Below are 57671 nucleotides of genomic sequence, written 5' to 3' on the forward strand. Positions count from 1 at the left end.
ATGCAATAGTACGCCGATAATGACCGGTTCTGGGTTTTACAAATTAAGGTTTGCTCTTGGCGCACCAATCACTCTCAAACGCTTAGCCGCTTAGAAGGTCTATGCGGACGTCCGCATGCCAGGTCATCATTATTATACATTTGGCTCTGGTAGGTTAGTACCGTTCATGTGCGACGACTTCGAACTGTACGCCATAGCATTCAACTTATTTTGCGACGGTCTAATTGGCAACCGTCGCAGGTGCTCATCGACCTTGACCAAGGGAACAAGCTTGGCGGCATCCTGCCCAGTCGGCAACGCGGTCGAAGCGGTAAGCCGTGCGGCGGGGTCGTCACAGCGCAGTGTTGCCGACTTGCCGCCGTCCTTTCTGTAGGCGTTAGTGGTGCCGTCGTCCTCGTAGAGCGAGAAACTGGTGTTCCGGCCATGACCACTATTTTACATGAATTCATCGCATCTGCCGGATGACAAGCTTAGCAGCCTCATCGTCACAATTTTCCGCGCGAACGGCGCGCTGATCGCTGCCGGGGACGATCTGGTCGCCGACCTCCGCCTGACCAGTTCTCGATGGCAAGTGCTGGGAACCGTAGCGCAATCCCCGATGCCGCTGGCCGTCGCGTCGATCGCGCGGAACATCGGTCTGACCCGTCAGGGTGTCCGGGCGATCGTTAAGGAACTTATCGAGGCGGACATGGTCCGCCTGGAGGTCAATCCCCACCATCGACGTTCGCAACTTGTGGTTCTCACACCCCTCGGGGAGCAGGTCAGCGCCGAAGCGCTGACCCGCCAGCGGCCGTGGGCGCAATCGCTTTTTCGGGACATCTCTCCCGCGCGCATCGCCGATGCCACTGATCTTCTTCACCGCCTGATGGAGAGGCTGGCAGCGGGTCGTAATGAAGGAACAGGATCATGAACGATACAATCAGAGGTTTCGATACTGACGTCATCATCGTTGGCGCGGGACCGATCGGCCTCACGCTTGCCCGCGCGTTGAGCCATCACGGCGTTTCGTATCGCATCTTCGAACGCAAGCGGCAGGGATCGACAGATTCCAAGGGCCACAACATGATCGCGCGCTCGCAGGAGCTTCTGGACGCGATCGGCGTGCGCGATGCTTTGGCGGCGCAATCCTACGCTTCGACGCAGACCCAGATCATCCTGGATCGCGTACCGTTGGCAAGGCTGGACACGCGGGACTCGGGCAGTCGTTACGAGGCGGTTCTGTTTTCGGGTCAGGACGTCATCGAGAACGTCTTGGCGGACAGCCTGGGCGATGGGAACGCCGTGGAGCGAGGGCGCCCGGTCCTCGGCATCGAGGCCGATGAGGACGGTGTCGTTGTATCGGTCGGCCATGTCGATGCCGATGGCGAGAAGCGCAGCGAAGCAACGGCGGAACGCCTGCGGTGCCGGTATCTTGTCGGCGCGGACGGCGTGCGAGGAACGGTTCGCAAGGCGGTAGGCCTCGACTTCTCGCCCACCGAACTCGAAGGCACGGCAATCCGGCAGGTCGATGCCAAGCTTGAGTGGCGCCGCTCGACAGACTTCGACGAGCTATGGTTCTTCCTCTACCCCGATGGCTTCGCCGGCGTGATGCCCGTCTGGGAGGGGGTATATCGACTGTTCTTCATGGAAGCGGACACGGACATGCCGGCGCGAGAGCCGACGCTCGACGAGATGGTCGCGCGCGCTCGCGAGGTCATCGGTGACGAGACCTTCACCATGACCGATCCGGTGTGGTTCAGCTATGGCAAGTTCAAGCATGGCGTCGCGCCCGACTATGCCCGGGGACGCGTGTACCTGGTCGGCGACGCCGGCCACACCACGTTGCCGATCGGTGGCCAGGGTATGAATGCCGGCTTCCACGACGCCGTGGGTCTCGGCTGGCGCCTGGCAATGACACTTGCGGACGCGTGCGGTTCGTCCGTCCTCGACAGCTTTGCGCCAGAGCGCCACGGTGCCCACGCGGCGTTGGGAGAGCAGCAGCTGAAGGGGTTTCACCAGTTGATGGACAGAAGCCGCCTCGCGGACGCTGCCGTCAAGACGGTATCCGGATTCATTCCCAACCTGGCTTCCCGCGTCTTCGGCGGTAGCGATTTGGCGCAACTCGAACTGGCCTACCTAGACAGCCCGCTGAGCGAGGATCACTTTTCAAAGCTAAACCCCAAACGGCACGGCGCGGCCAGGGCCGGCGACCGCGCGCCGGACGCAGCCATGACGACGGTCAGCGGCGATGCCGTTACCCTGCACCAGGAAATCTACAACCCGGACGGGAAGAGCTGGGGCTGGCGGCTCCTCGCGTTCGACGGCCGCGACGCCGGATCGCGCGCGGACCTGTCGCGCGGCATCGCCGCCGTCGCGGCATGGTCATGGGTGCGTCCGCTCTTGGTTCTGGCCAATCCCCGGCCAGCGGACGACGGCACCGAGGCGACGCGGTGCCTGTTCGATCTCGATGGCCTCGCCCACCATAGCTCCCGCTAATCGATGAGATGTCGATCAGAATTAATGCATTTAAGTCGTTGGGATAACGCGAGTTTATTAAAAGCGAACCTAGCAGGCCCTCACCTTCTCGTAGTTGTAAATGCCGAATAAGTATCAAGAAGTCGGCGAGCGCGATCAATGACGGGTTTGTCGACGAGTTTGCCGTCGATGGCAACGGCACCAAACGCGCCGTCGATAGCGGCAGTCACACGGGTGGCCCAGTCCACGTCAGAGGCGGAGGGCAGGAATGCTGTGTTGACGATCCCCACCTGTCGTGGATGGACACAAAGCTTTCCGCCGAAGCCGAAGCGACGTGCATGGTCGGTGTCACGTGCCAGCGCCTCGTCGTCAGTGAGGTCCGTCGAAACGCCATCCACCGGTGCCGCAAGCCCTGCGTTTCGCGAGTGAAGGACGAGGTGGGTACGGACATAGTCGATCTCGGCTTGATCGCCGTCGATGCCGGCGTCAGCCTGGAAGTCTACCGTGCCGAACGACAACCGTGAAAGACCGGGCGCAGTGACGAGGTCCGCCAAGTTCAAGATCGCCGAAACGGTTTCGACGAGCGCATGGAGGGGCTTGCCAGTTACTGCCTCTTGCATCGACGCAAAGTCCGATGCGCGCTCGGCCTTGGGCAGCATCAGTCCGGCGACGCCTGGCAACGCCGCGAGTGCGCGCACGTCGTCCGCATGCCACTCGGTATCGAGACTGTTGACGCGCACGAAAAACCGCGGCGCTGTCAGGCCTGCGAGCGCATCATGGATCGTATCGCGCGCGGCGGTCTTGCTGCCAGGGAGAACGGCGTCTTCGAGATCGATCACCACCATGTCCGCGCCGCTCGCGCGCGCCTTTTCGAAACGCTCGGCGCGATCGCCGGGGACGAACAGGATGCTGCGGGCGGCAATGGTCATGGGACGTCCTCTAAAGGCCGGATACGGGATCGCGGCGGAAGGTCTGGGAATAGGAATAGCGGTCCGCGGGATGGGTATTGATCGCCATCTCGACGACCTCGCCGCGTGCGTTCAGATACTGGCGCGTCAGGCGGAGGCCCGGTGCGCCGGTCTTGGTTTCGAGCAGCCGGGCGATCGGCGCGGGGATCGCCACCGCTTCGATATGCTGGCGGACCTCGGCGACGCGCTCGCCGAACTGCTCCTCGATCCGGCTGAAGATCGGCATCGAACCGACGTCGTCTTCGAGCTTCAGGCTGCGGAAGGCGGGGTGGAGATAGATGTCCGAATAGGAGATCGGGCTGGTTCCGGCGGCGCGACGCAGCGCGCTGAGATGGAGCCAGGTCTGGCCTGAAGTGGCGTCGACCTGTTGGGCGATCGGCCCTTCCAGCGCGATCGTCTCACGCGCGATGATGGAGAGGCTGGTTTCGTTGGTGTATTGCTGGAGATCGGACAGCCCCTCCATCACCTGGCGATAGGCGGCCGGGCGCGACAGCCCACGGACGCGCGTACCGACCCCGGCCTGGCGCGAGACCATGCCCGATTGCGCGAGCCGCTTGATCGCTTCGCGGACGGTGAAGCGGCTCGCGCCGAACTGGTCGCAGAGCTCGAACTCGGTCGGGAGCAGCGTGCCGATCGGATAGCGGCCATCCTCGATCTCGTTGATTAGCGTCTGGGCGAGTTGCAGGTAACGCGGTTGCTGACGAAGCTGGGGCATCGGATATCCATCGGTCGCTTTGTCGGGTGATCCGGACAATAGCGCACCGTTCAATGCCTTGGCGTTCGATGCAAGCGCTGGTGTCACCGTACCGCGCCGCGATCGCGCAAGCTCGCGACGTCGTCGTGGGTATAGCCGAGCGTCGCGAGGATCGCATCGGTATCCGCGCCCAATGCCGGTGCCGCCTGATCCGGATGCTCGACGCCGCCCGCACGGATCGACGAGGCGATGCCGGGCAGGGGGCCGTGCTCGGGATGCTGGAAGTCGATGATCCGCTTCGATTCCACGAGAAACGGGTTGTCGAGCGCCTGCTGGACATCAAGCACCGGTGCGGCAGGCACCCGGCCTTCGAACCGCTGCATCCAGTCCGCAGTGGTGCGGGTCGACAGGACCGCATCGAGATCGGCGTTGAAGGCTGGCCTGTTCTCCAGCCGGGCGGCGAAGGTCGCGTAGCGTGGATCGGTCGCCCATTCGGGACGCTCGATCAGCCCGCACAAGACCTCGAAGAACTTTTCCTTGTTGCACATTACGAAGATCCAGCCGTCGCTGGTCGTGTAGAGCTGGCTGGGGGTCAGCGACGGGTGGCTCGAGCGCGACGTGCGCTCCACGGTGACGCCGCCATTAAGATACCATTCGGCGACGTAATTGAGGTTGCCGAGCGCGACGTCGAACAGGCTGACGTCGAGATCGCGGCCGATCCCGCTGCCGCGTGCAGAAACGACGCCGGCCAGGATCGCCAGCGCAGCGGTGGTGCCGGTCATGAAGTCAACGATCGACAGCCCGAAGCGCGCGGGCGGCGTGCCGGGTTCGCCGGTCAGCGACAGATAACCTGCCTCGGCCTGCATCAGATAGTCATAGCCGGGCCACGCCGCGCGACTGCCGGTGCGGCCATAGGCGGACAGGTGGACGCACGCGATCGCCGGGTTAAATGGTGACAGCGCTGCATAATCGAGCCCGAGCTTGGCCGGCAGGTCGCCTCGCAAGTTGTTGAACACCACGTCCGATTCCGCGACGAGCTTCTCCAGCACCGCACGTCCGTCGGCGCTCTTCAGATCGAGGCCGATGCTGCGCTTGTTGCGGTTCAGCGATTCGTAGAAATGGCTGTCGCCGGGCGCGAAGAAATACGGGCCGACATGCCGACCGATATCGCCGCCGTCCTTGTGATTCTCGATCTTGATGACCTCGGCACCAAGATCGGCAAGCTGCTGCGTGCCGAAGGGGCCTGCACCATATTGTTCGACCGCGACGATGCGGAGGCCTGCCAGGGGCTGATTGGGGGCTGGCTGGCTCATGCCGGGTTCCGCGCGATGATCTGCTTGGCGATGATGATCCGCTGGAGTTCGTTGGTGCCTTCGCCGATCGTCAGCAGGGGCGCGTCGCGGTAAAGCCGCTCGACATTATATTCCTTCGAATAGCCGTAACCGCCGAAGATCCGCATCGCCTCGATCGCATTCTCCAGCCCCGCTTCAGTCGCGAAATACTTCGCCATGCCGGCTTCCATGTCGCAGCGCTCGCCGCGGTCATACGCCTTGGCCGCCGCTTCGGTGAGCAGGCGCGCGGCATAGGTGCGCGTCGTCATTTCGCCCAGTTTCAGCTGGATCGCCTGATGCTCGCAGATCGGCTTGCCGAAGGTCTTGCGCGTCTGCGAATAGGCGACCGCCTCGTTGAGGGCCGCCTGCGCGATCCCGACGCCGCGCGCGGCGACGTTGATGCGGCCAAGTTCGAGCCCGCCCAGCACCTGCTTCAGGCCGACGCCTTCGATCCCGCCAATGAGGCGATCGACCGGGACGCGATATCCGTCGAAGGTCAGCGCGTTGCTGTCGATGCCCTTGTACCCAAGCTTCTCCAGCTTTTTCGACACGATGAACCCGTCGCCGCGCTCAGCGATCAGCAGGCTCATGCCCTTGTGACGCGGCTCGGCGGTCGTGTCGGTCTTGACCAGCAGCAGGATGGTGTTGCCCGAGCCGGAATTGGTGATCCACATCTTGCTGCCGTTGACGACATAGTCGTCGCCGTCGCGGACCGCGGTGGTGCGGATCGCCTGCAAATCGGTGCCCGCATCGGGCTCGGTCAGGCCGATGCCGCCGCGCAATTCGCCGGTCGCGAACTTGGGCAGGTAATGATCCTTCTGCGCTTCCGTGCCGCAGCGCTGCACGGTCATCGCCATGATCATGTGGCTGTTGATGATCCCCGCGACCGACATCCACACGGTCGAGATCTTCTCGATGATGCGGACATAGGTCAGCGTCGAGACGCCGAACCCGCCGAATTCGGGCGCGATCATGAGCCCGAACAGGCCCATCTCCTTCATCGTGTCGACGATCTTCTGCGGATATTCATCGTCATGTTCGAGTTGGTGGACGAACGGCTTCACATCGGTCTCGAGGAACTTGTCGATCGAATCGAGGATCATGATTTCTTCGTCAGTCATCGCGCCATCGGCGGCGATCGCGTTTGCCAGGGTCATACAGATACTCCTTGAGGGGCGGTGGCGCCGGCGAGAATATCGCCGAGTGCGGAAGCTGGGTGCCGGTCCATGTCGAGCACGGCGGCGCGGATGTGCGCGGCGCGTGTCGCGTCGACCGTGCGAGCGGCGTTTTCGAAATATTTGGCGTCGATGTCGGCGTTGCTCAGCGGCCGGTCGGATGCGCCGCGGTTGATCGCCTCGCGGTGGCGCAGCATCCGGCCGTCGTGTGTTTCGACGATGACTTCGCCGGTGAAATGCTTGGGATAGTCGCTGTCCGGGTCGATCGCGTAGTCGACGCGGGTCGCGAGATCGAGCACCGCCGGATCGTTCAGCGCCACCGGATCGAGTGCGTCGAGCGTGAACTTGCCGGTCAGCAGCGCGGTCGCGACCGTGTAGGGGATCGAGAATTGCGCATCGTAACCGGTTCGCGGCGTCCGCTTTGGCGCGACAGGCTCGCAGACGATCGGGATGACCGCCTCGGGCACCAGCACGATGACCTTGGCGATATCGGCGGCGGTCAGGTCGTAGGCCGCGCGCAACGCGATCGCCGCATCGATCGCGGCGTGCGTCATGTGGCACGCGGGAAGCGGCTTCACCGAGACCGCCTCGACCTCCCAGGTCTCGCCGAGCGCTTCGGTCGCCTGCGCAAGCAGGGCTGGGGCGGCGTCCTGGAGATAGAGCGCATACAGGCCGAACCGGCCCTCGTACGCCGCTAGCGGTCCGACGAAGCCGCGCTTGGCGAGCGTGGCGGCGGTCAATGCCGAGCTTGCCGCCCAGCCGGGATGCAACCGCTTGGTCCACGCGCCGTCAGCCAGGAATTCGAGGCTCCCGGCGGCCATCGACAGCACGATCCCCTGCGCCATCGCGATCTGCTGCGTGTGGAGCCCTAGCAACTTGCCGGCGGCGAGCGTCGATCCGAATGCGCCGATCAATCCGGTCGGGTGGAAGCCGAAGCCGTGGAACCCGCCCGCGCCGACGGCCGCGACCCTGGTCGAGACCTCCATCGCCGCGACGTAGGCGACAAGCAGGTCGGCCCCCGAAACGCCCGCCTTGTCCGCCGCGACGAGCGCGGTCGGAAAGGCGCTCACGGTCGCATGGATGATCCCGCGTGCATGCGTGTCGTCATAGTCGAGGCCGTGCGTGATCAGCCCGTTCATCAGGGCCGCATCACGCATCGCGAGCGTACGGCCATAGCCGAGCACCGGTGCCGTGCCGCTGCCGAGATCCCCGGCGGCGGCGAAGCTTGCCTCCGCCCAGGGGGCGCCGACCGCTGCGAGCCCTGTGCCGACCGAATCCAGGATCAGATGGCGTGCTCGCTCCTTGACCCGCTCGGGAATGGCATCGATCGTCAGGCCAGTCGCGAAATCGGCGAAGACTTGCGAGAGTGTCACTTGGCGGCTCCCCCGTTTATCAGCGAGTCATCGGCGACGTCGTCGAGCGACTGGCCGGTCGTCTCGATGTTCAGCAAACCGACCGCAGCGATCATGCAGGCCAGCACCACGCCGACCATGCCGAGTACACCCTCCAGCCCGAAGCGCTCGAACAGCGCGACGGTGGCATAGGGCGTGACCATCGATGCGGCCCGCCCGCACATTCCGGCGAAACCGGTGCCGCGCAGCCGATAGGCGGTCGGGAATAGTTCGGGGATATAGGCGAACAGCGCCAGCGTCACGAGCGTGTAAATGCTGGAGACGAGCAGGAAGCCGGTCAGCGGCACCATCAGGTCGCCGTGGGCATTCGGATACAGGAAGCCGAAGATCATGATCACGACGGCGGTTGCGATCAGCGAGGCGCGGCGCGAGATCCGGTCGGCGATGCCGATCGCGACGACCGCACCGAACACGCTGCCGAACGACATCAGCGTCGTGTACCAGAGCGAGGTGACAATGCCGGTGCCGTGGCTGACCAGGAAGGTCGGCAACCACGCGACGAAGCCGTAGACCGAGACGTTGACCGCGATCGCGGCGAGCGTCGCGGCGATCAGGCGGCGGCGCAGTTTCGATCCGAACAGCGCGGAAAGCGGTGCGTGGACCTTGGGTACCACGCGGACCGCTGGCACCGGGGCGAGCGGGCCCTTGTGTGCGGTGACCTCGGCTTCGATCTCGCGCAGCGTCGCCTCGGCCTCGTCGTTGCGACCGACCGATTCCAGCCAACGCGGCGATTCCGGCATCTTCTTGCGCATCACCCAGACGATCAGCGCAAGTATGCCCCCGATCGCGAACATGTAGCGCCAGCCGAGCGTCGGGATGACGATATAGCCGACCGAGGTTGCGACCAGCAGGCCAGAATTGACGACCATCCCCATGATCGACACCCAGCGGCCACGATAGGCCGGCGGGATGAACTCGCCGAGCGTACCTGCCGCGACTACCAGTTCGGCGCCGAGACCAATGCCCATGATGAAGCGGCAGCCGATCAGGAACGTCATGTTGGGCGAGAAGATCGCCGCGATCGACGCTATCCCGAACAGCGCCAGGTTGAACTGGTAGGATGCGCGACGCCCGAAGCGATCGCCGACATAGCCGGCCATGCCTGCGCCGATCATCATGCCGAGGAACGTCATCGACATGAACACCGCGGCTTGCGCCAGCGTCGAGAAACCCTCGGCCTTCAAAGCGGCGATCACGCCACCCGCGAGATAAACGTCGAACGCGTCGAGGAACGCACCCGCGCTGATCAGCCCCAGGATACGCCAGTGGAATCGGGAGATGGGCAGACGGTCCAGCCTGGCTCCTGCGTTGACGGCGATGGTATCGGCCATGGGGCTACCTCTCTTCGGAATGACGACGGGCCGGGTCTTCTTTGGTCGAAGCTCTCGCAGCCCGCGCAGGGGACGTCCGACCACCGACGGCGGCCGATTAGTCGATCGGTCGGGCTATTTGTCGTCGGGAGATTCGCCGCGCTTGTAGACGAGCGAGTTGCGCGTGAACTCCATGATCTGCTTGGCGTCCTGGTTGAACGCGCGGGTGCGCGTAGTGACGATCCCCTGGGTCGGGCGCGACTTCGAGTCGCGGATCTCGAGCACTTCGGTTTCCGCGGTCAACGTATCTCCGCCGAACACCGGATGGGTCAGCTTGATCTCGGTCCAGCCGAGATTGGCGGGCGACTTGCCGCTTACGTCGTTGACCGTCATACCGAGCACGATCGCCAGCGTCAGTCCGCTGTTGACCAGCAGCCGCCCGAACTCGCTCTTGGCGGCATATTGCGCGTCGCAGTGCATCGGGTGCGCGTTCATCGTCATCAGCGAGAACTGGATATTGTCCGCATCGGTGATCGTCCGCCCGGGGCGATGCTCGTAAATGTCGCCGACGACGAAATCCTCGAGATAGCGGCCGTAACTCGCGCGGTAGCGCTGTTCACCGATCTTGATAGCCGAAAGGCTCATACATCCTCCTTATCGCTTTGTACGGACATTATCGAACTCATGGTACGCTGGCAAGTCGCCAGCGCGCTGCGGTGCGTCGTCAGAACGCCACTTCAGCCCTTGCCGCGAACGTGTCGCCGGTATCGCGGCCCGTGAAACTGCCGGTGCGGTTGTCGGTACGGAAATGAATATAGTCCGCCATGAACCGGAAATTGTTGGTGAGCGACCAGTTCAGCCCCAGCGTTCCGGCGGTGCCGGTTCCGCCGAGGGGCAAATCCGAGCTGTCCAGATCCTCGTATCGGACGACCGCTTCCAGCGCCCCCCAGCCACCGTCCAGTACCGAGTGGAGCACGTTTGGTGCCACGTACGTGCCGCTCCGCGAGGCGTAGGTCGGGGTCTCGCCGGTGATCCAGAAGCCGCCGTTGATCGACAGGGCCTTGATCTTCGCGCTGCGGAACGTCGAGGTCGGTCCGCCGTGGACGGTACGCTGGCCGTATTCCGAGAACGCGTAGAACGGCCCGAGCGTGCCGCCCAATTCAAGGCCGAACGCCTTTGATCCGTCCGCCCCGGTCAGCGCCGCGGACTCGACGCGCACGCTGTTGTTGATCGCCCCCGACATGTTCTGCGCAAACGTTGTCGGTAGGGTCGTGTCGGGTATGTTCTCGCTATATGCCCAGCCGCCGACATGGATCAGGCCATGCTTGGTAAGGATCGGGTTCCAGTGCACCCGGCCCAGCACCATGCGGTTGTCGCTGCGCGTGAAATCATTGTCGATCGCGTCGCCGTGCACGCCTAGGCTGGCGTGCCAGTTCTTGCCGCCGGCGCGACCGACCACGCCGAGCAGGTAGACGCGGCCACCCTGCGTCGCGAGTGCGGTGGTGTTGATGTTGGTGGTGATGAACGGATTGGCGGTCGCCGCGGTGCCGATATCGATCCCGCGATCGGTAATAAGATTGCCGAAGCGGATGTCGGTGTCGGTCTCCCCGAACTTCTGGCGGTACCCGACGAAGGTCTGCACGACCTCGGTCGCATTGCGGCGGAAATCGGCCTCGAACTGGTAGAACAGGTGATCGCCGATCGTGCCGACGCCGCCGAAGCGGAACTGGCGCAGCGTCGACACGGTGATGTTGCGGCGATCGAAATCCGACCCGCCGGTCGAGGACAGATCGGCGAGGATGCGACCGCGCGGCTTGAAGGTGAACTTGCCGTTTCGGCTGCTGAAAACCGGCGCGCCGCGGCTCCAGTCGACCGCCAGATCGGCGGGCAACGCGACCCCGCCGGCGCTCGTGGTCTGCAGATTGCCGACGGGGACAGGAGCGATCTTGGCGCCGGCGTCCGCCGCCTGCGTCGCGACCTGCACGCGCGTGGGCGGTGGTGTCGGGGCGGCCGGGAGCGGGGCATTTGCCGCCAGGGCGCGGCTTGCTTTGACCTTGGCATTGGCGATCATCGTATCGGCACGTTCGCGGCTGACCAGCTTGGTCTCGACCATCTCGTCGATCAGCGCCAGCATCGTCTGGTACGACGGGTCAGTATCGAGCGGGGACGCGGTCTGCGCCCGGGCTGCCGATGGCAGTACCGCGAGCAATGCACACAGCGATACGGCGTACGAATGACGCATACAGACATCCTCTCGAGATCGGGATCGTCCGTCTTCCGCGGCGCGATATCCTGGAACCAGCTTCACTGGGGAAGGATAGTCTTAATGTCCGTACAAATGCGCTGTCGACACTGATTTCCGCGTTGAGCCGATCAGGCGCTGATCGATCGGGGTCGATCGGGGTCGGGTTGATCAGGGCATATGCGGGATCGTGGTGCGCGGCGCGAGGTCGGGTCGCATGCGGATCAACCCTTCCTGCGTCACATGCGCGACCGCCTGCCCGTCGCGGCTATGGAACACCCCGCGAGCGATGCCGCGACCATGTCCCGACCATGGGCTCTCGCTGCTATACAAAAGCCAGTCGTCGAGCGGCACGTCCTCGTGGAACCACATCGCGTGATCGAGGCTCGCGGTCTGCATGCTGTGCTCGAACATGGTGACGCCGTGTGGGATCAGCGACGCACTAAGCAGCGCGTAGTCGGACAGATAGGCGAGCACGCCCCGGCGAATCGCGGGATCGGTCGGCGCACTGCCCCGGAATCGGATCCAGACATGCGACACGGGCATGCCGGGTTCGGTCTGGAGGAATGCGGGCACGCCGCATGGCCGGATATCGAAGGCGGACGGCTGGCCGAGGAACGCGACGGCTTGCGCGGAGATACCCGCATATTCGCCAGCGAGGATGTCGAGCGAGCGCAGCGCCTCCGGCGGCGGAAGATCGGGCATCGCGACCGCATGCTCCAGGCCCGCTTCCGGTCGTTGAAACGATGCGGCGAGCGTCAGGATCGTCGCGCCGTTCTGGCTCGCGGTGACGCGGCGGTTGGCGAACGACTTGCCGTCGAAGTCGCGCTCGACCCGGAAGATGATCGGTTGCGTCTCGGTGCCGGCACGCAGGAAATAGGCGTGCATGCTGTGCGCCACGGCGGGTCCGTCGACCGAACGCTGCGCCGCCATCAGTGCCTGTGCCACGACCTGCCCGCCGAAGACGCGCGCGGTTGCGCCGGGTCGCTGCGGTCCGCGGAACAGGTCGGTATCGAGCGGTTCGAGATCGAGCAGCGCGACCAGTTCGGCGGCGAGGCCGGGCGTCGATAGGGTGTTGGTCATCGCCGCCCGTACCGCGCGCGCGACCAGCGTCAAAGCGGCGCGGTCAGCTTTGGTCGGCGGCGAGCACCTTGGTCGGGGCGATCTCGTCGACGCGACCCGCGAGGTCGAGCAGGTCGCGGTGGAGCCGACCCGCGGCAAAGGCGAGCCCGAACACGCGGCCCGACGCGTCGAAATCCAGGGTTGCCGCGGCGTCGCTACGGCGGAACCGATCGAGCGCGGTACCGAACATCCGATAGCAGGCTTCGACGTCGCTCCGGTCGACCTTGCCGCGCATGCGCAGCGCCTCCGAACACCGGGTCGCCAGCGCGGCATGCGCGGTCAGCATCGCCGCCGATGGCTTGGCGAGCGCTGCCATTGCCACCGGCGGCAGCGGTTCGTCGAGTGCGCGACCGCTCAGCACCAGGTCGTTGCGGATCCGCCAGAGCGTGCGCGGGACGGCGGCGGGAATACCGTGATCGGCAAGGCGCGAGGCTCGCTCGCGGTCGGCATCCTTCATCGCCAGCTCGACCGCGGCCAGCGCATGACGCAGCGCCGCGTGTTCGGGGGACGATGGCAGTGCGAGCCCGGCGGTCAGCGCGTCCGCCTGCGCGCGCAGCATCCGTTCGATATGGCTCAGCACGGCCAGCGTGCGCGCGATCACCACGCCGTGCGACCGCGCTGGTAATATGAACATCGCCGCCAGTACGCCGATCATGCCGCCGAGACCGATCTCGATGATGCGATCGCGGACGAACGTCTGCACCGGGGCACCCGGCGGCGCGCTGAGCAGCATGATTGCGGCGGTGACCGGCGCGATCCGCAACCGCGGCCGGACCGACGCCACGAGTGCCGCGATGCCGGTGACGGTGACGAGCACCAGTCCGAGTTCGAGCGTATCGGTCCGCCCGAGCGCCGCGCCGATCCCGCCGAGAACTGCACCGAGCAACGTCCCCAGCAACCGATCGGTCGCGGCGCCGAGCGTTCCCCCGATCGACGCCTGCATCACGATCAGCACGGTGAATACCGCCCAATATCCCTCGTGCAAGCCTAGCGTCTTGTACGCAACGAACGCCGCCGCCGTCCCCGCGATTACACGGACCGTATGACGCAGGCTATCCGCATTCCCGTTGAACAGAGCGCCTGGCCGGTATTTCAATGTCAGCGCTTTTCCTCCAAATTTCCGTAAAGTAGTTCGCCGGCGGTAATGCTCGTACCCGCAATCGTAAATCGCCATGATTCGCTTAGCGACAATCCGATTGGCTGACATTGTCGCCCTGCGGCCGATGGCTTCGCGTCAGTCTTATGCTCGCGCAGGACGCCAATGATCTGATTCTCGATAGATCGGCCATGCAGCATCACTTCTCCCCTTCTGACGAGATAACTTACCAGTCGGATGAATTCTGCGGAGCAGGTCAGAGGAGATAACCGCACCAGCTATACGTCGCGGGCTCCGCATCCTGCTCCGTACCGCCGTCATGATTGACTGCTCAAGTCAGCGGCAAACATGAACGGATGTCGGAAGTTGGAACGGCAAAAGCCGCACCGCGATGACCGAATGTGGGTCATTGCGCAGTTTTTAAGAGATCGGAGCGGGACTGGGCGGGCTCGACCGGTAACAGGAAGGCTATTGCCGGGGTCTCTCTAACCGCTTTCCGCGGGTCGACCGAGGTATCTGGCATATCAAAACGAGTAGGAGAATGGTTCATTCTGAATCCTATTTCGGCTCTCACAGCCTCAGCCACAAATGTAATTAACTATCTACAACCTAAAGTTTCTATCCCGAACCAAACATGGGTCTTGTAAATTTATGAACTTAGAATGTAACAGAATTTAAGACAGTAGGCGGGGCGTAAATGACTACAGGATCAGCCAAGCGAGCGAACGGCAGATCTTGTCCCCGGCCCGCCATATGGGGCGCCGCATTCACCGGCGTCGTTCTGCTATCCACGGCCGCAACGGCACAGGTTTCATCGCCCGCCGATCAGGAACAGGCCCGTATCCGCGCGCAGCAGCAGGCGGCGGAACGGGCGGCGCGGGAGGCGGCGCCGGTCGCGACGATCGAGCGCGCCGCACCAGCGCCGCTGGGGCCCTTCCCGGTGGAGGCCAGCTGCTTCACGGTGCGCGATATCGTCGTCGAGAATGCGGCACGCGGTAAGCTGCGATGGGTGCCGGGTTTCGTCGCGCAGTATCGTGGGCGGTGCGTTGGGACCGCTGGTCTCGATTACATCATCCGCAGTCTGCAGGGCGCGTTCATCGAGCGTGGTCTGGTGACGACGCGTGCGGGTTTGCCCGAACAGGATTTGGCCAGCGGCACGCTGCGCATCGTCGTGGTGCCGGGCATCGTCGAGGGCATCCGGGTCAACAAGACAGACAGAGCTAAGGTGTGGGGGCGCGCGACGCCGGTTGGGCGCGGCGACCTCCTCGATCTTCGTGCGCTCGAGCAGGGGCTGGAGCAGATGCGCAGCGTTCCCGGTCGAACCGTCGGCGTCGACATCGTGCCGGGGGATGCACCGGGCCAGTCGGTTCTGGACGTCACGGTAGACCAGGCGCGGCCGATTGCCGGATCGCTGTCGATCAACAACTTCGCCGGCGAGCGGGTCGGTCGCTATCAGGGCTCGGCGCAGATTGCCGAACTCGGGCAGCTGGGCTTTTCGGAGGTCATCAGCGCCTATTACAACCGCCGAACGGATTCGCCGGGCGTGCCTGCCGACAGCCGCGGCGTCGGCGGCTCGATCTCCGTGCCGGCCGGGTGGTGGACGTTCAACGCGAGCGGCTCCGCCAATCGTTACAGCCAGACCGTCAACGGTGAAGTCAGCAGCTTCGGGACACGCGGCACGCTCGACCGGGTCGCGATCGGTGCTGAGCGGGTCTTCTACCGCGATCAGACGACCAAGGACTCGATCAGCGTCGGGCTGGCCCGGCGATGGGGTCGCAACTTCATCAACGACGTCGAGATCGGCATCCAGCGGCAGGATCTCACCGATCTCGAAGTGCGCCTGATCGACCGGCGCACGTTCGGCGCGGCGCGCTTCGACGGGTCGGTGGGCGTCCGGTTCGGTCTCGGGATCCTCGGGGCGCAGAAGCAGCCGGACGATCGGCCCGATGCGCTGCCGAGCGCACGGTACCGGATCGTCAGTGCCGACTTCGGGCTGTTCGTGCCCTTGGGGCAGGGCTTCATCGACGGATACCGTGCCGAGTTTCACGGGCAGGTCAGCGACCGGAACCTGTTCGGCTCCGACCTCATACAGATCGGCGGTCCGTACACGATCCGTGGCCTCGATACCGACACGGCGGAATTGGGGCGAGACGGCTTCTACCTTCGCCAGGAGCTGGGTGCCAAAATCACCGATGGGTTCCGTCCGTATGTCCTGTTCGACATGGGCGAGGTCCGCAAAGGGACCGGCGCGCGCGGCGGCGCCGGCCTCGGGCTGAGGGCGCGGCGTGGGCCGTTCTTCGTCGACGTATTCGGGGCGCGTCCGGTGTTCGGGCGCCAGATCCCCAATCGCAACCGCGTTCGGTTCGGCCTTTCCGCCGGTGTAGGATTTTGAGCATGACCAAGCTGACCTTCGCCGTGCTGCGTCGCCGGATGCGTTCGGCGAGCGCGCTGTCCCCGCTCGGCGGCGGCGCGGGGCTCGCGGCGCTGTTGTTGGTCGCGACGGTGCCGGCACGGGGCCAAGACGGCGGTGCGCCTAATCCCGTCGTCCCGGTGCCCGGTGGCGCGACGCATCTTGAGTACGGCGCGAACGGCGTGCCAGTGGTCAAGATCGCAGCGCCGGACGCAAGAGGGACCAGCTACAATCGCTATCAGGCGTTCAACGTCGACGCGCGCGGTGTCGTGCTCAACAACAGCGACAAGATCGTCCAGAGCCGGCTCGCAGGCTATATCGACGGCAACGCGCAGCTGAAGGCATCGGGCGGGGCGTCGCTGATCGTCAACGAGGTGGTCGCCGCCAATCCGTCTAGCCTGCGCGGCTATATCGAGGTTGCCGGCAAGACCGCCGATCTGGTGCTCGCCAATCCCTACGGCATCTCGTGCAACGGTTGCGGTTTCGTCAACGCGCCGCGCGTGACGCTCGCCGCTGCGCAACCGCTGGTCGACGGCGCCGGCGCGCTCAGCGGATTCCGGACGGCGACCGGTACGATCGACGTGTCCGGCAGCGGGCTCGATGCGACGAATGCGCGGCTCGACCTGTTCGCGCGCGCCGTCTCGATCAACGCCGGCCTGTATGCGGATACCGTGACCGCCAGCCTCGGTGCGGGCGACATCACGCGCGACGGTGACATCGTCGTAGTTGGGCAGCGGACCGCAGCACAGCCGAGCCAGCCCGCCTTTGCGCTCGACGTGGCGGCGATCGGCGGGATGTATGCGCGCTCGATCAAGCTGATCGGCACCGAGCGCGGGCTCGGCGTCAACGTCGCAGGCGATCTCGCGGGCCTCGAACAGGGCGTGACGCTGTCGTTCGATGGCAGGATATCGGTGCCCGGTGCGATCACGGCGAAGACCGCCGTCGCGATCGAGACCGCTGGTGCGCTCGACGTCGCCGGCCAGATCTACGGCGAAGGCACGACGATGCTGAACGGTGCGAGCCTGACGGGCAACGGCCTGATCGGCAGTGGCGGCGATCTCACCGTCACGACCGGTGCGCTGAGCAGCGGTGGCACGCTCGCCGCCGGCCTGACCCGTGACGGACGTGTCACGCAGGCTGGCACGTTGCGGCTCGACGTCGGCGGCACGGCGGCGCTGACGGGGCGAGTGTTGGCGCGCGACGCCGTGTCGTTGACGGCGAGCACCATCGTCAACCACGGACTTGCGAGCGGCGGGACGCTGACGTTGCGCACCGCGACGCTCGACAATGGCGGCGGCACGATCGATGCGCGGATGGCGCTCGACGCGCAGGCGGGCGCGGTCAGCAATATCGGCGGCGTGATCCAGTCCGGCGGCGCGCTGGCACTCACCGGCAGCAGCTTGGCGAACGATCGTGGCGCGGTGCTGGCGCTCGGCAGCGGCGCGCTGACGCTGGGCTTTACCGGCGCGATCGGTGGCAGCAGTGGGCAGATCGGCGGCAATGGCGATGTGTCGGTCAGGGCGGGCGCGCTCGGCATCGACGGCGTGGCGGGCAGCATCACGGCGAGCAAGGCGCTCGATCTCAATGTCGACGGCGATTTTACGATTACCGGCAACGGTCTGGTCGCGGGCGGCGGTGCGACGACGGCCAATGTCGGCGCGCTCGGCGTCATCGAAGGCGGCTTGCAGGGCGGCAGTGCACTGACCGTGCGCGCAGGCTCGGTCACGATCGGCAGTGGTGGCCAGGTCAGCGGTGGCAGCGTGATTGCCGACACGGTCGGTACGATGACGAACGCCGGCCTGATAGCGAGCGCAGGACGGGTCGACCTGACCGCCGCCACGCTGACGAACACCGGCACAATTTCGGGCAATGGCGGCGCGAGCCTGAAGGCTGCGGGGGTCGTCGCGCAGGACGCTCTGGTCGCGTCCGACGGCGCTATCGACATAAACGCCGGAGCATTCACCTCGCGTGGCGGCACGGTCGAAGCGGGTGGGGCGCTCGGCGTCACCGCCGGATCGGTGGCGCTCGATCGCGCCAGCCTGACCGCGCTCGGATCGGGCACGCTGACGCTGGCAAGCCGGAGCGCGTTGACCGCATCCGGCTCACGCATCGGCAGCAACGGCACCGTCGCGATCGGCGCCACGACGCTGGCGTTCACCGACAGTCGGATCACCGCGCTAGGTGCGCTCGCGCTCGATGCTACGGCGGGCGACCTTGCGTTCGGTAGTGGCGCGACGATCGAGAATGGCGGCGACCTGACGCTGACAGCGACGGGCACGCTGAGCCACACCGCCGATATCGTTGGCCGCGGACAGAATCTGACGCTGCGCGCGGCGACGATCGACAACCGCGGCGGTGTCATACTGCATCTCGGCACCGGCACGCTCGCACTGACTGGAACCGGCGCGATCGACAATAGCGGCGGTCGGATCGCAACCAATGGCGCGCTGTCGCTGATCGCCGGCACGTTCGCCAACACCGGTGGCACGCTCACCTCGGCGGGCGGCGCCGGACTTACGATCGCCAGCGATCTGGCGAACGAGAATGGCCTGATCGCAGCGGGCGGCGGCCTCACGCTTCGGGCCGGTGCGACCCGCAACGCCAGAGGATCGTTCGAAGCCGCCGGCCCGCTGGACGCGCGTCTTACCGCGCTCGACGGCGGTACGTTTATCGCGACCGGTTCGGCGGGAACGCTGACGCTCGACGTCCGCGATGCGATCAGCGGTTCGGTCCTGGTCGGCGCCACCACCGATGGCACCGTTACCGCGAGTTCGCTCAACCTTGCCAGCGGGTCGCGCCTGACGGCGGGCGGGATGCTAACGGTCGGCGCGCGCGACGGGGATATCGCGCTGGCGGGGGGCACACTCGATGCGGCGAAGCTTGCGCTGACCTCGGCGCGCGCGATCCTCACCGGCGATGGCGGATTGATCCAGTCGACCGGCGCGACGACGATCGCGGCGGACTCGCTGACCACGAGTGGTGGGCGCGTTGTCGCGGGCGGCAAGCTCGACGTGAACGCGAGCACGCTGGATAATCGCAACGGTTTGCTGGCGTCGGGCGCCGATGGCGCGACCTTCACCGTCAACACGCTGGCCAACGATCGCGGCACGCTCGGCGGCGACGGGTCCGTCGTCGTGACGGCGACGAGCGTCGACAATGGGGCAGGCACGCTTGCGGCAGGCGGCGACCTGACGCTGTCGACCGCAGGCCTGGTCAACGCCACCGGCGGGCAGATCTGGGCGGATCGCGATGCGCGGGTGACTGCGACGGGCACGCTCGCTAACCGCGGGAGCATCGCCGCTGCACGCGACCTGACCGTCAAGGCTGGCGCACTCGACGGCGGCAGCGGAGTCGGCGCCGGCACGCTCGCCGGCGGCCGACTGCTCGACATCAACTCGGGCGGCGGCACGTTCGGGCGGCTCGTCGCACCGACCGCGCTGACGCTCGGCATAACCGGTGATTTGACCAATGCCGCTGGCGAGACGATCGCGACGCAGGGTGCGCTGACGCTCAACATCGGTGGCAGCTTTACTAACGCGGGCACGGTGCAAGGCGGCACCGCGATCGGCATCGCCACGGGTGGATCGATCGCCAACCAGGCCAGCGGCACGATCGCCGCGCCGACGCTGACGCTGACGGCCGGGACGACCTTCGATAACCAAGGGCTCCTCAACGGCGGGGCTGTATCGGCGACCGCGGCACAGATCGCCAATGGTGGCGCGATCTTCGGCGACAGCGTCGCGTTGTCCGGCACTGGCGGCATCGTCAACGCGGGCGACAGCGCGGTGATCGCCACCCGGAGCGGCCTCCTGTCGCTCTCGAGCGGTGGCGACATCGTCAACCGCGATGGCGCGCTGCTCTACAGTCTCGGCAATCTGGTCGTCACCGGCGTTGGTGAAGCGGGGCGTGCTGGCTCGCTGCAGAACCTCTCCTCCGACATTCAGGCGCAAGGCGACATCGCGATCGCCGCGACCCGCCTGCTCAACGATCGTACCGTGTTCACCACCGAAGAGGCGCTCGTCTCCAGTCGAGACGTCGAGACGATCGACAACCGCAATCGGCGCAACAGGACCATAACCCAGTATCTGGAGACGATCACCGACACAAAGATCCTTGCCGACAGCGGGCAAGCCCGGATCATCGGCACCAATGTCACGATCGATGCCGACAGCGTCACCAACCGCCTGTCCACCATCAGCGCAGCGGGCAATCTCGGGGTCGGCGCCGCCGCCGTGACCAACACGGCGTTCACCGGGTACTACACCACCAAGCAGGACGGCGTGATCCTCGGCCAGACGCGCAGTTGCCCCTTCTTGATCGGGTGCGGCGATTGGCGGACGCGAACGACGACGCCGCTTAATACCGTCGATGCGCAGGCGACCTTCACGACCCCGTCGACGATCACCGCGCAGGGCACGCTGACGATCGACGCGGTCACGATCGACAATCTCGTCCTGACCCCGGATGGCAGCACCGCGGACATCTTCGCCGCCAGTGCGCGGCCCGGTGCCGTGACGGCGGGTGGCGCCGTGAACGTCGTGACGCCGGGTGCGGTCGTCGCACCCGGCGGCGCGCCCGGCGCCATCGCCGGCACCGCGATCGATCCGACCTTCGGGTTCGCGGTCAAGCCACCGATCGATCGCGCGAGCGGCGGTGCGGGTAGCGCGACGCTCGATCTGGGCGGACTGTTCCAGTTCGCGGGGTCGAGTTCGCAGGTGCTGGTCCAGGCGGACCCGCGGTTCAACAATTACGACACCTTCCTCTCTAGCGACTATTTTCTCGACAAGCTCGGCTATGATCCGTCGCGCGTGCAGCGCCGGCTCGGCGACGGGCTTTACGAGCAGCAACTGATCGCGAACCAGCTTGTCGCGCTGGTCGGCGCGCAGCGACTGGTCGGCTATGGCGACAATCAGGGCCAGTATCGCGCGCTGCTCGATGCGGGCGCGACCTTCACAAAGACCTATAATCTGGCGCTCGGCGTATCTCTCTCGCCGACACAGATGGCGACACTGACCAGCGACATCGTGCTGCTCGTGGAAACCACCGTCCAGACCCCGTCGGGACCGCAGACGGTGCTCGCGCCGCGCGTCTATCTGACCAAGGCCGCCGCCGGCGATCTGACCAGCGGGGGCGCCATCATCGCAGGGCGCGATATTCAGCTGCGTGCATCGGACTCGCTGACCAATGCGGGCGTCATCCGTGCGAGCGCCAGCGGCACGCTGGTCGGCGGCACGATCGTCAACAGCGGACGGCTGGATCTGGGCAGCCGCGGCATCGTCTCGGCGAGCGGCGACCTGATCGATCGTGGCGGTGCGATCACCGGCGGCGACCTGACGCTGGCGGCGGGCCGCGATCTGACGCTCGCACCGGTCGCGACGACGCGCACCGTCGCGACGCGCTACTATGGCGGACGTTCGGACCAGCAGGTCTCGCTGACGACGACGACGACCAATCGCGGCAGCGATATCGCCGCGACGGGCAATCTCGATCTGCTCGCGGGGCGAACGCTGTCGGTCACCGGCGCGAGCGCGGCGGCAGGCGGCAATCTGGTCGCTTCCGTCGGCCAGAACATCGCGATCGGCAGCGCGACCGACAGCGGCACCGCGTTTGCGATCGGCCGCGAGGGCAAGACGCTGTTCACGCAAACCCAGACCGAAAGCAGCAATGTCCTGTCGGATCTGCGGGCGGGCGGCAACGTCACGCTGGCGACGCCGGGTGCGCTGGCGGTAAACGGCGGTACGATCACGGCGGGCAGGGCACTTACGGTGGACGCCGGCAGCATCGGCGTGACCGGTGTGGTCGACAGCACGCAGCTGCAACGCGACACGCAGAAGACCTCGAGCGGCTTCCTGTCCTCTACCAAGACCACCACGGCCTATACCGGCACCGATCAGAGCGTCGTCGCCTCGACGCTGTCGGGCGACACCGTCGCGCTCCGCAGCGCGGGCGACACGCGAATTGCTGGTTCCAACGTCGTCGCGGACAACGGCGTATCGATCGCCGCGGGTGGCGCGATCGACGTCGGAACGCTAACCGCGACCGACACCGAACTGCAATCGACACGGGTCAAGAAGAGCGGCCTGTCGATCGATGGCGGCGGGCTGTTCCTCGGCGTCGCCAAGAACCGCAACGACGTGAACACGACCAGCGTCACGAACACCGGCTCGCTGATCGGTTCGACTACCGGCGATGTGACGCTCGATGCCGGTCGCGCGCTCACCGTGACCGGCAGCCAGGTGACCGGCACGGGTCTCACCCGGCTGACCGGCGAAAGCGTCGCGATCCGCAATGCGACCGACGTGACGACCACCGACACGCTCAACAAATCGTCGAGCATCGGCTTCAGCGTCGGCGCGCAAAGCCCCGTGCTGAGCGGGTTGCAGGGTGTTCGCGATTCTGGGCGCATCCTCGGCAACGCCAACACGAACGCGCGGACCAGCGCGGTGACCGGGCTCGCAGGCGGACTGGCCGCGTACAACGCCGCGGATGCGCTCAAGGACGGCGTTACCAATCTCGCGGCGGTCGGCGTCAGCTTCGGCGTGTCGAGCAGCAAGGCGACCTCGAACACGCGCGACGAGACCAATGTCGCGAGCCGGATCGCCGGCAACGACGTGGCGATCGCGGCACGCGGCGCGGGTGCAGCCTCGACGATCGCGGTGCAGGGCAGTGAGGTCACGGCGGCGCGCAACCTGTCGCTGACCGCACCGGGTGCGATCACGCTCACGTCAGGCACCGAGACCGACACGGTGGAGCAACAGAACAAGTCCTCCGGTTTCTCGGTCGGCGTCCAGCTCGGCCTGTCCGGCGGCGTTACCCCGAACGCGTCGTTCAATGCAGGCAAGGGGAGCGCGAGTGGCACCGACGTGCGCCACGTCGAGAGCGTCCTCAGCGCCGGCAACGCGGTCTCGATCGCGACACCCGACGCGCTGACGCTGCGTGGCGCTCAGGTGATCGGCAACCGCGTCGACGTGAACGCGGGTTCGCTCGCGATCGTCAGCGAACAGGACCGCGCCACGTACGCCGAGCGCCAGCGCAATCTCGGCCTTTCCGTGAGCGCCGATATCAGCGGTGCCGGCCGAAAGCTCGGTGGCAACCTGACCAACAGCAGCCAGACCGGCGACTTCGCCAGCGTGCGCGAGCAATCGGGCATCTACGCTGGTCAGGGTGGCTACGGCATCACCGTCGCTGGTAACACGAAACTGGTCGGCGGCGTTATCGCTAGCGAGACTGCGGCGGCGCAGAACCGGCTGACGACGGGCACGCTGACCGCCAGCGACATCGCCAACCGCGAACAGTACAAGGCAAGTTCGCTCAGCGTCGGTGGCGGCATCGGCGGCGTCGGCAAGGACGGGAACGGGAAGTCGACCGCCCCCGGCACACCGGGAAGCACGCTACCGGGCATCTCTACGGGCATCGGCATGATCAGCGCCACCCCACCAGTCGCACTAGGCGCATCGGGCAAGCAGTCCGGTACGACCTATTCTGCGATAGCGCCGGGCGCGATCGACATAACGTCGGGCGATACTGCCAGCCGCATCGTGGCGGCGACGATCGGGCGTGACACGACAGGCTCCAATGCCGGTGCACTGACCCAGCAATACGACGCGAACAAGCGCGAAGAAATCGCGCTTGGTTTCGCAGCAGCGACGCAGCTTGCCAATCAGACGGGCACCTTCTTCGCCAATCGGGCGGCAGAAGAGCAGCAGGCACGGTTGAAGGCTGACGAAGCGCAGGGGCAGTTGGCCCGCGGGTCGGATATGGCGGGCAATCCGCTAACAGATGCCGCGCGCGAGCAACTGAGTCGGACGGTCGTGGCAGAGACGGATCGCGCGCGGAATCTGCGCGACAGCTTCGGTGCGGGAAGTGCGGCGCGGGTCATAGCGACTGCAATCAACGGGGCTGCTGGAAGCAACGTCACCGGCAGCTTCACCGGACTTGTCCAAAGCGCGGCCGCGAACGTCATTCAAAGCCTGGCTGTGACCCAGGTGAAGTCGATCGCCGACAGCTTGCAGAACACGCGGGGCGACGCCTCCGTACAGAGCGAAACAGTCCGAGCGGCGTTGCAGGCGGTCGTCGGTTGCGCCGGCGGGGCAGCTGGCGGCGGCGGGTGCGGCAGCGGAGCTACGGGGGCGGCTACCAGCGTCGTTCTGAACTACCTGCTGACAAGCTACGCCGATGCGAAGCCGGCGATCGATCCAGTGACGGGCCGGCCGGCCGAACGCGCGCTGCAGGATCAGGAAGCGCGCAAGAACCTCGTTGCTACGGTCGTTGCTGGCGTCGCCGCCGGTAGTGGGCTCGACATTTCGACCGCTGCACTCGCTGCGCAAACTGAGACTGAGAACAACGATCTCGGTGGTGCGCGCACTTGCAGGATCGCATCACCGAACTGCAAGGGCCCGCCGATCGATCAGTATCTGGCCAAGCCTGAGGTCCGCAACCTCGTGGCTATGCTGAAGCTGACCGACGCACAGGCCCGTGCCTGTCTGCAGCCCGGACCTGAATGCGCTTCGGTCGCGAACTATCGACGCGGGCTGATCGCTGAACTGTCGCGCGACGGGTCGGCCAATCCTGACGACGTTGCAAGAGTCCAGGCGGCGGGCCTGAGTGAACTGGGCGGCATTACGGCGCAGGCCGAGGCCGATCGGCAGTATATGAAAGCACTTCGCTCCAGCGATCCGACGCTGGCCGACAAGCTTGCTGAGCAGTCGCTCGCAGTACGCACGCTCGTCTATCAAGACGTCGTCAACAATGCTGGCGACAACGTGGTCGGGCGTCTCTCCGCCGGAGTGCTCGGAACGCTGTTCGACGAAGATACGCTTGCCGACATGTACTTGGCTAAAAAGAGCGACGCGGCCGGCGAACGGCATGGTGCCTTTGACGAAGCGCTCGCGCGGTTCGGCGCAAACGCGACCAACATCGCCAACATGACGCGGACGACCGCCGACGCCGAAGCGGCGCGCCGCTTAGCTGCCGGAACTCCGAAAGCGTTGGTCCAAGCCTACCTGTTCAAGGAGTATTACAACGCGGCCGCTGACGAGCGAACCAGTGTAGCGCTACTCGGGCAGGTCATCTTTCTTGGTGACTACGTTTCCGACCCGACGCGCGTTGCCGGCAACGGTATCACGGGAGCGGTGCAGGGGATAGATGACGTCCTGCTCGACGACACCGCTGCCGCCGAATACGTACGGCGCTTTGGCGGTAAGGTTAATGCCTTCGCGCAGTCGAGCCTGACCGACAAGGCCACGACGCTCGGAACGGCGCAAGGATCAGCCACCGCGGCGGCCATCGATGTCGTGGTTTCGCGTGGAGGGTCCGCACTGGCTGATGCAGCTTTCGTGGGGCGGGCCGCCGCCGCCCCTGGCACCGTGGCGGGCACCTTGCCGACTCGGCCGCGTGCGCTTGGGATAAGCGATGCCGCCATGCCCGAAGCGGATTTCGGTACAGGTATCTATTTGTCGGCCGACAAGATCACCGAGATCATGAACCTGCCGAAGACACAGCGTCCGGATGCATCGACCTATCTTTCGGCTGCCCAGATCGAAGCGCATCTCGCTCCGTTCCGCGGCGGCGCAACGAAGATCAAGTATGGCGCTCCTAAAAGCGTCGAAGGGCCCCAGGGAGGTACATTCGTCATGTCCACGTTGGAGGCTGACAGCGCGATCGGTCGTGCAGGAGGCGATATCGGTGCTCTGGAGCGAATTCTCGGCTTGGCCCCGGGAGATCTCGGGACTGCACCTGTACGGGTCGATATTCCCAATCCGGTAAATCTGCGCATACCCAGTGGCCGTGAACTCGGAGCCAACTCCTCGTTCATCCCTGGTGGTACCACCTCAGGCGGTGTCCGCGAAGCGACGATCGACCCCGTTCCGGTCGGCAGCTATACGGTCACTCCCTTGTTTGGAAAAAAACCATGAATGATCTGGTGTTCGATGATTACGGGATTCGGATCATTTCCGAAGACGGCCGAATGGTTGCCGAATATGATAGTGGCGAGTCGGCGGGTTCGCATCTGATCAGGCATTATATTTCGGACGCTCAGGCTGAGCAGGCGATGCGTAGCGAGCATGACGCATATCTGCTGGCCATATCATTGGAGGGAACGCCCGAGGTTCCTTCTCCCAACACTGTCGGACCAAATGCGACTATCGTCAGGGATGGCGAGTAGTTCGAAGACGCCGAGTAGGGGAATTCAGTGTCCCGCCATCGCAAACCAGCTATGGACAGGACATAATGATGTGACACGCGCTATCTGATGGGGTGGACGCCCTCCGACTGCATCGATGTGCAATAGTGGAGGTGTTGAGCACCACTGAGGGAGGCGTCCGTGCCAGAGGTTACCACAATCGGTCTTGATATCGCTAAGTAGGTTTTTCACGCGCATGGTGCCGACGCGGCCGGCCGGGCGTTTTTAGCCGCAGCATCACGCGTGGCAAGCTGCTCGACTTCTTCGTAGCGCAGCCACGCTGTCTGGTGGCACTGGAGGCATGTGGCGGCGCGCATCACTGGGCGCGCGAACTAACAGCGATGGGCCATGAGGTCCGCTTGATCCCGCCAGCGTACGTGAAACCGTGGGTGAAGCGACATAAAAACGATGCGTTTGTCGGTCGGTCTGCGGCTCTGCGGCAGGCAAGGCGGCGATGAACGCGTGGCCTTCCCCTTCGGAATAACGCCGACTTGCCGGAGGTCAGTCTCCTGGTACTGATAGTCCCGCGAGCAACGACGCGTGTGCGGCGAGCCTGTGCGACACGAACTCGGTGAAGAGCCGCACGCGCTTCGTCTTGCGCGTTTCCCCCTGCGTGAGCAGCCATACCGTGCCGTACAGATGCAGCTCGGTGCCCGGCACCCGCGCCAACATTGGATCGGCATCGCCGACGAAACACGGCAGCGTCGAAATCCCAAGCCCTTGCCGCACGGCGGCGATCTGCGCCGCGGCGTCGGTGGTGCGGAAGGGAACTCCCGTTGTTCGAACGTCACCGTCGCTCGCCCAGTCCGGTATCCCGTGGCCACTTATCACGATCCACCGGAGGGGATCTGGTACGCCAGCACGCGAAGCGGCCAGTCGGTCGCGCGACATGTAGATCCCACCGTATAGCTCCGGGCCCTTGAGGCCATGCAGGTTGAGCGGCAGCGTCTTGCGGTCATAGACGACGCGGAGCGCAACGTCGGCCTCCCGATTGGTCAGGTTCGCGAGTTCGCCGGAGGACAGGATCTCCATCTCGATCTCGGGATGCAGGCGCGCGAAATCGGCGAAGTCGGGCATCAGCAGGTGGGTCGCGAGGATCGGCGTCAGCGTCACGCGCAGTAGCCCACGCACGCTCTGGTCGCGGCCCAGGACGCGCGTTTCCAGCTGGTGCGACGACTCCTCCATCTGGTGTGCGAGCTCGACGACCTCCTCGCCCGCCGCCGTCAAGCGGTAGCCCGAAGGCAGCTTTTCGAACATCTGCGCGCCCAGCCTGTCCTCGAGTTGCGCGATCCGCCGCAGCACAGTGGCATGGTTCACCCCAAGCTGCTTCGCGGCCGCGCGCACCGATCCCCCGCGCGCGGCGGCGAGAAAGTAGCGAACGTCATCCCAGTCGATCATGGTGCATCCCCGCGCCGCGTGCCGCGCTTGTTCGAATTGCGGAATAGCACGTCCCGCGCTGATGTGCGCGTTAGCCGGATAGTTTCCGCACCACCCTTGTGCCCCATTGCCCACTGACCGTCCGACCTCGTCCCGCCCATCTGAAGGTTCATGGGAGACCAACCCGCCAAAGCCCCGAGATGGCGAAATCAAGGACGAACGACATGACCCGACTAACTGGAAAGACCGCAGTGATCACCGGTGGCGCGAGCGGCATTGGCCTCGCCTCTGCCAAGCGCTTCATCGAGGAAGGCGCCTTCGTCTTCATCTTCGGCCGCCGGCAGGATGTGCTCGACGCCGCGGTCGCCGAACTCGGCCCCAACGCCCGCGCCGTTCAGGGTTCGGTGGTCAATGAAACGGATCTCGACCGGCTGTACGCCGCGGTAAAGGCCGAGCGCGGCACGCTCGATATCGTCTTCGCCAACGCCGGGACGGGCAGCATGGTCAAGCTCGGCGCGATCACCGCCGCGCACATCGACGAAACCTTCGACACCAATGTGAAGGGCACGATCCTCACGATCGAGAAGGCGTTGCCGTTAATGGGCGAGGGCGGCTCGATCATCTTGACCGGGTCGAGCGCCGGCACCACCGGCGCTCCGGCGATGACCACCTACAGCGCGAGCAAGGCAGCCGTCCGCAACCTTGCGCGGACCTGGGTCGAGGACCTCAAGGGCACCGTCATTCGCGTGAACGTGCTGTCGCCCGGAGCGGTGGCGACCGAACTCGCCGCCGCCGCGCTCGGCGAGGAAGGCCTCAAGGCCTACGGCGCGATGACGGGGTTCCAGCGCATGGGTGATCCGGCGGAACTCGGCGCAGCGGCCGCCTTCCTCGCATCGGACGACAGCGGTTTCATGACCGGCAGCGAACTCGCCGTCGACGGCGGCTTGGCGCAGATCTGACGTGCTTACCCGCCCGGTCCGACGATCCGACCGGGTACGCCCCTCGATCACGCCACCGCGATCCTATCCCTCCCCCTAGGGGGTCCTCCACAGGAGACTATCATGACCTACGCAATTATCGGCTTCGGCAGTGTCGGCCAGGCGCTCGCGAAAGCCTTCGCCCGAAGCGGCATCGATGTATCGGTCGCAACTACGCGCGACCCAGAAAGCTTCGCAGCGGATGCGGCTGCGATTGGCCCCGGCGTTATTCCCACGACTCTGGCTGAAGCGGTCAAGGCGGACGTCATCTTCCTGGCCGTGCGGTTCGAGGCCCACGCGGATGTCGCGAAGGCACTCCCCGACTGGCACGGAAAGACCATCGTCGATGTGACCAACGCTTACGGCGTCGATCTGGGCGGACAGCCTTCTGCCAAGGTCGTCGCGCAGGCCTTCACCGGCGCCAAGCTGGTCAAGGGCTTCAACCATTTGGTCGCCGGCGTCCTCGAACAAGATCCGGCTGTCCACGGTGGCAGGCGCGTCGTCTTCCTGGCGAGCGACGATGACAGTGCAACGACAGAGATCGGCGCCCTGGCTGAAAAGCTCGGCTTCGCACCAATCAAGCTCGGCGGACTCGCGGAAGGTGGGCTGCTCGTCCAGGCGCGCGGCAACACATGGGGCCAGCTTATCTTCAAAGATCTGATCAAGTTCGACTGAGTGACACGGTTGCACGCAATGGAGTAGATTATATGAGTATCGAAAAGAACATTCAGACCGTGAAGGAATTCTTCGCAAGCATGTCCAGTTCCGATCCGCAGGATGTACTAGCATTGGTTGCCGAGGACATCGAATGGATCATTCCTGGCGAAGGCTGGGCGCTGGCCGGCACGCACCGCGGAGCCGCAGGAGTGGCTGCCGTGCTTCGGCGGGCGTCGCAAGAGATCGAGATGACATACCCCACGCCTCCCGAATTCGTCGCGCAGGGAGATCGGGTTCTGGTCGTCGGCGTTGCTAAAGGGAAGATTAAGGCCACGAATATGCCGTTCCACGACGAATGGATCTTCGACATCACTGTTCGAGACGGCATGCTGACGAAGATCAGGGAGTATATCGACACGCAAGCGCTCGCGCGGGCCAGCGCGATGTCGCCGCCCGGAGACGCAGATCGGCGCGCGTAACAATCGCGACGCCCTTCTCCATCGACGGTCTTAACGGAGGTTCCAATGTACGATCAATCGAAGCAGTCCGCATTAATCCGGTTCGCACGCGTCGAGGCGGGCTCAACCGTCATCGACGTGTACCCTGGCGACGGCGACTGGACGCGCCTGTTCTCCGAAGCCGTGGGACCCGATGGGCGGGTCTTCGGCTTCGTGCCGACCGAAATCCTCGACCTGAAGAACGATCAGGTCGACCTGATCCGGACGCTCGCGAACGAACCGGGGCGTCGGAATGTCGAAGGCGTCTCGGCGGACATCGTTGCGATGCCGGAGGCCACGCAAACGGCGGACGTGGTGTGGATGCACCTTTTCTACCACGATCTCCACACCACACTGATCCAGACGAGGGGCGCGACCGCGGCTGCGTTCAATCGAGCCGTCTTCGAGCGGCTGAGGCCCGGTGGGTTCTATGTCATTGTCGATCACGCTGCCGGCGCCGGGACGGGCACGAGCGACACCCAGTCGCTGCACCGGATCGACCCCGCGTCCGTTCGCCAAGAGGTGGAGGCGGCCGGACTCGTCCTCGACGCGGAAAGTACTATGCTCGCGAACAATGACGATCGGCACTCGACCAAGGTGTTCGATCCCTCGATCAAGGGCGAAACCGATCGCTTCGCTTATCGGTTCGTGAAGCCGTGACAACTTCCGACGCAATCAGTCGCTCAAGAAGCGCGCCAGAGTGGCGGCATTGTTCAACACCCGCCACTTTTTTGGGTCCGTGGAACGGGCGCTGTGCCATTCCGCCCGGCCGACGTTGCATGTGGGAGCGACTATTCCAGGCCGAGGTGAAGCTGAACAAATGGTAGGTTTTGGGAAGCGCTAGAGGCCCGAGGAATATCCTGAACTGGACCTTGGCGGCCATATCGTGGAACGCGCGTGCAAAGGTCAGATCGCATCGTAACTAAATAGCCACATTGACGAGGCCTGCCTGCTCGCTTTGTCGCCGGTGCTTTGAAACCGGCCGACTGCGGTATATCTGGCGCCGTCCTTGAGTGAACCGGACGGCATCAGGGGTGCGAGGCGCGGTGCGACATAAAACACGAGGTCGTGGCCATCGTCGGTGGTCATGCTGACCGCCGCGTAACCAAGCTTTCCACCCAGAAGCCGTTCGTTCGCCTGGCCGTATCCGGTCGGTGATTTGAGACTCGTAATGCGGCCCGTGACCCGGACTAGATTGCCGTTCGGCTGGTCGGTCGCGGCGCTGAACGGCCGCTTTGTCCGCATCCGCTCGGCTTTAATTCTAGTATAATGATCGAGCAGCTGGCCGAGGCTCTGGTAACCGATCGTCCAATTGCTTCGCTCGGCCCAGAACAAGGTTCCGTCGAACACGGTGAACAGCGCGTCGGTCCAGCCGGCGCATCCATCGGCATCCTCGCAATTGGGCCATGCCGCATCGATCCATCGCACGAGCTGCGTGTTTGGATCCGAAAATTCCGCTTCCTTGGCAAGACCAGGCCCGAACGCTACCGCGGCCTGATGTTGCCGCGGCGCGACGACCGCGACCGCGCCGTTGCCGACATCGAGTTTGCCGATCCGCAACTGCCGCATCATCGCCCAGGCATAGTCGTTCGCGGAAAGCCCCTTCAGGTCGTCGACCACCAGGATGCTCATTTCGACGCCCGAATCCTTGGCGAGGCGATACAGCCGCTGCTCCATCGTTTTCATACGCGCTGGATCGAGCCGTCCGGTCTCGTCTACGATGAAGCGGCCGTATTTGAAGGGTATCGATCCGGGTGCCGGTAACAGGCGGGCAGGGACCGAGGCGTTGACGACCGCCGGCGTTGTAGCGGCCAGAGGCGCTGTCGGTCCTTGCGCGATCGGGCCTGCCGAGGCACCGCCGGGCGCGGCAGGCGCTTTCCTGCCCGCACACTCGAGACCGCCCGATTGCGTGCAGGATTGTCGCCACCCTTGCTGGATCGCGTCGGCGCGCTGATCCTTTGCCGGATGGGTCGGCGAGCCGTGGCTGCTGCCGACCGTTAGGATCATCCGCTGCGCCTCGGCGAGCGGCGCGCCCATCTTCTGCAAGACGTACCCGCTGAACTTGTCGGCTTCCAATTCGATTTCCGGGCGACTGCCCCCGGGCACGATCGTGTGCCCGGACAGATGGTGCGCGATCTCGTGCGCCATGATGCTGATCGGACCCCAAGGGCTGCCGCCGACCTGCGCCTCGGCAGCCTTCATGAACGCAGGGTTGAAGGCGATGACGCGCCGCGGCACCCGTTTGTCGTCCAGCATGATGACTGCGGCGGCGTTCGGCACCGGTCCGGACACGACGACAAAATTAGCGGGGAGGCCGGTATAGCCCATGATGCGCGTGACGGCGCTGGCGCAATCCTGCGGCGCGCCGCCGGTCAGCGAGGCGGCATCCGCCTCGACCGGTTTGCCGTCATAGGAACAGGCCTGAAGCGTCGACGCGATCGCCTCGACCTTGGCCGCGCTGGACACCGTCTTGCTCGTGTCGTCCGCCTTGCCGCATCCGCTTGTCAGGAGGGCCGCCAGCGCACTCATTGATGCCAGATGCAGGGTCCGCATGTCACCGTCTCCTCGTCAGCGGCTTACCAGCCACAGGATCGCCCATGCGTAGATGCGCAGCAGCGTCCAGTTGATCGCGGCGACCATGATGCCGGCTAAAACCAGCCTTGGCCAGTCGGTCCGCCATGACAGGAGGAAGAACTGCCGATAGGCCACCACGACGATCAACGTCTTGAGAATGGGCACATAGATCTGCGACGCCGCCTTGTGCGTCAGTATGAAGGCCGGATCACGCCAGATCAGCGTCGGCAACATGTTGACGCTAATGAACGCCAACACGATCGACTGACAGTAGATCGCCAGCACCGTCACTTCGATCAGATTATAACCAAGCCGGCGCCGGAACACGATCGCTGCCGCGGTGACGATGGCGACGATGCCCAGCGAGAAGCTCCAGTTTGAGTAGGCGAGCACCTGGGCGGCCATGCGCTTGACGACCCCATCGCGATCGACGCCCGCATAGACGCCGAAATACTGATTGGTCGCGAGCATCAGGACCAGGACGGCGACGGTCGCCACGAGCAGCTTCAGCGGGTGCATCCACGTCGTGCGCCGACCCATCACATATTCCCTGGCGACCGTACCGGGCGTGACGATCAGCTTGCCGAGCGTCCGCGCCGCCGGCAGTTCGAACAGGCGGAGCCTATCCCAGGTTTCCCTGCGGATATCGTGCCAAACGAACCGCTTCGCGGCTTTCTGCCCGCACCCACTGCAATACGCGGTTGTCATCGGCGTAGCGCAATTGCCGCACGTTGGTTGCTCGAACCAGTCATTGGAAACCGGAACGTCGGGAAGGGAAGAAGGGCTCTGCTTGTTCGGACCCAAGGCATCGGCAATTATGCGGCGGGCATCCAGCATCTTACCTCCCCACGTTGCTCTGCTTCGGCTTAGCATGGGACCGATAGACGGTGGAACAGCGCTCATTGTCCACTGTGTCCGGCGAACGGGTTCCTCTTCGAAGCAGCCCGACGGAGGTCGGCCAATTAAGGCCGAGCACGCGAGATGAACAAAGGTCCGTACCTGAAAAGAGTCGAACAGCCGCGGAGTGACCACTTGTGGGTCTGATTGGCAGCCGTAGGGCACGGGCGCGTTTGCCCAATGTCCGTCGTTCATTCTACTATATGTATCGAATTTAGCCGCCCGGACGATTTCCGTTTTCCCATGTCCTGCAGGCAATTGCGGGAAAACTAAATCGGGAACAGATTTCGGGAAAGCGGCTCTTCCAGCGGCTGTGACAACAACATCACGCTCCGCTTTCCCGTTCACCCTTCGTTTTCGGGAATGGCTAAAACGCCCACACCCAGACGTTCCCACGCGCTCTTCCCATTCCCTATTTCCGACATCCCTTCATGTCGCGGGGTCAGGACTATTTGCAGCACCTTCCGGTAGCCTCAATGTTTGAAGTTAGGCGGCATCCTTCGTCATTTGTGAAGCCCCGCTTTGACATCTCGACCGGGTACCAGATATGTTAAACTTCCTGCCCTAGTTCGAGATCGGAGAGATGCAGTGCGGATGGATAGGCGAGTCTTCCTGACCGCTACTGTGGCGGTGTTGGCAGAACCCGCGTGCGCGTCGGCAGCATTGCCGCCCTATCGTATCCCTATCACTCTGACCGACACCCGCGTGCTCGTGGATTGTATGATCGGTGCCAACGGTCCGTACAGCTTTGTGTTTGATACCGGCGGCACAATTGGACTCATTGAGCTGAAGTTTGCAAAGCAATTAAGGCTCAAACAGCTTGGCAGCAGCATACTGGGCTTGAGACAAGGTAGAAAAGCCTACCCGATCTTTGTCGTCCCTGACCTTACTTTCGGCAATCAGTTCCGGCAGCCAATTTCGACCATCGCAGGCGTCGAAACGGTCAACTTCGGGGAAGGTGCGGTCGGATCAATTGCGGCTGGAGCCCTTACTGCGGCGGACTGCGAGCTAGATTTTGACGCGAAGGAATGGCGCATCTACCGTGATGGAAGCCCCGATCGCAGCGGCTGGACCCAGTTCCAAAAGGGCATATTTCATTTCGGCAACAAGAATGGATCAGCCTTCATTGCCGCCGAAGCGACCTTAAACGGTCACTCGTTTCGGTTTGGACTGGATACGGGCATGCCTTCCACGATGAGGATTTACCGGAAGACCGCAGAAAAGGCAGGCCTTTGGGATGCGCCACGATGGTCGCCGACGGCCCCGGGCGGAAAAGGTCGAATGACGCGCGGTGAACTGAACTTGGCTGGTGAAAAGCTTCCCCGGGTAATCGTTACCATCATCGACAATCCGGAGTGGGATGTATTTCCTAACGGGGTCATCGGTCTACCTATCTTGCGTCGGTTCAACCTTGCGACCGTTGCCAAAGACGAACTGCTGTTCTTGCGACGCAACGGGATTGAAGCTTCACCCGAACGCTACAATCGCGCCGGGATGTGGATCGATCGTGCCGGAGTCGACGCTAGGATTGGTGTGGTAGGACCAGGCAGCCCGGCGGATAAAGCAGGATTAAAAACAGGTGATCTCTTGTTAGGTGTTCAGTTCACAAAACTTATCCAAGAGATGTTTGGGCCCGTTGGCCACGAGATCGCTTTGACCGTCAAGCAATCTGGCGCCAGCCGCGACATTAAGCTTCGCCTCGAAGATTACCTATGATTCTGGGCCCGTCGCGCTTCTAGCTAGGCCGTTAGATTGAACGAGGTGTCACTAAGTGTTGCTTACGCTTCCAAAGCGGCCCGATCGCTTTCCTTCCAAACCCGGACATTCCCGAAATTCGATCCTTTTGGAGAAATTTGGCGTGCCTTTGGGCGGGGGGAATGGGTACGGCAAGAGCCCCGCCTCGAGACGAACGAAGGGCCGAAGTTGGAGAGCGGCAATCACCCCGCGAACGCCGACTCTGGGTCGAGCGCCGAGCCAGCAGAGTGTCAACGGTATCTATCGGCGGATGGCGCTGAGTGCGACCCATTCGGGGCTGGTCCAGATGCCGATCGCCAAGGTTGAAAAGGCAGTGAGGGCACGATTGAGACACTCGCCAAGTGCAGGAATCACGCAAAATCTGTTTCGGCCAGGGAGGCCGGTCTCGGGATTGCGCAGGCGCTGTGCTAGTCTTCTCCTCTCATAGCGCTGCGCTTTGTGCGGAAGCTCGCAGATAGAAAAAATCGCGGCGCGCGTACTCTCCCGGATCAGGAGCTGAAGGCGCGGGACCGACGGCCGCGTGGGCATGTGGTCGGCTTGGCAACGTAGTAACGTGTCTTAATGCCTATCGTCGATTATCACCAGCGATCGATTTGAATATCTACTATGTAATCATCAATCGGGTTCTCGCCGGATTTTTTAAATCATATTCCGGAAAACGGAGGCAACATTCAAAATGGATGTTTTGATATGAGGGTTTTATTTACGATTTAAAGAAATATCAAGCGGCGTTGTGATAGGCTCTGTTGCCATGGGCCTTTCCAAAACCAATCCATATCATGAAGGCGATGACACAGTAACCGTACTGCTTCATCTTCAGAACGCCATTTTAAAAATGATTGCCAAGGGTGCCGGGCTTGCACCAACGTGTACCACGCTGTGTACAGAAGTAGAGCGGATCCTCCCGGCTGTAATCTGTTCGGTTCTAGCGGTCGATTTGGCAGGCCTGCTTCATCCACTCGCCGGGCCAAGCCTACCGGAAGCATATTCCCAAGCCTTGGATGGCCTGTCCGTAGGCCCGTTAGCCGGCTCCTGCGGCACCGCGGCGTGAGCTATGCCGGAATTTGGGTGACGAGGCGATCAGGCGGCGCGGGTTGATTGGCCGTCGACGACTTCGGTGCCGTCACGGAATGTGACACCAGCGACGACTTTGGGCAACTGGTTCTCGCCCTTCAGCCGGCGCCATTTCCTGGACGCGGCGATGACGAGTTTGAAGACCATGAGGCGTGCCGTCTTTGGTGACAGCGCGCCCTTGGTACGCACCGTCCTGTGGCGCACGGTCGCGAACACGCTCTCGATCGGGTTCGACGTCCGCAGATGGTCCCAGTGCTCGGCGGGGAAGTCGAAGAAGGTGAGCAGCCTCTCGCGATCCTTGGTCAGGCATTCGACGGCCTTGGTGTATTTCGCGCTATATTTCTCGACAAAGACGGCGATCGCCTTCTCCGCCGCTGCGCGCTCAGGCGCGCTATATATCTCGCGCAGGTCAGCTTTTATTGCAGGCTGCACCGACTTGGGCACCTTGTGTTGATTTCCACTGAGAGCTGACCCGGAGAAGGCATAAATTTCCACCGAGAAGTGACCCGTGTCTCAACCTCACCCCGGCAGGCTGTCGGGGGATCAAGGAGTGATAGACATGGCGTTACTGAGCGTGATCCGGCGCTGGGCATTCCGGGACGGGATGTCGATCAGGGAGATAACCCGACGTACGGGGCTGTCGCGTAACACGATCCGCAAATACCTGCGGTCGGACGCGGTGGAGCCGAAGTTCGAAGTGGTCGACCGGCCGAGCAAGTTGGATCCGTTCGCCGACCGGCTATCGGGATGGTTGAAGACGGAAGCTGGCAAATCGCGCAAGCAACGGCGTACGGGCAAGCAGATCCATACCGACCTGGTCGTGCTGGGCTATGACGGGTCCTACAGTCGGGTAGCGGCCTTCATCCGGGCGTGGAAGGCCGACCGTCAGGTCCAGGAGCAGACGACGGGCCGGGGCACGTTCGTGCCGCTGGTGTTCATGCCCGGCGAAGCCTTTCAATTCGACTGGAGCGAGGACTGGGCCATCCTGGGCGGCGAACGGGTGAAGCTGCAGGCAGCGCACACCAAGCTGTCGCACAGCCGGGCGTTCATCGTGCGAGCGTATCCGCTCCAGACCCACGAGATGCTGTTCGATGCGCACCAGCATGCCTTTCGGGTGCTGGGCGGAGTGCCGCGGCGCGGGATCTACGACAACATGAAGACCGCGGTCGACCGTATCGGCACGGGCAAGGCGCGGCAGGTCAACGCGCGGTTCGCGGCGATGACGAGCCACTATTTGTTCGAACCCGAATTCTGCAATCCGGCATCGGGCTGGGAGAAAGGTCAGGTTGAGAAGAACGTCCAGGATGCGCGTCGCCGGCTGTGGCAGCGACTGCCCGAACTTTCCGACATTGCTGCGCTCAACGCATGGCTGGAAGAGCAGTGTATCGCACAGTGGGCACAGATTCCGCACGGCAACCTTCCCGGCACCGTTGCCGAGGTATGGGCGCAAGAAGTGGCGGACCTGATGAAACCGGGGCGCCCGTTTGATGGCTTCGTCGAACATACCAAGCGGGTATCGCCGACCTGCCTCGTGCATTTCGACCGCAACCGTTACAGCGTCCCGGCTTCCTTCGCGAACCGGCCGGTGAGCCTGCGGATCTACCCTGAGCGCATCGTCGTGGTCGCGGAAGGGCGCAGGGTGTGCGAGCACGCCCGGGTGATCGACCGGGCGCACAGCTCGCCAGGACGGACTATCTACGACTGGCGCCATTATCTGGCGGTGGTTCAGCGCAAGCCGGGTGCCATGCGAAATGGTGCGCCCTTTACCGAATTGCCCGACGCCTTTCGGAAATTGCGCGAGCGATTGCTCAAGCACGCGGGCGGCGACCGGGAGATGGTCGATATCCTGGCACTGGTGCTCCAGCACGACGAACAAGCGGTGCTGTGCGCGGTCGAACTAGCGCTCGAGGCCGGCGTCGCCACTAAAACCCACATTCTCAACATCCTGCATCGGCTGGTCGATGGCAAGACCGCCAGCGTCACGCCCATCGATGCCCCACAGGCGCTCGTCCTGCGACGTGAACCCCAAGCCGATGTCGGCCGCTACGACACGCTTATGAAGGAGGTGCGCCATGCGTCATGATCCCGCCAGCGCCGCGGTCGTTGTCATGCTGCGCGATCTTCGCATGTACGGCATGGCCCAGGCCGTAGGCGACCTCATCGAACAAGGCGCGCCTGCCTTCGATGCGGCCGTTCCCATCCTGTCTCAGCTGCTCAAGGCCGAGATGGCGGAGCGCGAAGTCAGATCCATCGCCTACCAGATCAAGGCTGCAAAGCTGCCGGCGTACAAGGATCTGACCGGCTTCGATTTTACCTCCGCCGAAGTCGACGAGACCATGGTTCGCCAACTCCATCAGGGCGATTTCATCGACGGCGCCGATAACGTCGTCCTGATTGGTGGCCCCGGCACCGGCAAGACGCACATCGCTACCGCGCTCGCTGTGCAGGCCATCGAGCACCGGCGCCGGAAGGTCCGGTTTTTTGCCACCGTCGACCTGGTCAACGCGCTCGAGCAGGAGAAAGCCATGAACAAGGCCGGGCAGCTCGCCGAGCGCCTGCTTCGCCTCGATCTCGTCGTCCTCGACGAGCTGGGCTACCTGCCGTTCAGTTCCTCGGGCGGCGCCATGCTGTTCCACCTGCTCAGCAAACTCTACGAGCAGACCAGCGTCATCATCACCACGAACCTCAGCTTCAGCGAATGGGCCGGCGTCTTCGGCGACGCCAAGATGACAACCGCGCTCCTCGACCGCCTTACCCACCATTGCCACATCGTCGAGACCGGCAACGACAGCTTCCGGTTCCGCGTCCGGTCCGAGGCCGACAAACCGAAAAAGGACAAAGCCTCACCTTGACCCGCAACCCCGCGGGCATGACATGAACCCTTCGACGCGGGTCACTTCTCGATGAAAACTCCGGGTCAACTCTCAGTGAAAATCAACACACCTTGTTCAGTACGTTTGGACTTGCCCCGATAAAGTGGAGAGGCATTTGCTCAGCGTGACGCAGTTCGTTCGAACTGGGCGGGGCTGATGTAGTCGAGCGCGGAGTGGCGCCGGACGGGGTTGTAGAAGCCGTCGATATAGCGGGCAATGGCCTGTGCGGCTTCGTCGCGGGTATAGAAGACGGTGCGCCAGACGAGCTCGGATTTGATCGTCTTGAAGAACGTCTCGACCATCGCATTATCGTAGCAATTTCCCTTTCCCGACATGGAGATACGGATGCCGTGGCGGCGCAGCTCGGCCTGGTAATCCACCGAACAATATTGACTGCCGCGGTCCGAGTGATGGATGAGCCCTTCAGGCGGACGCCGCATGACGAGGGCCTTGCGCAGCGCGGCGAGCGCCAGATCACGGTGCAGCCGGTCGCCGACGGCCCAACCGATCACACGTCGGGAGAAGAGGTCGATGACCACGGCCAGATAGAGCCATCCCTCCCGCGTCCAGACATACGAGATGTCCACGCCCCACTTCTGGTTGGGTGCCGTTGCAGTAAAATCCTGGTCGATGATATTCGGTGCGATCGGCCAGCTGTGCTCGCTGTCGGTCGTTCGTTTGAACCGGCGTTTCTGCCGGCCCCGTAGGCCGTTCTCACGCATCAGTCGCGCCGTGCGCCTGCGTCCGATGGCGAAGCCATCATCCTGCAACTCGCGTGTCATACGCGGGCTGCCATAGGTGCCGTTCGACAGCGCGAACGCAGAACGGACATGCGCCAGCATCACCATATCGTCGCGTTGACGCCGACTGGCAGGTCGATCTTTCCACGCGAAATAGCCGCTCGGGCTGATGCCGAGCACTTGGCAAAGGCGGTGTACGGGGAAATCCTTCTTCGCCTGATCGACGAGCGCGAACCTCATCGACTTCCCTCCCGGGCGAAAAAAGCGGTCGCCCGCTTCAGTATGTCGCGCTCTTGTCGGAGGATCTCGTTCTCCCGCCGAAGGTGCTTCAACTCGGCAGCCATATCTGCCTGCGGCGCCTCGCCGGGCATCTCCATCAATCGATCACGACGACGGCCGATCCAGCGTACCAGCGTAGACAGGCCAACGCCCAGATCCTCCGCCACCGCACGCTGCGTACGCCCGCTGGTCGCCACCAGCCGGACCGCCTCGTCCTCGAATTCCTTCGTAAATCGTCGCTGCTTCGTCATCGAGTTCACCTTTCATCTCAGGAAAACTCTCCACTTTTCTGAAGCAAGTCCAGTTGGCGATCTTGTGCACCCAGCAGCGCTGGTGGCGCGTGCTGGGCCAGACTTCGTCGAGCGCTTTCCAGAAGCCGAGTGCGCCATCGCCCACCGCGATCTCGGGTGCGATTGCGAGGCCGCGCCGTTTCACCTCGACGAGCAGCTCGCGCCAGCTCTGAGCGCTTTCACGGACGCCCACCTGGAAGCCGACCAGTTCCTTCCTGCCCTCAGGCGTGGCGCCGATCAGCACCAGCATGCACTCGGAATGATCCTCCATCCGCGCCTGCAGGTAGACGCCGTCCGCCCACACATACACGTAGCGGCGGGCCGATAGGTCGCGCGCCTGCCAGTGCTCGTATTCGACCTGCCATTCAGCGGTGAGCCGACCGACCACCGCCGGCGAAAGGTTGGGCGCGTCCTTGCCAAGGAGCGCCGTGAGCGCCTCCTGAAAATCGCCGGTCGAAACCCCGCGCAGATACAGCACCGGCAGCAGCGCATCCAGGCTCTTGGTCCGCCGTGCCCAGCGCGGCAGGATTGCCGACGAGAAGCGCACACGCTCCCCTTCCTCGGCCCCCCCGCGATCACGGATCTTCACGCGCGACACCGGCACCGGGCCAATCCCGGTCTGGACCTGACGCTCTGGCCCGTGCCCGTGGCGCACCAGGCGCGACCGTCCATCGGGTAGTCGCAGGTCGTCTCGCGCCGCCAGGAACGCCTCGGCCTCCAGTTCCACCGCCTGCGCAAGCAGCCGGCGAGCTCCGGCACGCAGCACCTCGGTCAACGGATCGTCGACATCATCGGGCTGGCGAAATTGAACGACGTTGGTAGTATCGGTCATGGCGTATCGCTCTCCTTGAGAGGTTCCGGCAGGCTCATCACCCGCCTCGATACGCCGCCTTCAATCCTCCACCGTCACCCATTTTCCAACATAGCTCCCGCGGCGTATCTGAAAACAGATATTACGGTCGTTGATATCGAAACCGATGCCCGCTGGGCACAGTTCAAACACCTCGCACTCCCGCACGGTCTCCGCGCCTGCTGGTCCAGTCCGATATGTGATGCAGAAGGTCGCGCGATCGCGACATTTGCTTTTTATTATCGTAACGTCCGAGGACCGACGGCCTTCGAACGCGAGGTGGTGGCTAACTGCGTTCACCTAACTCAAATTGCCATCGACCGACATGAGCGTGTCCTCGAACACCAGCGTAGAGCTTTTACCGACGCCTTGACCGGTTGCCCCAATCGGGCCGCTTATCATGCTGCACTTTCGAAACTCGAAAGCGCGGCGGTCGGCAGTTGGGCGCTGCTAGTTTTAGATCTCGATAACCTCAAAGTCGTGAATGATACGTTCGGTCATCATGCCGGTGACAGGCTTCTGCAGGTCGCCAGCGATAGGATTTCGGAAGCGGTCAGCCCCGGGCGGACGTTTCGCGTAGGGGGCGATGAGTTTGCTGTCATTCTCGAGGCTAGTGATGTCCTTCGTGACCTGGAGAAGATCGCGGATGAGGTTCTAAGCGCGCTCTCGGTTGCTGCCGACTGCGGTGGGCATAGCATCGTCCCGCGCGCTACCATCGGAGGCGCTACGTTCTCATCCGACGACGCCGGGGTGGCGAGTGTGCGGCAAAATGCCGACTTTGCCCTCTACCACGCCAAGGAAACCGGTCGTGGCGGCTTCGTACGATACTGGGCAGGGCTCCGCTCGAACATGACGCGGCGTATGGGCGCGATCAGGGACCTGAGCGCGGCTTTGCGGGAGGACCGGATCGAAGCGCATTATCAGCCGATCTTCCGTCTGGACACGCGGGAGATCGTAGGACTGGAAGCGCTTTGCCGCATGCGCATCGGCGACAATCTGGTCTCGGCTGCCTCTTTTCATGAGGCGACTGCCGACGCACAGGTTGCGACCATGCTCACTGCCAGGATGATGGCTCTTGTTGCGGCTGACCTACGCCGTTGGCTGGATTTGGGTATTCCGTTCCAACACGTCGGTATCAACGTCTCGTCTGCGGATCTGAGTGGCGGTGCCGTCGGGCAGGTTCTGGCCGCAGCGCTCGAACGCGAGCAGGTCCCTCTCACTCACGTCATCCTCGAGGTAACCGAGACGGTATACATGGGCCGTGGCGACCAAGCGATACAGCAAGCGATCAGGGCACTACGCGCTGACGGCATACGGGTCGCGCTGGACGATTTCGGAACAGGATTTGCGTCGCTGACGCACCTGCTCACCGTTCCCGTCGATGTCATCAAGATCGATAAACTGTTCGTTGATCACCTGGAACCCGACGGGGTCAGCGTGACCATTGTTGAAGGCCTTATCCGTACCGCAAAAAAGATGGGCATCAGGATCGTAGCTGAGGGGATAGAAACTGAAGAGCAAGTCGAGCAGCTTCGCGCGATCGGCTGCGCCTTGGGACAGGGATACATCTTCTCGCCCGCGGTCAATCGCGATACGACGACCGCCCTTCTCCTTGGGCATGCGCAGGGCATATCACGACCGCCGATTTCGACGCGATCAGGCATGGGCTGATTGACGATCCAGTGCCGAAAGGAATGGAGCACTCAGCGGCAGGACGTCGGAGCGATGAATTGCCGCAGAGGCGAATCGTCGCGCATCGTCGGCTGATGATCACCGTGTTAATCAGGACTTATGGAACAGACAGCGGTCCCGGCAACTGCCGAGGGAACCACGTCAGGAGGGCGTCCGACAGCGCCGTAGCGACAACGGAGGGCGCGCCCGTTCGTGTCCCGCTAGCGCGCACCGTGGTCGCCTGCCCCGTCCACACGACCTGATTGTCGCGGCGCAGCGACACGGTCACTTCGAGATGGGTTACGATCAGACCGTGCAACTGATCCTTACCTGAGGGCAGAGTCAGCGACAGGCCTCCAAGTCCTGCGGCCATGGCCGGCCGGTCTGAGCGGTCGTTGCCGGACCGGACAACGCCGCGCTGCGTCTGGGACACCTCAACCTTGGCGACGTAAAGGCTGCGGTTTGGATCGGGCAGGGGCAGGAAAGGTGTTCGAAGAAGGGTTCGTTGAACGGCTTCCGTGAACGTTCTCGTGATAGCGGGAGACGTGGTCGGACTATCAGCAGCCACGATCGCTATCGTGCCGGGCTTGACCGCGGTGGGGGCAACCGGCGATTGCACGAGGGCTGCTGCCGCAGCGAGAGGAAGTAAGTACATCCAACAAGATCCGATGCTTTAAAAGGCTTTTTGATGTAGCTCGGCACGTCGGGGGTATACGATTTCCCGTCTCAGCCGCGGTCTTTCGCATCGGTTTGATTACAGAAGATCTTCGATCCTGAACGGCATCTCGCGCAGCCGCTTACCCGTCGCATGGTGAATGGCATTGGCAATGGCGCCAGCACATCCTGTCATAGCAACTTCACCAAGTCCTTTTGCGCCAAGGGCATTGATGAGAGGATCTGGTCGATCGATAAAACCGACGTCTATCGAACCAATGTCGGCGTTCACGGGCACGACATAGTCAGCCAGATCGTTGTTCAGCCACCCACCATAGCGCGGATCGACCTCGGTCGCTTCGCGAAGCGCAGCACCAATGCCCCAGATCACGCCACCCCGAACCTGGCTCTCAGCGGTACGCGGCGAGATCACGCGCCCACAATCGGCAATGCTGACGACGCGTGGCACGCGGACGCGACGCGTGCCGGGTTCGACATGAACTTCAACGAAGTGAGCAATGTAGCTGTAGGTCGTGAAGGTCGAGTAATCTGGCCCGACCAACGCCATGCCGCCCTTGCGCAGTGTTGCCAAATCCTTCGGGCCCTGGTCGACTGCAACATGCTCGACCTCAATCTGAAGCGAGGGGCGTCGCACGGTGGCAAGCTGTCGGTGGAGGTTCCCTGAAATCTGACGTCCCGCCAACAACGTGGCCATGGCAGCGTTCAGCTTTGCGGCCGCCTCTGCCGCTGCCGGCACGACGCTCGCGGTGCCCCAGGATCCCGCCGTCGTATGCTGTGGCGCTACGCTGGTGTCGCCTATCGCGATCTCCAATTTCAAAGGATCGATCGCCAGTTCGCGTACGAGAACCTGTTCGATGGTCGAGCGGATCCCCTGGCCCATCTCATGCCCCGCAGCCGCAAACCGGGTCGTGCCGTCTGCGTTCACGCGTAGCGTCACGATGTTGGGATGTGCTGATCCTGGATAGGCCCCCGATGCCACACCCCAGCCGACCTGTGTGCCGTCGGGCAGCATCATCGATCCGGGCTGGAGGCTGCGCCGTTCCCAACCAAACCGCCGTGCGCCCTCCGTCAGGCATTCCGACAGATAGCAGGACGAAAGTTTATGGCCGTGGATCGGATCGGTTGTCGCGCGGTGGCGCAGTCGGAAGGCGACAGGATCGACGCCGAGCTTGAGAGCAAGTTCATCCACTGCGCTTTCGAAGGCGAAGCACGACGGATGCGGTGTCGGCGACCGCATATAGCCTGGCGCCTGCGTATCGATCCGCAGATTGGCGGCAGTCCCGTGGTAATTCTCGATACCGTACAGCATGGGTACGGACTCGTGGTAGTCGGGCGGAAACTGGCCTTCGCGCGATTGCTGCTGATCGGCATCGTAGCGCACCGCGATCATCTTGCCGCTGGCATCCGCACCGATTTCGATCCGGTGACGGTTCTTTGGCCGGAAGGTCGCGTTATGGAAGATCTGCCCGCGCGGCAGGACAAGTTTGACCGGTCGGCCGAGCAGCATTGCGGCGCGGGCGACAAGGGCGGTCTGGCGCTGTGCCCCACCACGCTGGCCGAAGCCCCCCCCGATCTGTGGGCTCTTTACCGTCACTTGCTCGGACGTAAGGCGCATGTTGCGCATTACGGCACCCTTCGTATTGCTGCTGCTCTGCGTGCTTTCGTAGATGGTAAGTTGCCCGTTCTTCCATACGGCCGTCGTCGACAGCATTTCGATCGGGTTATGATGCTGTGGCGGTGAGACATAGTCCGCCTTGTGCCGGGTTACCGCGCGCGCCATCGCCTGCGTCGCATCGCCGGCCGTCACCGGTTTGACGGCTTCGCGCACCATCCCCGACTGCTCGATCAGCGAGGTAAACGCGAGCGCTGTTGTGTAGGTCGGACGGATGGCCTCGGCGCCCTCGATCGCAGCCTCGAGCGTCTCGGCAACGACGAGTGCAACCGGCTGGCCGCGATAGGCAATGTCGGTCGTGAGCGTCGCAGGCGGGGGCGGTGCGCCAGGGGTCGCAGGCGGAGGCGGCAGAAAGTCGGTCGCGGTCAGCACGCGAACCACGCCCGGCACCTGCATCGCTGCCTCGATCGACAGCGCGGTGATCTGCCCCTTTGCGATCGTTGCCGGGACCTGCATGGCGTACAGCAGTCCGGCTACCTGATGGTCCGCTCCATAGCGCGCAGCGCCCATCACCTTCTCGCGAGCATCAGCACGGGGACGGTTGGGGAAGGTGGCGGTCATGACCGGTTCCTCGCTGCGGCAATAGTCAGGGCATCGGCAACGGTTCGCGCGCCAAGTTCGATCTTGAAGCCGTTATGCTGGCCGGCCTTGGCATCGGCGAAGGCGGCGCGCCCTGCCGCCAGCGCGGTCGACGGGGTTAGAGGCTTACCAGCCAGCAGCGCTTCTGCCGCGGTCGCCCGCCATGGCTTGGTCGCCACGCCGCCAAGTGCGATCCGTGCGCGCGTCACGATGTCACCGTCCATGTCCAACGCGACCGCTGCCGAGGCGAGCGCGAAGGCGTAGCTCTCCCGGTCACGGATCTTGTGATACGTCGAATGCCGGCCAGCCCTCGTCTTCGGTACGACGATCGCCGTGATCATCTCGCCAGGCTGCAAGGTGAACTCTAGGCTCGGCGTGCTACCCGGTAAGCGATAGAGCTCGGCAATAGGGATCGCGCGGCTACCGCTGGCGCCGAGCACTTCCACATAGGCATCGAGAGCGACGAGCGCGACGGGCCAGTCGCCAGGCGAGACGGCGGTGCACGACGAACTCTGACCTAGCACCGCCTGACCGCGGTCGAGCCCGCCGATCGCCGCGCAGCCCGAACCCGGCTCCCGCTTGTTGCAGGGGTAGGTGTTGCCAACCGACGTTCCGCCTGCGCCGTTGCGGAAATAGAGACAGCGGGTCCGCTGGAGCAGGTTACCGCCGACCGTCGCCATGTTGCGCAGCTGCTGCGAGGCGGCCTTCCACAAAGCCTCGGCAAGTACGGGATAATCGCGCAGGACGACCTTGTCGGTCGCGACCGCGCTCATCGGTGCGAGCGCCTCAAAGCGTAGCCGCTCACCGTCCGTCTCGATTCCATCGAGCCCTCGGATCGTGGTGACGTCAATCAGGTGCTGAGGCTTCTCGATGTCGAGCTTCATCAGGTCATAGAGCGAGGTGCCGCCAGCGATGTAACGCGCACCGGCTCCCGCTGCTGTGAAGGCCTGGACTGCTGCTACGGCGCTTTCGGGTCGTGCATAGGAGAAGGGGCGCATCAGGCTTTCTCCCTTCCCGCAAACTGCTCGATCGCCGCAACGATGCCGACATAGGCGCCGCAGCGGCAGATGTTGCCGCTCATATATTCGCGAATGCGGGCCTTCGATGTGGCGTTGCCTTCGCGAACGCATGCGACCGCCGCCATGATCTGCCCCGGCGTGCAGTAGCCACATTGCAGCGCGTCGTGATCAATGAAGGCCTGCTGCATCGGATGCAGCGTCTCGCCATCGGCAAGCCCTTCGATCGTTGTCACGGCGCGTCCATCGACCTTGGCTGCTAGCGTGAGGCAGGATGCGACACGGCGACCGTCGACGTGAACGGTACACGCGCCGCATTGGCCGTGATCGCAGCCCTTCTTAGCGCCAGTCAGGTGCAGTTGCTCACGCAAGAGATCGAGCAGCGACGTCCGTACGTCGATTTCTACCGGTATCGGCTTCCCGTTTACCGTCGTACGGATCGCCAACCGGATGCCTACTGGCTTGGTTGCTGGTGCAGCAACTGCGGGATCGCCCTCCGAGATAAGGGTAGATGCGGAAAGCGCAGCAGTGCTACCGAGCGCGGTACGCCGGGTCAGTGGCACGCCCAGCAAGTGATCCATATCAGCCATCAACAACTCTCCGGACGGGCACGTGCCGTACCAGACATTCGTAACCGAAGCAGACGCTTAGCTAAAGCACTTAGATCGGCCAATAAGCGGTTGCCATCGTCGAAGCGCGTAGACGCGGCGAGGTTGAAATCAGGATCGGTCCCTGATCGGCAAGCGGAGCCTCTACTCGGTCAGCTAGCATCCCGAACAAGGGCCTGACCCCCTTCACATCGTGGGCTTGCCCCGGTGTCAGCATAAACATAGCGGTCTTCTTAGCTATCGCAGCGCGCGTGCGCCTGGGTGTAAAGCCGCCTGCCAGCGAACGATCCCCTTGAATTCCTGATCCCTTTATTAGTCCGGCGGCGCAATGATACGCCCGGGACTACTGTTCTATCGATCAGGTCCATACTGGCATCCCGCTCGACGAAAGCGGCGATGGTCTCCAGAATGGCTCCGAACACGCCCGTCACCACCCAGCGACGATACCGCGGGAACACGCTGTTCCACTTGCGGTATTCATCTGGCAAATGCCGCGACTGCGTGGCTGTTCGCGCCATCCACACTATGCCCCCCCCCAAATAGGGTCGGTTGTCGCTTACGGGTCGATAGCCGACGAGTCTTAGCCACGCAGCGGCGCCTTAACGAGTGTCCGGTCTTGGATGGTGACATTGGCGCCGGGAATGACAGACTATGGGCCAGCGCCGGGGCGCGCCGTGGTGTCGTCGAAAGCACGAAGTTGCGGATGGGAATGGTAGCCATCTGACTGTCGGCGCCTGAAGCCGCCCTTTGGATCACCGGGAAGGCCCGGTTAAGATCACGCGCCAGGCGGACTTTCCTTTTTCGCGTTTTAGCCGCAAGTAACGGTTAGATGGCTCTCTCACCCGACTATTATTCTGTTCTAGGGGTGTCCTCGACGGCAAGTCGCGACACTATCCACGCCGCGTGGAAAGCGCTGCTCCGTCAATATCACCCCGATGCCAATCATGGTGTGGATGTTTCTGCTCGTGCGAAAGAGATCAACGAGGCGTATGCCGTTTTGGGAAAGAAGGAAGCACGCGCCGCCTATGATCGGTCGCAGATCAGGCCGTCTGCCCACCGAGCGACCGCGGACCGCCCGTTTTACCCCAGGAAAGCCGGCAGGCGCCCGATGCGACCTAGCCCGTCAATACAGCCCAGCGGTAGCTTCTCGCAGCCGCTAGAGACCAACGAATGGCTGATGGGCCTTTTCCTGCTGATCCTCACCGCCGCACCGATCGCTACAATCCTGGTTCTGTATTACGAGGAATCCGGATTGGCATCCACGGTTCGACGTAGCGTCGCCTCTAATCCCGTGCCTGAGCCCCCCGCAAAAGCCGTCCGGAGCTCATCGGGCACAAAACGCGGACTTGGACAGCCTGCTTCCTAAACTATCGCCCAGTCGCGACATTCGAGTTCGCAGGGTCAGGCGCCAAAAGCGGTCGTAACGCGGAGATGAACGAGCGGCCGAAGTTGGGAAGCTGGGAAGGGGGCGGGGACGTCTGCTTCTGGGTTCTCGCCACAGGGAGCGGCAGGACGGCTTTCGACCATAGCCAGCGCTCAGCTCAAAAATCCGAGCCTTGAAAGCCGCCTCTCGTTCAGCACCATCCTACCGCTAGATCGCAATGCGCGATGCAGCCGAAGCGGGGAACGCTGCTATGCCGGCGCGACCAATTGTAGCTTTGCCAAAGCCACGCGCAGTAGAGGCGTTTCGTCTTCGCAAGTCAGCTTGATCCCGCCGAGCCGCGGAACTACGCATGACCACGGTTTCGCCGTCCCTCAGCTCAACGGTGAGCGGCGCCGAGCGCTTGCCCCGAGCGACCACAACGCAAACGTGCTGCCCGGACGATACCGTGACCCCCGCGAAGCGCGGGCTTTGCGCTGCGTGACGACAGCGCCGTCCACCTCGACGTCTCCGCCGACCAGCATTCGACCTTTCTTTCCCGCATGACCAGCAAGCGCGCCATCCCCGCGGATTTTGCGGCCCAGGAGGGTTTCCCCCTAAAATTGAGATAGTTTCGCCAGTACCACTACCGATTGACGAACAGCGGGGTCCCATTCAGGACCCCGTGACAGCGGTCAAGGCCGCCGGGGGTATCATGATCAAGTTTTCGTCTTCGTCGAGGCGCACGACGCCGGGGCGCAAGCTCGCCATGACCATCCTGCTGGGCCTGCTGCTGTCCATACCGCTCTTCGCCACATATCTGCTGGTTTATGACCGCGAGAGCCAGTCGCAAATCGCTCGCAGTTCGATCGTCGAGGGCTGGGGAGGGCAGCAAAGCTTCGCGGGACCTTTCCTGGTGATCCCGTTTAGCCGCACGGTGACCCGCGATACTGTCGAAAGCGGCCGCACCGTCCGGCGGACCGAGCTTGAGGAAGAGCTGTTGTTCGTCGCGCCGACGCGCTCGGCGGTCCGCACTCGGATCGATGCGGAACGTCGGCATCGGTCGATCTACGAAGCGGTCGTCTATCGCTCGCATGTTCAGATTGCCGGCCAGTTCCGCCTGCCCGATTTTGCGGCGCTGAGCATTCCGCCGGACAGCCTGCGCCTTGCCGATGCCGAAATCCGTATGGGGATCAGCAATGCCAAGGGGCTTGCCGGATCGCGGCCGGCGATCCGCGTCGACGGTCGGGCGCTGCCGCTGATCCCTGGATCCAGCTTGGCTACGACCAGCGGCAGCGGTTTTACCGCGCGGGGGCCGATTTCGAAAGGGGCGGCGAACACGGCCGTGACGTTCGATATCGCCTTCGATTTGCGCGGTAGCGACGAACTCTCTTTCCTGCCATCCGCCGAACAGACCAGGATCGACGCTATCTCGGCCTGGCCCCACCCCTCATTCACCGGTGCCTTCCTGCCGAACCGGACACCCGGCGCGTCGGCGTTTCCGGCGCGCTGGCAGATCGGCAATCTCGCGCTGAATCGGCCAGTCGTGACGATTGGCGAACAGGAAATGGGGGCTGACGGTGCGGTGACAATCGGACTGCTCGATCCGGTCAATCTCTATTCGCAGATCAATCGCGCGACCAAATACGGCTTCATGTTCATTGGCTTCACGTTTCTTGCACTACTGATGTTCGACATCATTGGCGGCGCGCCGGTGCCGGGCGTCGCGTATCTGCTAATCGGTGCGGGACTCGTGCTGTTCTTTATCCTGCTGCTGGCGCTGGCCGAAGTGCTCGGGTTCCTCGGCGCCTATCTGGTCGCCAGCCTGGCGATTGTCGCGCTGATCGGCAGCTATTCCGCGGCGATCCTGGACTGCTGGCGGCGGGCCGGCGTCGTTGCGGCGCTGCTCGCCGGACTCTACGCGGTTCTGTATGTGCTGCTCAGCCTCGAAGCCTATTCGCTGCTGATTGGCTCGGTCATGCTGTTCGCCGCGTTGGCCGGAGTGATGTACACTACGCGGCGGATCGATTGGAGTGGCGCAGCGCTGTCCGACGAGAAGGTGGCCCTAGCATAACCTCGGATCCGTCAGCGGAACTGCGAAGGCGGACGAATCTTGCACCGGCGACCGGATCGTTTACGACACCGCGTATGGCAAACGCCCGCTCATTCGCCATCGCCGCTCATGCCGGCCAACTCTACGGCGATGCACCGTACGAGACCCATTTGTCGGCGGTTGTTCTGGTCCTGCGCGATTTTGGCTTTGACGATAGCTACCAAGACGCCGGCTGGCTCCACGACGTGGTTGAGGACACGTCGGTGCCGCTGACCGAGATTCGAGAGCAGTTCGGCGACACGGTCGCGCAAATGGTCGACGCGTGCACCGGGCTGGGCCCGACCCGGCACGATCGTAACGTGCGAATCTATTCAGGCTTGCGCGCCTGTCCGAAGGCGGCGGCGGTGAAGCTCGCTGATCGCATCGCCAACGTCGAGGCGGCGCCACCAGGCAGCGAACACAGAGCGCGGTACCTGCGGGAGGCCGACGCGTTTGCTGCGATAGTGCGACCGCATGTGCCGCCGGCGATGTGGCAGCGGCTTGAGCAGGCGATGATTGGGAACGACTGATTATCGCATCGGATCGATACCGGCAGGCATTCAACACCGATCGAATATCTTTCAACGCCGTGATTCCGCGACGTAAAAGCAACGGACGAAACCGAGTATCGACCGGTCTACTGCTGGGCGCGACCGCGGGTACGGCCTGCGCGGCGAGCGCAGGCCGCGTCGGTCACCGCTCCGCAAGGACACGCCGGGCTTGGTCCGCCTCGAAGTAGCGTGCGATCAGCTGCTGGAAATCCTCGACGCTCATCCCGCGAACGCCATAGGCGCCGATCGTCACCAAGCGCTTGCGCTTGTGGACTCTGGTCCCCCGCGCAAAGCGCTGCGCGCGAGGTAGCGTGACGGCGTCCTCCACTATCAGATCAAGGCCAAAGCGGGTGCCGAATACGACTCCCCAATTCTCTACGTCGCGCCATGCGATCGGCGCACTCAGCTTGGGGGAGCTCAGCGTCTCGGGCAGCAGGACCAGATAGGGCGTCCGCCCGCCGCAGCGGGTCATGATGCCGGCAGCCACGGCGATGACGACCGCGGCGCTGCAGATGCCCAGGATCAACCACACCGCGAAGGCATCATGGCCAAAGCCGATCGCCCGGCGGAAGATCCAGATCGCCACACCGATGGCGGCGAACATCACCGCCGCGCCAAACTGCACCCAGCTCACCGAAGCGACATTGTTGTACAGCGTCACCGCCTCCTGCGGCACGGCGGCCGCGGTGTCTTCCAGAAACTGGCGGTGGCGCGCATGGGCGCCGCGGGCTTCGGTGAGGTAATCGCTGCTCAGGCGGCGGCACACGCCGTGCCAGTCGTCGATCAGACGCTCGCCCGCGGGACGCGACCCCTCGCGCGGCGCGCGCAGCGCGGTTTCCAAGAAGGTCGCATCCAGCGCCACGTCGAGCCGCTGGATGCGTTCGGGTGTTGGCGGATGCGTATCGGTCGGGTGCGACTGCACGTCTTCCAGATAGGCGCGGATGTCGGGCCATCCCTTTTCGTCGACCATCCGCGCCATCATGGCCACCAGATCCGCATCCTCTTGCGGAGGGGCGGCGAAGGCGTCCTCCAGCACGGTATCGACCGGCGGCGCGACCACCGCCGTCCGGACGAGCGCGGACGCGGCTGGCCGACATCCGGACACCGCCGCGCCCAGCCGATCCGCCTCGAACTCGCGCAGCCGGCTCCAGTGGCGCACGGTGAGATCGAACCGCTCCATCGTGTGATCCGCCAGTTGCAGCGGCCCTCTGAGCAGCAGCAGCCCGTTCGCGTCGGCATGCATCGCCGCCAGCGCGCGTTCCATGCCGGCATAGAGCGGCGCGAACCGGCGGCTGTACGCCGTGTCCTCACCGGTGAAGTGCGCCAGTTCATGGCCGACGATCGCCGCCACTTCCTCTTCGTCCAGGAACTGCAGGTACGGCGCCGGCAAATAGAGCGTACGCCCCGACACAGCCCGGTCGCCCGGCGACAGGAGCAGGTCCTGCTCGGTGACGTAGAAGCCCTGCGTCAGCCCCAGCACCAGCGTATCGGGCGCGATCGCCTGCTGCCGGGTGGCGATGTCCTGCACGAAGCGCCACAGCGCGGGCGCTTCGTCGACGCCGACGGCACGTCCCGTGACCGCACCCGGTTGCGGGGTGTAGAGCGCCGCCACCTCGCGCAGCGCGGCGATCGCGGACCAGGCGGTCCATACCGCCATCATCGCCAGCACCACGCCTGCGAACATCAACTTCACGCCGCCGCCCGACAGCGACACCGACGACCACAGGCTGATCAGTTCGAACAGCACCCCGCAGACTACGGCGAGTGCGAGCCCGATCACCATGCCGCCCAACACCAACGGCAACTCGCGCTGGAGCGCGGCGAAGCTCGCCACGAGCGCGTCGCGCGACACCATCGCGCGGCGCGCGGCGATCTGCGCGGCGGCCAGCCCGATCGCGCCGCAGAGCAGCGCCAGCAGCGACCCGCCGATCACGCTCAGGGCCAGCGGGCCCTGCACGCGCGCAAGCACCAGGCTGCGCCGGACCGACGGCAGCTGCGCCTCCACCATGTCGGCCGCGAGCGCGGGGGCGTAGACGGTATCGGGATTGCCCAGATCGATCGAGGCGGCGCTGTCGCGCGCGGCGAGTTCGCGCATCGCGCGCACCTGCTGCGGCATGGAAATCTGCATGGCCACATATTCGGCGACCGAGCCACGCGCGCGCACGCGCTCCCAGCTCCCGAGCATGCCGAGGAGCAGCGGCACCAGCAGAATACTGGCCAGCATGGCGTATGGTTGCGGCATCCGTCGCATCGCGTTTTCCCTTTTGACGAACAGTGGCGTCCGATCAGAACGCGATCCGTCCGTTCTGTTTCGGAGCCAGAAATTTACGAGAATATTAGATGGCTCAGAGCCAGTTGCGTCTATTCGGCCCGGTGCACCCGTAGGGCGGTACCTGACCTGGGAAACGCACCTGCATCGTATGGCAGCCCCAGCGACGCATCGGCGCCGGCGCATAGCCGTTCAGTGCGATGCCGACCTCATCGTACGGACTCTGCGCATACGCCACATACATCTACCAACGCCCGTCGAACATCACCCCAACGGCAACGAGGACAACACAGACAATCTGAAGGGTTTTCGGTATTGACGGTCTCCCTTGTTCGACGAGGGGTGTCCGTTGAAGGTAACATGGATCAATTTCAACTATCAAAATAGTCGGATTGCACCTGACAGACCGCTTGAGCATCGCCCCGGGCGGGGCGCCGAAGCCGATAGGTCGTGGCGTATCAGGAGCTGACAGACGCCGCAGTCTGAGAGGGAGATTCAGGTGTCCAAAAACTAATGGTAGAGGCAAACCTCCTTATCGGAAGTCGCGGGAGTCAGTTTGCTGCGCCAAACCGCGTTGCGCGCGGCGACAACTCCGTCCCTCGACGCTCCGCAAGTGACCCGTAAAGATCGGGGCGCCGTCCGCGCATCCACCTGCGACCGCTGCTGGTCTCCACCGCGTCTAATTCAAGATTGGCCACCACCATGTCGTCCCCGATCGATTTCGATTCCGTGAGCACGTCGCCGTAGGGGTCGAGAATCATCGCGTTGCCCGTTCGCACTTCGTCCTCGTCGCGCCCGACGCCGTTGCTGAAGACGATGAACAACCCATTGTCGTGGGCGCGCGCGGGTAACCAACGCATCAACCAGCCCCGACCATTCAGGCCCTGGAACTCACGCCTTAGACGTTCGGGATCCTGCTCGCGTTCTTCCCAATAGCTCAGCGGGATATGCTTCATGCCCTTTGGGCTGAGCGAATTGGTGCCACCGGTTTGATGCGGCGCTATCAGCACCTCGGCGCCGGCAAGCGCCGTCGCGCGTGGATTTTCGACAAGGTTGTTGTCCCAGCAGATGAGAATACCCACGCGCACGTCCCATGGTGTGTCGAACACTGTGTAGCGGTCGCCGGAGGAGATAAGCGGATGCTCGAAGGCGTGAAGCTTGCGATGGGTATGCCCCGACCCATCCGGCATACAGAGCCGATAAGCATTGTAGAGCGTGTCATCGTCGACACGCTCAAGCCAACCGACGCCGATGGCAATTCCTAGATCGCATGCCAGCCCAGCAACCCGCGACACGCTCGGCCCATCAACTGGTTCGGCGAGTCTGTAGAGGTGCTCACGATCCAAAAAGGGGACGTGCCAATACCCGCTGATGCACATCTCCGGCAGGCACGCGATCTGCGCTCCTGCCGCGGCTGCCATTCGTGCGAAATGCTCGATCTGCCCAAGGTTGTAGTCCTTGTCTGCTGCCCGGTGCTGAAATTGGACAGTGGCAACGCGAAGGCTTCTGCTCATGGAAATTCTCCTATCGGCGCCACCATCGCGATCTGCCGATATAACGCCAATGAAAGATAAGGCCCTTTGTGATAGCCCACAGGAATGGATATCGAGCGGCTCCGAGCATTCATCACCGTCGCGGATCATGGTCACTTCGGCCGTGCGGCAGAGCATTTGCACATCTCACAACCGGGATTGACCAAACGGATCCGCGCGTTGGAACACACGCTTGGCGGCACCCTGTTCGATCGCGATCGGCAACCGATCTTCGCGACGCAGCTAGGGCGTCATTTGCTCCCGGTTGCACAGCGCTTGGTGCGTGACGCCGACGCGTTCTTACTTGAAGCCCGCCGCACAGCCGCAGGGGAGACCGGAACGCTCGCGATCGGCTTTGGGCTTTCGACGATCACCCTCGCTCCGCGCATCATCAGCAGGTTTCGATCTCTCGTCCCGGACGTCGGAGTGACCATGAACGATTTCTCGTCACGCGAAATGATCGATCGGATACGCCGCGACGATCTGGATCTGGGCTTCGTCAGATTCCCGGTCACAAATGACCTCGCATCGTTTTCGCTTGCGACCGATCGGTTGGCAATCGCCGTCCCGGCTGGCCTCGAGTTTGCGGATGAAGATCGCCTACGCCAACTTGGGCAGCTCAAGTTCGTAGCGCTACGTGATGAAAGGGGGCCCGGTCTTGCCGGGCAGATCCGGGAATGGTGCCACGCGCACGCCTTTCACCCCGGGGTTGTCCAGCAGGCCGATGACATTCAAACGGTACTCGCACTTGTTGCGGCGGGAATGGGATGCGCAATCGTACCGGCAAGTTCTGCTACGCTGCTACCGGGCCGACTTAGATTGTTCCTCCTGCCCGGTGACGAGGCCGTCTGGCGTGTAGGCGCGGTCTGGAAGGCGACATGCAATACAGGCGCGCTGGCCCGGGCGATCAAGCTCATCCAGGATTGGTCTGAGCCAGACGTGGCAGGGGCCGAGATTCCCGTCGTCTAGCGACCCGGCATTGCTTTCGCTGGGGTATTCAATGCCCAACGTGACGCATCTACGCCACATTAACGGGCGTCCGAAATTGGGAGAGGGAAGAGGGACCGTGAACGTCCGTTTGTGGGTCGCTTGATCTCTTAATTGCACCCCATGTTCCGGTCGTCGGCACCGGGGTAACTTGCGGGTTCGTCCAAAGCTATGAAGGCCACACGGAACGCTATGTCCCATCAGCCTGACAGGCCCTGACAGTCTCGCGATATTAGTCAGTCGCTCATGCGTACCGGTTCAATCTGGCCGAGCGCATCATATGTGATCGGCTGGATCGCGACGTTGCGATCGTCGGTATAGGGACCCTCGCCAGCTTTGCCTTCCCACCGATGATACACGATCAGCCATTCGCCGGTTTTGGGGTCCTGCACGAAGGCGTGGTGGCCAGGGCCCTTGAACTTGCGGTCGCTGGTCAGGATCGTTCCGCGGTATTTCCACGGGCCGGTAGGCGAAGGTGCCATCGCGTAGCGGACCGAATAGTCCGAGGCGTTCCAGTGGCCGGTGCTGTACGACAGGTAATAGATGCCGTTTCGCTCGTGCATGAACGCGCCCTCGGTAAAAAGCGGGGGCTGGTCGACCTGAACTTCTCCGGTCATCGTCATCATGTCCGGAGCCAGTTCGAAGACGCGCAATCTGGCGCCCGCGCTGCCGCCGGCATAGAGCAGGCGACGGCCGGATTTGGGATCGACGAACACCATGGGATCGATCGCCTCGAACCCGTCGCCGCCGGTTAGCAGCGGTTTGCCACTATCTTTGCAGGGACCGGCAGGCGTGTCGCAGAGCGCAACGCCCAGCCGGCTCGGCGTAGGATTCTGCGGACCGACCGAATAATACAGGTAATATTTCCCGTTTACGGCGCGCATGTCAGGGGCCCATAGGAAATGGCGACGGGCATGATCGGCACCGGCCCAGCTAACATCGGCAAGCCTCAGGAGGACGCCGCGCTTCCGCCACTGCACCCGATCAGCTGATGACCAGCTCTCGAGCGTGTCACCATGTCCCGTCGGTTCGATCCACATCTGTCCCTCGGCAAACAACGCGGAAGGATCTGCGCCCGCGAAAACGGACTTCACTTGCTGAGCAACGGCCGCACCGCTCGCAAAAACCAAAGCGACGGCGATGACGTTCCGACACCTCACAGCTGTGGCGCCGGCGGCACGATTCCCTTGGGCGCGACGGCAAGCCGCGTGATCAGCTCGGTCTCGGCGACGCGGTACGGGGTGCCGTCGGCACGCAGCACCTCATGGAACCAGATCGGGGGCTCTTCGGCGGTGTAGGGCTTCTTCCAGCTATCCCACGGCAGCCTCGTCTGCGTCTTGCCATCGACGAAGCCCCAGTTGATCATGCCGATATTCAGGCGCTTGGCGATCGGCAGGCTCCCGTCAAACGTCGAGCCTGCAC

General features: G+C 63.7%; 39 protein-coding genes and 4 pseudogenes (1 of these 43 cut by a window edge). 18 read left to right on the forward strand and 25 right to left on the reverse strand.

The genetic code is table 11. The features are described from left to right. Positions 1–132 precede the first annotated feature (132 nt). Positions 133–369 (reverse strand): annotated as a pseudogene (locus tag HMP09_RS02370) (hypothetical protein); the annotation flags it as partial. 70 nt (positions 370–439) lie between these two features. Here HMP09_RS02370 and HMP09_RS02375 point away from each other — a divergent pair. After that, positions 440–910 carry a MarR family winged helix-turn-helix transcriptional regulator gene (locus HMP09_RS02375; RefSeq protein ID WP_176499018.1) on the forward strand — a complete coding sequence of 157 codons (471 nt, stop codon included), beginning with the start codon at positions 440–442 and terminating at the stop codon, positions 908–910. A 77-nt stretch (positions 911–987) separates the two neighbouring features. After that, positions 988–2475 (forward strand): FAD-dependent monooxygenase, encoded by a 1488-nt coding sequence (locus HMP09_RS02380; protein WP_232090574.1) that lies wholly within the window; start codon positions 988–990, stop codon positions 2473–2475. A gap of 80 nt (positions 2476–2555) precedes the next feature. Here the strand turns inward: HMP09_RS02380 and HMP09_RS02385 are convergent, their stop codons facing one another. The 10 genes from HMP09_RS02385 to HMP09_RS02430 form a co-directional block, all read right to left on the reverse strand. Continuing rightward, complete coding sequence (locus HMP09_RS02385; protein ID WP_176499020.1) at positions 2556–3383, reverse strand: HpcH/HpaI aldolase/citrate lyase family protein; 828 nt, start codon at positions 3381–3383, stop codon at positions 2556–2558. A 10-nt stretch (positions 3384–3393) separates the two neighbouring features. Beyond that, positions 3394–4137 carry a GntR family transcriptional regulator gene (locus tag HMP09_RS02390; protein WP_176499021.1) on the reverse strand — a complete coding sequence of 248 codons (744 nt, stop codon included), beginning with the start codon at positions 4135–4137 and terminating at the stop codon, positions 3394–3396. Positions 4138–4220: 83 nt separating this feature from the next. Continuing rightward, positions 4221–5429 carry a CaiB/BaiF CoA transferase family protein gene (locus HMP09_RS02395; RefSeq protein WP_176499022.1) on the reverse strand — a complete coding sequence of 403 codons (1209 nt, stop codon included), beginning with the start codon at positions 5427–5429 and terminating at the stop codon, positions 4221–4223. Next, a complete protein-coding gene (locus HMP09_RS02400) occupies positions 5426–6604 on the reverse strand; it encodes an acyl-CoA dehydrogenase family protein (RefSeq protein WP_176499023.1) in 1179 nt (392 codons plus the stop codon). The genes HMP09_RS02395 and HMP09_RS02400 overlap by 4 nt, the downstream gene beginning before the upstream one ends. After that, positions 6601–7995 (reverse strand): MmgE/PrpD family protein, encoded by a 1395-nt coding sequence (locus HMP09_RS02405; RefSeq protein ID WP_176499024.1) that lies wholly within the window; start codon positions 7993–7995, stop codon positions 6601–6603. Before HMP09_RS02405 ends, HMP09_RS02400 begins: the two co-directional genes overlap by 4 nt. Further along, positions 7992–9365, reverse strand: coding sequence for an MFS transporter (locus tag HMP09_RS02410; protein WP_176499025.1), 1374 nt, complete (start codon positions 9363–9365; stop codon positions 7992–7994). The genes HMP09_RS02405 and HMP09_RS02410 overlap by 4 nt, the downstream gene beginning before the upstream one ends. A 114-nt stretch (positions 9366–9479) precedes the next feature. Next, positions 9480–9989: a MaoC family dehydratase gene (locus HMP09_RS02415; RefSeq protein WP_176499026.1), complete on the reverse strand. Its 510-nt coding sequence runs from the start codon at positions 9987–9989 to the stop codon at positions 9480–9482. A gap of 79 nt (positions 9990–10068) precedes the next feature. Beyond that, positions 10069–11586, reverse strand: coding sequence for an OprO/OprP family phosphate-selective porin (locus tag HMP09_RS02420; protein WP_176499027.1), 1518 nt, complete (start codon positions 11584–11586; stop codon positions 10069–10071). Between the two features lie 171 nt (positions 11587–11757). Then, positions 11758–12669, reverse strand: a complete 912-nt coding sequence (locus HMP09_RS02425; RefSeq protein ID WP_176499028.1) for an acyl-CoA thioesterase — start codon at positions 12667–12669, stop codon at positions 11758–11760. 43 nt (positions 12670–12712) lie between these two features. Beyond that, complete coding sequence (locus HMP09_RS02430) at positions 12713–13804, reverse strand: FUSC family protein (RefSeq protein WP_197942451.1); 1092 nt, start codon at positions 13802–13804, stop codon at positions 12713–12715. A 697-nt stretch (positions 13805–14501) separates the two neighbouring features. Here HMP09_RS02430 and HMP09_RS02435 point away from each other — a divergent pair. The 4 genes and pseudogenes from HMP09_RS02435 to HMP09_RS18325 all read left to right on the forward strand — a co-directional run. After that, positions 14502–16196 carry a ShlB/FhaC/HecB family hemolysin secretion/activation protein gene (locus HMP09_RS02435; RefSeq protein WP_176499030.1) on the forward strand — a complete coding sequence of 565 codons (1695 nt, stop codon included), beginning with the start codon at positions 14502–14504 and terminating at the stop codon, positions 16194–16196. 2 nt (positions 16197–16198) lie between these two features. Further along, entirely contained in the window at positions 16199–26128 is a 9930-nt protein-coding gene (locus HMP09_RS02440; RefSeq protein ID WP_176499031.1) for a two-partner secretion domain-containing protein, read from the forward strand. Then, positions 26125–26379, forward strand: a complete 255-nt coding sequence (locus tag HMP09_RS02445) for a hypothetical protein (RefSeq protein ID WP_176499032.1) — start codon at positions 26125–26127, stop codon at positions 26377–26379. Before HMP09_RS02440 ends, HMP09_RS02445 begins: the two co-directional genes overlap by 4 nt. 159 nt (positions 26380–26538) lie before the next feature. Beyond that, positions 26539–26807: pseudogene (locus HMP09_RS18325) on the forward strand (IS110 family transposase); the annotation flags it as partial. A gap of 91 nt (positions 26808–26898) precedes the next feature. Here HMP09_RS18325 and HMP09_RS02450 read toward each other — a convergent pair. Continuing rightward, entirely contained in the window at positions 26899–27795 is an 897-nt protein-coding gene (locus tag HMP09_RS02450; protein WP_176499033.1) for a LysR family transcriptional regulator, read from the reverse strand. Between the two features lie 203 nt (positions 27796–27998). On the opposite strand from HMP09_RS02450, the gene HMP09_RS02455 reads away from it, so the two are divergent. From HMP09_RS02455 to HMP09_RS02470, 4 genes are all read left to right on the forward strand, one after another. Next, positions 27999–28733 carry an SDR family NAD(P)-dependent oxidoreductase gene (locus HMP09_RS02455; RefSeq protein ID WP_176499034.1) on the forward strand — a complete coding sequence of 245 codons (735 nt, stop codon included), beginning with the start codon at positions 27999–28001 and terminating at the stop codon, positions 28731–28733. Between the two features lie 102 nt (positions 28734–28835). After that, a complete protein-coding gene (locus HMP09_RS02460) occupies positions 28836–29426 on the forward strand; it encodes an NADPH-dependent F420 reductase (protein WP_176499035.1) in 591 nt (196 codons plus the stop codon). Positions 29427–29458: 32 nt separating this feature from the next. Beyond that, on the forward strand, positions 29459–29887 hold the full coding sequence (locus HMP09_RS02465) for a nuclear transport factor 2 family protein (RefSeq protein WP_176499036.1): 429 nt from the start codon (positions 29459–29461) through the stop codon (positions 29885–29887). Between the two features lie 45 nt (positions 29888–29932). Further along, positions 29933–30565, forward strand: a complete 633-nt coding sequence (locus tag HMP09_RS02470; RefSeq protein ID WP_176499037.1) for a class I SAM-dependent methyltransferase — start codon at positions 29933–29935, stop codon at positions 30563–30565. A 246-nt stretch (positions 30566–30811) separates the two neighbouring features. Here the strand turns inward: HMP09_RS02470 and HMP09_RS02475 are convergent, their stop codons facing one another. Next, positions 30812–32458, reverse strand: a complete 1647-nt coding sequence (locus tag HMP09_RS02475) for a TPM domain-containing protein (protein WP_176499038.1) — start codon at positions 32456–32458, stop codon at positions 30812–30814. A 15-nt stretch (positions 32459–32473) separates the two neighbouring features. Continuing rightward, positions 32474–33187, reverse strand: a complete 714-nt coding sequence (locus HMP09_RS02480) for a DUF3667 domain-containing protein (RefSeq protein WP_176499039.1) — start codon at positions 33185–33187, stop codon at positions 32474–32476. 909 nt (positions 33188–34096) lie between these two features. Between HMP09_RS02480 and HMP09_RS02485 the strand changes: the two genes are divergently transcribed. Continuing rightward, the gene (locus HMP09_RS02485) at positions 34097–35092 is read left to right on the forward strand and encodes a hypothetical protein (protein ID WP_176499040.1); all 996 of its coding nucleotides are present in this window, start codon (positions 34097–34099) and stop codon (positions 35090–35092) included. Between the two features lie 1119 nt (positions 35093–36211). Here the strand turns inward: HMP09_RS02485 and HMP09_RS02490 are convergent. Then, positions 36212–36652, reverse strand: a pseudogene (locus HMP09_RS02490) (transposase); the annotation flags it as partial. 112 nt (positions 36653–36764) lie between these two features. Between HMP09_RS02490 and istA the strand changes: the two are divergent. Together istA and istB are read left to right on the forward strand one after the other, a co-directional pair. Then, on the forward strand, positions 36765–38288 hold the full coding sequence (gene istA / locus HMP09_RS02495) for an IS21 family transposase (protein WP_176499041.1): 1524 nt from the start codon (positions 36765–36767) through the stop codon (positions 38286–38288). Next, positions 38278–39057, forward strand: coding sequence for an IS21-like element helper ATPase IstB (gene istB, locus HMP09_RS02500; RefSeq protein WP_176499042.1), 780 nt, complete (start codon positions 38278–38280; stop codon positions 39055–39057). Before istA ends, istB begins: the two co-directional genes overlap by 11 nt. A gap of 140 nt (positions 39058–39197) precedes the next feature. On the opposite strand, the gene HMP09_RS02505 is transcribed toward istB, so the two are convergent. Next, positions 39198–40348, reverse strand: a protein-coding gene (locus tag HMP09_RS02505; RefSeq protein WP_176499007.1) for an IS3 family transposase whose coding sequence is annotated in 2 segments (ribosomal slippage) — positions 39198–40084 and positions 40084–40348 — 1152 coding nt in all. Because the reading frame shifts where the segments join, the coding sequence is not laid out codon by codon here. A 1-nt stretch (position 40349) separates the two neighbouring features. Further along, positions 40350–41219, reverse strand: a pseudogene (locus tag HMP09_RS02510) (IS256 family transposase); the annotation flags it as partial. Here HMP09_RS02510 and HMP09_RS02515 point away from each other — a divergent pair. Continuing rightward, positions 41193–42908, forward strand: a complete 1716-nt coding sequence (locus HMP09_RS02515; RefSeq protein WP_176499043.1) for a putative bifunctional diguanylate cyclase/phosphodiesterase — start codon at positions 41193–41195, stop codon at positions 42906–42908. The pseudogene HMP09_RS02510 and the gene HMP09_RS02515 sit on opposite strands and share 27 nt — an antisense overlap. A gap of 754 nt (positions 42909–43662) precedes the next feature. Here HMP09_RS02515 and HMP09_RS02520 read toward each other — a convergent pair. The 4 genes from HMP09_RS02520 to HMP09_RS18635 form a co-directional block, all read right to left on the reverse strand. After that, positions 43663–45816, reverse strand: coding sequence for a xanthine dehydrogenase family protein molybdopterin-binding subunit (locus HMP09_RS02520; protein ID WP_176499044.1), 2154 nt, complete (start codon positions 45814–45816; stop codon positions 43663–43665). Further along, positions 45813–46832 carry an FAD binding domain-containing protein gene (locus tag HMP09_RS02525; RefSeq protein WP_176499045.1) on the reverse strand — a complete coding sequence of 340 codons (1020 nt, stop codon included), beginning with the start codon at positions 46830–46832 and terminating at the stop codon, positions 45813–45815. The genes HMP09_RS02520 and HMP09_RS02525 overlap by 4 nt, the downstream gene beginning before the upstream one ends. After that, positions 46832–47431, reverse strand: a complete 600-nt coding sequence (locus tag HMP09_RS02530) for a (2Fe-2S)-binding protein (RefSeq protein WP_197942474.1) — start codon at positions 47429–47431, stop codon at positions 46832–46834. The genes HMP09_RS02525 and HMP09_RS02530 overlap by 1 nt, the downstream gene beginning before the upstream one ends. A gap of 260 nt (positions 47432–47691) precedes the next feature. Beyond that, positions 47692–47976, reverse strand: coding sequence for a hypothetical protein (locus tag HMP09_RS18635; protein WP_443026433.1), 285 nt, complete (start codon positions 47974–47976; stop codon positions 47692–47694). Positions 47977–48287: 311 nt separating this feature from the next. Between HMP09_RS18635 and HMP09_RS18640 the strand changes: the two genes are divergently transcribed. The 3 genes from HMP09_RS18640 (at position 48288) to HMP09_RS02545 (ending at position 51440) form a co-directional block, all read left to right on the forward strand. After that, complete coding sequence (locus HMP09_RS18640) at positions 48288–48824, forward strand: J domain-containing protein (protein WP_176499047.1); 537 nt, start codon at positions 48288–48290, stop codon at positions 48822–48824. Between the two features lie 709 nt (positions 48825–49533). After that, positions 49534–50892 carry a cell envelope integrity protein CreD gene (gene creD / locus HMP09_RS02540; protein ID WP_176499048.1) on the forward strand — a complete coding sequence of 453 codons (1359 nt, stop codon included), beginning with the start codon at positions 49534–49536 and terminating at the stop codon, positions 50890–50892. Between the two features lie 74 nt (positions 50893–50966). After that, the gene (locus HMP09_RS02545; RefSeq protein WP_176499049.1) at positions 50967–51440 is read left to right on the forward strand and encodes an HD domain-containing protein; all 474 of its coding nucleotides are present in this window, start codon (positions 50967–50969) and stop codon (positions 51438–51440) included. A 163-nt stretch (positions 51441–51603) separates the two neighbouring features. Here the strand turns inward: HMP09_RS02545 and HMP09_RS02550 are convergent, their stop codons facing one another. Further along, positions 51604–53712: a M48 family metallopeptidase gene (locus HMP09_RS02550; RefSeq protein ID WP_232090575.1), complete on the reverse strand. Its 2109-nt coding sequence runs from the start codon at positions 53710–53712 to the stop codon at positions 51604–51606. 569 nt (positions 53713–54281) lie between these two features. Beyond that, entirely contained in the window at positions 54282–55244 is a 963-nt protein-coding gene (locus HMP09_RS02555) for a nitrilase family protein (protein ID WP_176499051.1), read from the reverse strand. An 84-nt stretch (positions 55245–55328) separates the two neighbouring features. On the opposite strand from HMP09_RS02555, the gene HMP09_RS02560 reads away from it, so the two are divergent. Then, positions 55329–56231, forward strand: a complete 903-nt coding sequence (locus tag HMP09_RS02560) for a LysR family transcriptional regulator (protein WP_176499052.1) — start codon at positions 55329–55331, stop codon at positions 56229–56231. Between the two features lie 254 nt (positions 56232–56485). Here the strand turns inward: HMP09_RS02560 and HMP09_RS02565 are convergent, their stop codons facing one another. Together HMP09_RS02565 and HMP09_RS02570 are read right to left on the reverse strand one after the other, a co-directional pair. Beyond that, positions 56486–57289 carry a family 43 glycosylhydrolase gene (locus HMP09_RS02565; RefSeq protein WP_176501529.1) on the reverse strand — a complete coding sequence of 268 codons (804 nt, stop codon included), beginning with the start codon at positions 57287–57289 and terminating at the stop codon, positions 56486–56488. Positions 57290–57405: 116 nt separating this feature from the next. Continuing rightward, a protein-coding gene (locus HMP09_RS02570; RefSeq protein WP_176499053.1) for a cellulase family glycosylhydrolase crosses the window boundary here: on the reverse strand, positions 57406–57671 show its end. 886 nt of this gene lie beyond the right edge of the window; the window shows 266 of its 1152 coding nt (coding positions 887–1152); its start codon lies off the right edge, out of view — the gene reads right to left on this strand; the stop codon is at positions 57406–57408.

The organism is Sphingomonas sp. HMP9 (assembly GCF_013374115.1).
Taxonomy (GTDB): domain Bacteria; phylum Pseudomonadota; class Alphaproteobacteria; order Sphingomonadales; family Sphingomonadaceae; genus Sphingomonas.

What these genes read in the sequence shown, in the direction of transcription:
- HMP09_RS02450 (WP_176499033.1), bottom strand. Translation starts at nt 27,795, where the DNA reads ATGATCGACTGGGATGACGTTCGCTACTTTCTCGCCGCCGCGCGCGGG.
- HMP09_RS02385 (WP_176499020.1), bottom strand. Translation starts at nt 3,383, where the DNA reads ATGACCATTGCCGCCCGCAGCATCCTGTTCGTCCCCGGCGATCGCGCC.
- HMP09_RS02520 (WP_176499044.1), bottom strand. Translation starts at nt 45,816, where the DNA reads ATGACCGCCACCTTCCCCAACCGTCCCCGTGCTGATGCTCGCGAGAAG.
- HMP09_RS02555 (WP_176499051.1), bottom strand. Translation starts at nt 55,244, where the DNA reads ATGAGCAGAAGCCTTCGCGTTGCCACTGTCCAATTTCAGCACCGGGCA.
- HMP09_RS02435 (WP_176499030.1), top strand. Translation starts at nt 14,502, where the DNA reads ATGACTACAGGATCAGCCAAGCGAGCGAACGGCAGATCTTGTCCCCGG.
- HMP09_RS02565 (WP_176501529.1), bottom strand. Translation starts at nt 57,289, where the DNA reads ATGTGGATCGAACCGACGGGACATGGTGACACGCTCGAGAGCTGGTCA.
- HMP09_RS02545 (WP_176499049.1), top strand. Translation starts at nt 50,967, where the DNA reads ATGGCAAACGCCCGCTCATTCGCCATCGCCGCTCATGCCGGCCAACTC.
- HMP09_RS02455 (WP_176499034.1), top strand. Translation starts at nt 27,999, where the DNA reads ATGACCCGACTAACTGGAAAGACCGCAGTGATCACCGGTGGCGCGAGC.
- HMP09_RS02525 (WP_176499045.1), bottom strand. Translation starts at nt 46,832, where the DNA reads ATGCGCCCCTTCTCCTATGCACGACCCGAAAGCGCCGTAGCAGCAGTC.
- HMP09_RS02400 (WP_176499023.1), bottom strand. Translation starts at nt 6,604, where the DNA reads ATGACCCTGGCAAACGCGATCGCCGCCGATGGCGCGATGACTGACGAA.
- HMP09_RS02415 (WP_176499026.1), bottom strand. Translation starts at nt 9,989, where the DNA reads ATGAGCCTTTCGGCTATCAAGATCGGTGAACAGCGCTACCGCGCGAGT.
- HMP09_RS02550 (WP_232090575.1), bottom strand. Translation starts at nt 53,712, where the DNA reads ATGCGACGGATGCCGCAACCATACGCCATGCTGGCCAGTATTCTGCTG.
- HMP09_RS02410 (WP_176499025.1), bottom strand. Translation starts at nt 9,365, where the DNA reads ATGGCCGATACCATCGCCGTCAACGCAGGAGCCAGGCTGGACCGTCTG.
- HMP09_RS02420 (WP_176499027.1), bottom strand. Translation starts at nt 11,586, where the DNA reads ATGCGTCATTCGTACGCCGTATCGCTGTGTGCATTGCTCGCGGTACTG.
- HMP09_RS02475 (WP_176499038.1), bottom strand. Translation starts at nt 32,458, where the DNA reads ATGCGGACCCTGCATCTGGCATCAATGAGTGCGCTGGCGGCCCTCCTG.
- HMP09_RS02470 (WP_176499037.1), top strand. Translation starts at nt 29,933, where the DNA reads ATGTACGATCAATCGAAGCAGTCCGCATTAATCCGGTTCGCACGCGTC.
- istA (WP_176499041.1), top strand. Translation starts at nt 36,765, where the DNA reads ATGGCGTTACTGAGCGTGATCCGGCGCTGGGCATTCCGGGACGGGATG.
- HMP09_RS02425 (WP_176499028.1), bottom strand. Translation starts at nt 12,669, where the DNA reads ATGACCAACACCCTATCGACGCCCGGCCTCGCCGCCGAACTGGTCGCG.
- HMP09_RS02460 (WP_176499035.1), top strand. Translation starts at nt 28,836, where the DNA reads ATGACCTACGCAATTATCGGCTTCGGCAGTGTCGGCCAGGCGCTCGCG.
- HMP09_RS02445 (WP_176499032.1), top strand. Translation starts at nt 26,125, where the DNA reads ATGAATGATCTGGTGTTCGATGATTACGGGATTCGGATCATTTCCGAA.
- HMP09_RS02465 (WP_176499036.1), top strand. Translation starts at nt 29,459, where the DNA reads ATGAGTATCGAAAAGAACATTCAGACCGTGAAGGAATTCTTCGCAAGC.
- HMP09_RS02480 (WP_176499039.1), bottom strand. Translation starts at nt 33,187, where the DNA reads ATGACAACCGCGTATTGCAGTGGGTGCGGGCAGAAAGCCGCGAAGCGG.
- HMP09_RS02560 (WP_176499052.1), top strand. Translation starts at nt 55,329, where the DNA reads ATGGATATCGAGCGGCTCCGAGCATTCATCACCGTCGCGGATCATGGT.
- HMP09_RS02390 (WP_176499021.1), bottom strand. Translation starts at nt 4,137, where the DNA reads ATGCCCCAGCTTCGTCAGCAACCGCGTTACCTGCAACTCGCCCAGACG.
- HMP09_RS18635 (WP_443026433.1), bottom strand. Translation starts at nt 47,976, where the DNA reads ATGGCGCGAACAGCCACGCAGTCGCGGCATTTGCCAGATGAATACCGC.
- HMP09_RS02530 (WP_197942474.1), bottom strand. Translation starts at nt 47,431, where the DNA reads ATGGATCACTTGCTGGGCGTGCCACTGACCCGGCGTACCGCGCTCGGT.
- HMP09_RS02485 (WP_176499040.1), top strand. Translation starts at nt 34,097, where the DNA reads ATGATCGGTGCCAACGGTCCGTACAGCTTTGTGTTTGATACCGGCGGC.
- HMP09_RS02440 (WP_176499031.1), top strand. Translation starts at nt 16,199, where the DNA reads ATGACCAAGCTGACCTTCGCCGTGCTGCGTCGCCGGATGCGTTCGGCG.
- HMP09_RS18640 (WP_176499047.1), top strand. Translation starts at nt 48,288, where the DNA reads ATGGCTCTCTCACCCGACTATTATTCTGTTCTAGGGGTGTCCTCGACG.
- creD (WP_176499048.1), top strand. Translation starts at nt 49,534, where the DNA reads ATGATCAAGTTTTCGTCTTCGTCGAGGCGCACGACGCCGGGGCGCAAG.
- HMP09_RS02395 (WP_176499022.1), bottom strand. Translation starts at nt 5,429, where the DNA reads ATGAGCCAGCCAGCCCCCAATCAGCCCCTGGCAGGCCTCCGCATCGTC.
- istB (WP_176499042.1), top strand. Translation starts at nt 38,278, where the DNA reads ATGCGTCATGATCCCGCCAGCGCCGCGGTCGTTGTCATGCTGCGCGAT.
- HMP09_RS02375 (WP_176499018.1), top strand. Translation starts at nt 440, where the DNA reads ATGAATTCATCGCATCTGCCGGATGACAAGCTTAGCAGCCTCATCGTC.